Raw genomic sequence first — 55,064 nt, 5'->3', positions numbered from 1 at the left:
GTCGATCAGGGTGACCCGGCCCTCCGTCTTCAGCGCCGGATTGTCCAGCGCGGTGCCAGTGCGCGCCTTGCCAGCGGCGAGCGCGAACATTACCGCTGCCGTCACCGCGGTCCAGCCGATGCCCAGCGGCGAGTGGTGAGGCCGGAGACCGGAGGCCAGCACCCAAGTCGACTGCACCAGCAGGTACACCGCCAGCAGCCCGAAGCCAACACCGATCAGCTTCAGTGCACGGAGCCGGCGACCCTCGCCGGTACCCGACAGCTCCCAGATCACCACGGTGGAGGCGCCGATCTCGATCAGGGAGTCCAGGCCGAACCCGGCCAGCGCCACGGACCTCGCTGAGATCGCGGCAACCGCGAGCACCACGATGCCGATGACGTTCCAGCCGAGGGTGACGTACTCCAGGGCGAAGCCGCGACGGACAAGCGCCTGACGGGCGAGGTCATGCGTGCTAGTCACCGCAGGATCCTCCCAGACCTGCGACCGCAGCCGTGCAGGCGCAGGCTGGTGACCACGCCTGTTGCCACTTTCTGCACCGAGGCCAGGGCGGTCGATCGCGGGCCCCCGGGAAGACTGTGCGAGGACCTCCCGGGGCCCGGTCATGGGAACACATCGCACTAACGACGTTGCTTCCCCGGACGTTACGGGGCGTCGACAAGTAGGCTCCTCTCTCTCCGCGTTGCGCTTCGGTATGAGGCGGACGTGAGCCGCATCTACGAGGACACGTACGAGTGGTGCGGGAATCGACGCGTGGGCAGAGTTTCCTGGTGAGTCACGCGATACCGCTTAACGGTTCGATACGTCACTCGTTCTGTTGAAAAGCTGGCGACACAAACGCCGTTGCTCGCGCGCGGCCCCACATTGATCAAGCCTGTCTCTCCTGCGAAGGAGACGCCACTGTGCGAATTTCTGACATTCAGCGCTGCGACATCCGGCCCGGACGGCTCGTCGAGTGGACGTTCAGCCCGGCAACCGTCGCGGCCGCAGCAGTGCTACCGCCGGATCCGCGGCCGCCGGCTTACATCCAAGAGTCGCACATCAGGACGGCGCGATCGGTGCGCGAGGACGGCTTGTTCGTACCGACGTGGCTCGGTGCAGCGTTCGACCTGCCATGCCACGCCGACCTCGACGCGCTGGAACATGCCCTGCGTGACTGGACGTTGCGCCACGAGACATTGCGCAGCGGGTTCAGGTGGTCCGGCGACGACATGCACCGGTTCACTCTCGACGAAGACGATGTGACCCTCCAGCGCGAGGTGGTCGGCGAGTTCACCGACGCCGAGTTGCTGATCCGGCATCTGCAGGACCGTTTCGACGCTGCGGCGGACGCGCTCGGCTGGCCCAATCTCATCTACGCCGCGGTCGTCCGCGAGGACTGCACCAGCGTGTACCTGGCCTTCGATCACACCAACGTCGATGCCTACTCGCTCCAGCGCATCCCGGACGAAATCCACGAGCTCTACACGGCACGTCTCGCCGGGCGGCCCGTCGTCGGCAGCCCTGTCGGCAGTTACGTCGACTTCTGCGAGCAGGAGCGGGCGAACGCGGACGCCATCGACGACACCCACACGATCGTCGCCCGCTGGCGGGAGTTCATCGGCCGGTGCGGCGGAAGGCTTCCGGAGTTCCCCGTCGATCTGGGCCTCGAGCCCGGTGGGGTTCTGCCCGTCCAGAAACTGGTGCGTGAGCCGCTCGTCGACGCGGACGCGGCCGCCGCGTTCGAAGCGTATTGCCGACCCTACGGCGGCAGCCTGGTGGGCATCCTGGCGGCGACCAGCCTGATCGTCCACGAGTTGGGCGGGCAACCGATCTACCGCACGGTCGTGCCGTTCCACACCCGGCTGAAGTCCGCATGGTCGGACTCCGTGGGCTGGTATGTCGGCGGCGCCCCGATCGAGGTACCAGCGGCACGGGATTTCGACGGCGCACTCGCCTCGGTCCGTGCCGAGTTGCAGGCCAGCCGGTCACTGGCGCGCATTCCGCTCGCCCGGGTACTGCCCCTCCTGGGCACGGACTTCCGTCCCACCTCACCGGACCTGTACTCGATCATCTCCTACGTGGATGCCCGTGTCGTCCCCGGCTCTGCCCGCTGGGCCGAACAGAAGGCATACGGTCTGCTCCGTGTGTCGTACGGCGATCAGGTATGCGCCTGGGTCAACCGGCTGCACGAGGGACTGTGGCTCGCCTGCCGCTATCCGGACACCGACATCGCTTCCAAGAACGTGTGCTTGTATGTCGAAAGGCTCCGGGACTCGATCCTCTCGGTGCCTGCGCGCAATCGCGTTCCGGCCGTCAAACCGTCATCGGCTTGACGCAAATTCCCTCCGGGGTCGCCGCCTTGACACACAGCCGAGCCGCCCCAAGATGTACCCGAGGCGGTGACCTCGGTATCGCCGCAGTGCAAACCACGGTCCGGTGAGGCCAGTTGGCTCCCCAGAGCAGCTTTTGGCGTCCGTTCCCCTGAGGACACGTTTGACCAGTGTGGAATGCCTTATGTCGCTACTGCTAGTGTCTGCGTCGTCACTCTAGGCAACTTGCCTTCAGGTAAAGCGATGCAGAACCGAGGGTTCCATGCGTAAGTTTCAGCAGGTCGTGATCGCAGCAGCAGTGGCGGCCGGCGGCCTGTCCGCCATCGGCGCCGGCACCGCTGCCGCCGACACCTACGGCACCGGCGGGCCGGAGGTGTCCGACGTCTACCGCCCCTACCAGGAGTGCAGCCCGCAGACGGTGGCCGAGAACGACGTCCCGCTCGCGGTGCTCGGTCTCGGCCAGACCCTGGACACGACCTGCGGTCAGTACAACAGCGCCTTCACCGGCTGATCGGCGGCGCGTCACTGGCGACACTCGGTGCAAGCCGCCAGGTAGGCATCTTCGGGGCCAGGGATCCCGGTCGGCTGCCTGGGTGTCGCAGACAGCGCCGGCGCAACGTTCACGACAGACGGTGCCCGGACACCCGCAATAAGGACACGCATCACATGTTCAGCACGAAAAAGATCGCTGCCATCTCGGGGCTCGTCGGCGGCCTCGTCGTGGCATCCACCGGCCTGGCGCACGCGTACGCCGCGGCGAACCCGGGCACCTGCACCCGGGACCTCCTGGGGAGCGTCACGTGCACCCAGCGCATCACCGGTGAGATCCCGGAAAACGGCGTCATCCCCCACCAGGAGAACTGCATGCCGGTGCAGCCCTTGACGCTGCCCGCCGCTCTGGGTAACGGCACGACCCGAATCGGGCCCAAGGTGAGCTGCACGTCCACCGCGACCGGAGTGCCGGCCGGCGCCGACGGCAGGCAGGAGTCGCCCAACCTCTTCTGAGTCGCGGCGGACGGGCCCCCGGCGGTCATGCGTACTGCGCCATGCACCATACGGAGCGTCGGCGCAACATGGGAGCGCAGATCCCAGCTTTACTACGCAGTGTGTGTATATGCTCACCCTAAGTAGTCAATCCGGGCGTTTTCGCCTGGGCACGAAAGGGTTACACATGCGTAAGTTTCAGCGCGCTGCCGTCGTAGCGGCGGCGGTTGCCGGGCTTTCCACCCTCGGTGTCGGCGTCAGCTTCGCCGGCGGCAATGAGGGCGGCGTGCCTGTCACCGCCGTCGCGAACTCGTCGGCCAACGCAGTGGCTGTCGGGGGCGGTTACTACTACGTCCAGCCGCAGGTTCAGGCACCCACCAAGCCGGCGGCCGGGCCGGAGGAGCACAAGGGCGCCGAGCCCGAGCACGAGGCGTACGGCCAGCACGCGCCCGAGCACGAGGCGTACGGCCAGCACGAGGGCGACGACGACGACAAGTAAGGACGTACCGCGGTCCCCTCCCGCGACGCTCGGGAGGGTGCCTCGACCTTCTGCCGAAGCCCACTGACCTGGCGTCCGGCTCCCGCAACCGGCTCGGACCTGCCCGGTGCGCTGACGTGGTGACAGTAGCCCGGACGCAGCTTCGCGCGTCCGGGCTGCGGGCGTGCTGCGGCAGCGCAGGAGCACCATCTTTCGACCTCCCCGGCCCGGGCGCCGCCAGTCGACTGCACTGGTACGCACGGGCCTTCATGGCAAAGGAAGCCACCACATGTTCTCTCCCCGGAAGACTGCCGCCGCAGCATTCGCCGCAGGCCTCGCCGCGGTCATCGTCGGCACCGGACATGCGTACGCCGGCGGCACACCGGACGACTGCAACAACACCGTGCAAGGTGACGTCGTCTGCGTGAAGAAGAGTGAGACGTTCACCGACAAGGACGGCACGCATGTCGTCAAGCAGGAACAGGACTGCTCGACGACGGACCGGCCCCATGTGGTCTTCCAGGACGGCGACGTGCTGGGAGGCGAGTCGGCCAAGGGCGGCGCGGTGGTGGAATGCTCCAACACTGCCACATTGCCCAAGGGATTCAAGAAGCCGCACATCGAAGTGTGAGCGCTCAGGCAAATGCTGGTCCGATGACGGGTCCCGGACCAGCATTTCGTCTTTTCGCAGGGCCGTATCCGCGGACACGGAAATCCCCGGTGTACCGGGCGGAGCCGGGACACCGGGGACGGTGGTGGGGGACTAGCCGCCGAACTTGTTGTTGCAGCCCATGGTGGAACCAAGGGACGTCTGCTGCGCACCCGGGTTGCCCTCGCCGCCCAGCAGGTTGCCGCCCAGGCCGTTGCCGATGCCGACCTCGCCGAGGAGGTCGACGTTGCTGTCGTGCGACTGACAGGTGCTGCTCTGCTGGATGTTGAAGCTGTCGCCCTTGCCCTTGCCCCAGCCCTGGTCGGCGTGGGCGGCGCCGGCCCCCAGGAATCCGAGGCTGCCGAATGCGGCCACCAGGACGGCGGCCGTACGGACCTTGCGCATGTTGTCTCCGTCGAAGTCAGGTGGGAGCGATCTACACAGATCGACTCTCGTGGAGGTGTCAGTCCGCGAGGGCGCCAGGAGCGCAGGCATGAATCGTCTGGTGACGCGCCTCGCTGCCTCGCTGACCGCCCATGTGCATGAATGGTCCCGGCGCCCTGCCTGAGGCCCGGTGCCGGGACCACTCACTGCCCGACGTCTTCGCGCCGGACGGGATGTCAGAAGGCGCTGTTGTTGCAGCCCATGGTGGAGCCGATGCTGGTGGCCTGGGCGCCCGGGTTGCCTTCGCCGTTGAGGCCGTTGCCCAGCAGGCCGTTGAGCACGCCGACCTCACCGAGGACGTCCAGGTTCAGGTCGTGCGACTTGCAGTTCGAGCTCTGCTTGACGCTGAACTTGTCCCCGTGGCCGTCGCCCTTGCCCCAGCCCTGGTCGGCGTGGGCGGTGCCGCCCATGAGGCCCAGGCTGCCGATCGCGGCGACCAGGACGGCAACGTTGCGAAGCTTGCGCATGTCATCTCCGGTGAAGTGAGGGGTGCGATCTGTGCGAGATCACCTTTTTACAGTTCGGGAGATTAGTACTAAATACCTGAAACCGGACACCGGCGCGCCGCTTTTCCGAACACCTGAAGTACCCGAAAGCCGTATCGACCGGACTACATCCGCGCACACTCTGACCGGCCCGTACAGAGCCTCGGCGGCCGGCCGACCGGCGGGGCTACTGCACGCTGGCGAACGAGTTCGACTGGCTGTTGGCCTGGGTGCAGTCGACGCCCCGGGTCTGCGCCGCAGCAAGCAGAGCCACCGGCACATTCGCGTCGAGCAAGGTCTGCGGGCTGCACTCCTGGGACGGGCGGAACAGGTTGGCCTGGCCCGCCGAAGCGCCCTGTTCCGTCTGCGGCGCCGCAGGGGAGATCTGAGGGCTGATCTGCGGGTTCAGCTGCGGGTTGATCTGCGGGGCAACCTGCGTGCCCCGCTGCGGTACCGTCTGCTGCGCAGCCGGCGAGCCATTGGTCTGCGCGGTCGCCTGAGCGGAGGCAGCCGAGGCGGCCTGAGCGTCCGGCTGCGAAACGGGAGGCGGCACCGTGCCGTTCTGGGCGTAAGGGGTCACGGCGGAACAAGGGCCGGCACCCACGCCGGCCAGGCCGCCGGCTGCTGCGACCACGAGCGCGACCTTGTGAAGCTTGCGCATAAAAACCTCGGCCCTTCAATTGACCTGTGCACGGATGCTGATGAAATGCGAGGGGCAGACCAGCCTTCGCCGTTGCTGCCCTGCGTGGCTGCGATGACCATCGTTCTCGCCTCGTGGGGAACGAGGGAAGATCAGAGCCGATACGGGTGCCGCGGGGCGCTCACCCGTTTGCCGCAGGCGCTCAGGCCGGGACGCCCAGGTCGGCGGGCGGCAAACGGGTGAAGATCTCCGAACGCCGTGACCGCCGCGAAGGAGCCTTCGTTCCACTAGGGAGAGGGCAGCAACCGCGGACCCCTGACGGGGTGGAGGACTCCGCTGCCGGCTCGACTATGAAGTCCGCGTGCTCTACGAGATGACCGTTGCTGACGGTGCGGCGCGAGCATCGCACCGACTGCACGCTGACCACATCGAATGCAATGGATTCCCGTTTCAGGTATTGAAGGGCCGAGGGTTTCATGCGCAAGCTTCACAGGGCCGCGCTCATCGTCGCAGCGGCTAGCGGTCTGACCGGCATCGGCGCCGGCGCCGGCTATGCCGACTCTCCCGCCGGTGGCAGCAGTGCCGTCCCGGCATCAGTTCCGGACCAGCCGGCTGCTCCGGCCGCAGCCCCGGCGCCTGCCCCGCAACAAGCGCCGCAGGCCGTGCAGGCAGCGCCGCAGCAGACTGGCTACGCCTCTGCCTCGGCCTCGTCGCAGGGAACGGCTCAAGCCTCGACCGCGCCGCCCCTGCAACAGGCTGCTCCCGCACAGCCTGTACAGGCTGCTCCCGTACAGGCCGCTCCTGCGCAGCCGGCACAGGTCGTGCCGCAAGTCATGCCCCAGGTCATGCCGCAAGTCGCCCCGCAGGTGGCCGTTCCCCAAGCGTTCGGTCCAGAGCCCCCGATGTTCGTCGCTCCCCAGATCAACCCCCAGTTCAACCCGCAGATCAACCCGCTCCTCAGCCCGACGGTCACGCCCACCAGCGCACCGCAGTTGGCTCCCGTCGGCCTCGGGCAGGTCGCGGCACCCCCCGTCGGACAGCTGGGACTTCCCCGCCTCGGCTGACGGCCCGCCCCAACATCGCCGGCCTCACCGGCATGTTGCCGATCCCAACCATTCCCTCAACGGAGACCCCATGCGCAAGTTCCAGAAGGTGATCCTCGTCAGCGCCATCCTCGGCGGTGTCGGTTCCATGGGCGCCAACCCCGCCTTCGCACACGGCGAGCCGGGCCACGACATCGATATCACCCAGGGCGTCGAGTGCCGCTCGCACGACATGAACATCGAGGTGATCGGCAGCGTCGGCGCCCTCACCGGCCTGGCAGGCAACCTGCTCAACGGCGAAGGGAACCCTGGTGCGCAGCAGAGCCACCTCGGCTCCGACATGGGCTGCAACAGCCAGGCCCTCTGACCACCGCCGGCGCGCCTGACCCCGCACCGGCCGGCTCCGCCCTGACTGGCCGAACTCGCCGGTACAGCGCAGACCGTGAGCCGCACGGACACTCCCGGCCAGTGCTGCACACAGCGGCGCGTCAGCGGGCTGGACGGAGGCGGCGTCAAAGCGCACGGCCTTCGAGCCGCCTCCCTCCCCTTCGGGCCCGCCACCGAACCGAGCCGATCCCGTCCACCGGCATCCGCGGCGGGCCCGAATCCGGAATTAAGCGCCGTGCACCGCAGCAGGTCACGCCCTTTGGATTCGGCTCCACAACCGGGGAGTGGGTGGTCCGACGACGGCACAGGCGCCGGCCTGACCGACTGACACGCCTCTCCTCCCGGTGACGGTCCTGTCACCTGCCTGCGTCATCGCCCTGCTGCACGGCGCCCGCGGCCCGCCGCGGCAATCGCGACTCCAAGCGCCGTGCCGTCGCGTGCCGGACACGCGGATCCATGCGAATCCCCCCGGCTTCCTGTTCCACTCAGGAAGAGCTGTGTGCCGGTGACGAGGCCGCCCCGCCCGACGGAGCCCCCCGGCAGGTCGCCACTGGCTGGTCCTGCTCGCGATCGACTGGACGTCGTCGCCTTTCCTGAGCACGGTCACGGTCACCTGCCTACTCAGCCGACATCCTCAGCCAGTGCTTGACATCCGGGCTCCGCGTCGGGCACCTCTCCGCGATCGCCTACTGCGACGAGGACGGCGAACCGGAAGTCATCTTCTGTCTGGAGGAGTTCGGCCCGCTCCACCTCCAGCCCCCATCGCGGAGGACAGTGGCCCGAGCACGGCGGACGGCACAAGGACCCCGACCGGGAGCCGAGGCCCCCCGTCGGCCGGCGACCTACACCGCCCGTGCGCAGCCTCTACCCGTCGGACATCCGGATCGCGATCATGCTCGACAACTTCTTCCCGCACCCTGACCACGAAGAAGGACTCCGGGTCGGCGACTGGGCCGCAGCCAACAACGTCGTCGAGCTCGCCCACGCACAGAGCAACAGCTCCTGGCTGAACCGCATCGAGGCCCAGTTCACCGCCCTGCGCTACTTCGCCCTGGACGGCACGGACTACGCCAGCCCCGAAGAGCAGGGCAGCATGATTCGCCGCTACATCCTCTGGCGGAACAGCACGCCGCCGACAAACGGCTACGGGAAGTGGCCGACAGGGCAAACGCTGCCGGATGCGGCACTAGATGATGGCCGCGAAGACCACCTCGTCAACGATGGCGGCCACCCGCGCCGGCGGGATCAGCGGCAAAAGCGGGCACGATCATGGCGTGCGACTGCTGAGATCACTTACCGCTGGAGTGAACTCCGTTGGCGCAAATGGTTGCGAGTGCCGGGTTGAGCAGACCGACAACGCTGACGGTGTCTCCGCAGATGTTGAGGGAGATGTGCACGGGGATCTGAATCACATTGCCCGACAGCACGCCAGGTGATTTGACGGCGGCAGATCCGGCACCGCTGTCCGCCGAAGCGGCGGCAGCGCCTCCGAGCAGCATCAAGCCCGCTGCCGCTACCAAAGCCGTGCTTCGCACCAACATGTCCGCATCCCTTCTCTTCTGAACGGCATTCGCCGCCTGACCGCAGCTTGCCCCTCTCTACTGACAAGTTCTGCCGCGACACAGGGCCCCGTCTGCGAAGAACGACGCGATCAGCCGATCAGCGTAAGAGCGGCTACTCACAGCTGATGACGTGGCGGAGAAGGTCGGAGAGAATCTCGTGCGCGCACGGCACGCGAGCGCGGCTCTGCAGCAATTGACCTTCAACAACCGGAAGTACTGAGCAGTACGCACAGCACCACTCGCGGCGTTTCGTGGATGACCGCACTGCAGGTCCCGCGCGGCAGTGCGTCACTCGACATCTACGGCGCGGTCGGCAGTGAGCGAGCAGGCGGCTGAGGCGGCTCGACTCCCGCCTCGTCATGGACCAGGCCGTGGGGTCGTGGTCGCCCAGGTGTGCGCCGGTGGGGTCGTGGTCGCCCAGGTGTGCGCCGGCCCCTCAGGGCCGGGATGTCCTCGACGGCTCGTCCGACAGGATGAAGGCGCCGAAGAGGTGCGTGTGCCTCCGCACCGGCCTGCCGCCGTCTCACGGACGAACATGTGCGGATGCCCCGCCCTCCCAGAGACAGTCAGGGCCGGACTCCGCCTCAGCGGTCCATACGGCCTGTCGGGCCCGCGGGGCGCTGTCAGGCGGCGGCATGCTCGATGTCGGCCATCCCGCTGGCGGGCCGGCAGGCGCGCGATGGTGAGGCTGCGCATACGGAGGCGGGCATGGCAACGGTCACCTCAGGGCACGAGGCGTTCGGGGCCGGTCCGGGCGTAGCCGCTGGGTCTGCCCCTTTGCCGTGCCGCGCTTGCACTGGGGGAGTGGGTCGACGCCGGGCGGGTGCCGGCACGGGTGGGCAACCGGCCCTTCGCCCCTGCAGGTTGATCGGTGGCGCTGAGGCCGTCCTTGGACGTGCTCGGCCGCGCCTCGGGCTCCCCGCCGTCGAACGCCGAAGACCCCAGATGGGTCCTCCGATGAGCGCTGCGGGAGATGCCGATCTAGCCTCCGAAATGAGCACTTAGTGGATCTTCTGATGATGTGCTCCACTCGGCTGAAGGAGGAGACGTGCGCAAGCTTCGCAACGCCGCTGTTGCGGTCGTCGTCATCGGCAGTGTCGGTTTCCTGGGCATCTGCCCAGCCGCCGCGCTGACCGCCCGAGGCGGGCAGGGCGGCGGATGTAAATCGCACGACTTGAACATCGACATCCTCGGTGAGGTGGGTGTCCTCAACGGACTGGGCGGAAACCTGCTGAACGGCGAGGGCAGCCCCGGTGGGCAGTACACCGATATGGGCTCCGAATGCGGTTCCGGCTGGTAACTGCACCGTTACCTGAGCCGGGTTTTGGTGTGGGGGTCGCCATGCCCTCCCAGCGCCAGCTGCCGCTTTCTGCCCATTCCACAGTGGATGTCAAAGGCCCCACACCGGCATGGGTGTGGGGCCTGTTCCAAGGCCACAGTCTTCCGCCTCCTTCCTCGTCCACCGCGCGACGGCCCTCAAGACACTGTGAAAGTTCCTTCGTTAGCTCGATCTTCAGATTTCCCGATGTAAGTGCCGACGAGTGGTTTCCATGCTGCCGCGCGGCTGCCCTTCCCGTCGCCGTACAGTCACCGCAGTGGCCCGTAAGGCCATAACCCCGTTGCCTTTTCAGCGTTCTATAAGGCGCGGGTGAGCGCCCGCGACGATGTCAGGAAGGCAACGACCCAATGAGACGGGCTACCCGAAATTATGTGATCGCCGTCGCCGCCGCCTCCGGTGCGATGGCCGTGGCATTTCCCGCGTCTGCCGCTTTCGCGGCGGACGGCAGCAGTGCCGATGCTACGGCGGCCGGCTCGCCCGGGCTGGCCTCCGGCAACAGCGTCCAGGTGCCGGTGTCCGTGCCGGTGAACGTCTGCGGCAACACGGTGGACGTCGTGGGGCTGCTCAATCCGGCCGCGGGCAATGCGTGCACGAACAAAGGCGCGGCGCGGACCGGCGGTGCGGTGAGCGGTAGCGGATCGGCCGCCGCGGACGACGCTTCGCGCGGCGCGTCGGCGCACGGCCGTGCCACCGATTCTCCTGGGGTGCTCTCGGGTAACGGGGTGCAGCTTCCGATCGACCTGCCCGCGAACGTGACCGGGAACAGTGTCAACGCGGTCGGCATCGGCAACCCGGTTTTCGGCAATGAGTCGGTCAACGGTTCTGACGGTCCTTATGTGCCGCGGCACATTCCGGCTCCGAAGCCTCGTGCCGCGAAGCCGCCGGCTCTGACGCGGTCCCAGCCCGTTCCGCATCCGCGTAGGGCTACGCCCACCCTGGCTCACACAGGAACAGACCTCGCTGCCCCTGCCATCGCCGGCAGCGCCGCGCTCCTCCTTACGGGTGCGTTGCTGTACCGCCGCTGCCGCCCGGGCCGCCCCTTCTGACCGGATGCCCCCTGCGGTCCCACCGGACGTGCACGGCGGGACCGAGCCGATGCCGGCGAGGCACAGCCGCATCCCGCGTACGACGCCGATCCAGCTTCTGCGTGCCGGAACGCGCGAACGAAGTACATCGGCTCAGTGCGTGACCTTGAGGACACAGCGTCGTTGAAGGAGTGCGTTCCCTTCTAATCGGGCCCCAGGACCTCATGGCATGGCCTGGGGCCCGAGGCGCGTGATGTTCTCCATGCGTGCGGAGTGGCGCTGCCGTAGCCGAGCGCTCCCCGTTACATGCACGTCGACTCCGGGATGGTCCTGGGCCGGCCGCCCTTGTAGCGCATCGAAGGCCGTCGGCATCGAAGTTGTGGATCACGCCCCGAAGTCGGTCCGCGCTGGTGAACGTCACCTCGGCGATCTTCGCCACGGGCATGCCCTGCGCGGACAGCAGATGGGCCCGCCGCCAGGTCACACAGACCCGGTGCCCCTGCGGATGATCCGCAGCAAACGCCTGCCCTCGGCATGGTCGATACGACTTTCGGGTGCTTCGCGTGATCGGAGAAGCGGCGCGCCGATGCCCGAATTGGGGTACTTAGTACTAATCTCCCGAACTGTAAAACGGTGATCTTGCACAGATCGCACCCCTCACCTCACCGGAGATGACATGCGCAAGCTTCGCAACGTTGCCGTCCTGGTCGCCGCGATCGGCAGCCTGGGCCTCATGGGCGGTACCGCCCACGCCGACCAGGGCTGGGGCAAGGGCAAGGGCGACGGCCACGGCGACAAGTTCAGCGTTCAGCAGAGCTCCAACTGCAAGTCGCACGACCTGAACCTCGACCTCCTCGGCGAGGTCGGCCTGCTCAACGGCGTGCTGGGCAACGCCCTCAACGGCGAAGGCAACCCTGGCGCCCAGCAGACGTCCATGGGCTCCACCATGGGCTGCAACAACAGCGCCTTCTGACGTTTCATCCGGTCTGGTGGTCCCCGGCGCTCTGGTTCCAACCGGTGCACCGGGGATTTGCCATGTTCACGGGATGCTCTCCTGTGAGCTCGGCGCATGCACGCGGAAGCCGTTCTTGCCCTGGGGAGGCGGCTAGCCCAGAACCGCCCGCTCCTGGCTCGAGTCCTGGGCGGAATGCCTTGGGTGCGCGTACGCGAGATGTGCGGTGAATGTACGTCGTACGCCTCGTCGAGCTGGCCCCGGTGTGTGCCGAGGGGGCGTGTGATCGGCGGAACGGCGGCCGGTGGAAGGTGGGGCGGTGTGCCGGGCTTGTTCTTGAACGGTCGCTCATGTATTTTCGTGCCATGCCCCGACCGCGAGAGTTCGAGCCCGACACCGTACTGAACCAGGTCATGCTGCGGTTCTGGTGGCAGGGCTATCGGGCCACCTCCATCGAGGATCTCGTGAGGGCGACCGGGGTGAAGCCCGGCAGTCTCTACAGTGCGTTCCCCGGCGGCAAGCGCGCACTGTTCTTGAAGTCACTGGAGCGGTATTCCAGGTTGGTCGTTCCTCAGAAGCTGGGCGAACTGGCGGCGCCCAGCGCCTCGCTGGCCGCGCTGCGGGGCTACTTCGACGGATTGGTGAGCGACCTGCTCAGTCCGGAGGGTCGTCAGGGGTGCCTGCTGGTGAACACCGCGATCGAGAATGCCGCCGAGGATGATGAGGCCGCCGCTGTCGTACGCGGCCACCTGGCCCGCCTGGAACAGTGCATGGCCACAGCTCTTCGCAACGCTCGCGACGGCGGCGAGGTGCGCGCCTCGGTGGACCCGGTCGGCAGCGCCAAGCTGCTCGTTGCGACGTGTCAGGGGCTGATGGTCGTGGGTAAGGCCAATCCCGACGAGACGGCACTGCGCGCCATCGTCGACAACGCCTTTGCCGGCCTCGCCTGACGGTTCCACCCAGGGGCCACCGCATGCGGTGGCTCTTTTTTCGGACCCAATAGTTGAACCCCTATTCAAGAATGGAGTCTGAGACTCATGAAGGCCATCGTCATCTCTGCCTACGGCGCTCCCGAGATGCTGCACATCACCGACCTGCCCGACCCGGTGCCCGCGCAAGGAGAGGTGCTGATCCGGGTCAAGGCATTCGGCCTCAACCACGCCGAGGCATACATGCGCGCGGGCACCTGGGGTGATGTCGCGGCCGTCCCGGGGATCGAGTGCGCCGGATGGGTCGAAGCCGACCCCTCGGGCCAACTCGCCCCCGGAACCCGAGTCGTGGCAATCCTCGGCGGCATGGGCCGCACCCGAAACGGCAGCTATGCCGAGCTGGTCACTGTGCCGGCCACCAACGTGGTGGCGGTGAACTCGTCGCTGGGATGGGCCGAGCTGGCAGCGGTGCCCGAGGTCTATGCAACAGCCTGGAGCGGGCTGTTCGGCAACCTCGATCTGCGCCCCGGCGAGCGGGTTCTGGTCCGGGGAGCGACATCCTCCCTCGGCCAGGCCGCCGTCAACCTCGCCGTCGACCACGGCGCGAAAGTACTCGCGACCACCCGCAACCCCGCGCACGCACCGCTCCTGAAGGAACTCGGCGCCGAGGACGTCCTCATCGACGATGGCCACCTGACCGCCCAGGTCAGCGGAAGCGGCCACACCGTTGACGCGGTGTTCGATCTCGTAGGCAACAACGTCTTGCGCGACTCCCTGACCACGGTCCGCCCCCGCGGCCGGGTCTGCCAACTCGGCTTCCTCGGCGGCTTCGAGCCGGTGCGCGACTTCAACCCGATCACCGATCTCCCCAGCGGCGTACAGCTCAGCTTCTTCGGAAGCGCCTTCGTCCTGGGCAGCCCCGATTTTGCGCTCGCTGACATTCCATTGCATGCGATCTACGCCAAGGTCGAGGCGGGATCCTTGCCGGCAAGTCCGGCACGAATCTTCCAATTCGACGAGATCGTCGAAGCCCACCGGCTCATGGAAGCAGGTGAAGCGCTGGGCAAGATGGTCGTTGTCGTCGGCTGAGACACCGGCCCTCCCTGGCCATGTCGGCTGCCCGGCCAGCCGGTACGGTCAGGCCGACCCGCCTGCGTCTCAACGCAAACAAGGTGTCAGAGCCCGGACATGACGTTCGGGGATTGCCTGACCTGGCCGAGATCCGGCGGAGCATCGGTCGAAGCAGCCCGACCGGACCAGATCACGTGACGGGGCTTTCCATCCCGCGGTGGGCAGTGCCTGGGGGGCGGGGAATCGGGCAGAGCATGTCTGTCCCACTTCTGAGCACTGGGTGGGGATTTTCAAGGCTCTGTCCGCAGTCTCGTGAGCCCTGTTCAGAAGGACCGGTAGATCCCCTCGGGTCATCGTGAGCCCATGCGGCGTACGCCCAGGTTGCCGATGCTGAGGTTGGCGTGGATGTCGTGGACCTCTGCGGGGACGCTGCGGAATTCACGGCCGAACTCGGTCAGCTGCTCGTAGTCCTCGTCGTCCACGCAGTCCTCCCGCGGCAGCGTGGTCACCGCCAGCAACGCGTGGCTCTCGGCCTGCATGGTTATCCGGTCGGCGAGGAACGTCAGGCTCCTCCAGGAGATGGGCCGCGAGGTCGTCGGCCCACTCCACGGCTGCGGTGATGGTGGCATCGTCGAGCCCGTAGGCGGCGAGACCCTGTCATTACCCCTCACAGCAGTAACCTCCAACGCCAGCCCCTCCCGGTTGGGCGGAGTCGCAGGTCAGCTGGTTACCTCCGCGCCCCCAGGCGGGAGTTCCTCGTCCTCGGCTGCGGGTGTGATCCCGAGGCTGTGTTCCAGCATCCATGTCTCGCGTGAGCCCTTCACCGGCCGGGGAGAGGAGCCCGGCGACCGCCCGGCCCGCGGTCTGCGGGAGCGTCGTACTTCGCCCCACGTAGTGCAGGCGTCGGTGTCGTACCGGCCCAGCAGCAGCGTGCGGGGCGCCGCCGGGGAGCCGGTGAAAGCGCCGACGATGGCGTCCTCGGTCTCCCTGGCGGTCCGCGGTAGATGGTGCGCATAGCCCGCCGTATCGCCGATGCGGGAGCTACTGGCGAGCCTTCCTAGGCCGTTGTCCAGGGGCGCCGGTCACCCGGCCTCTGGTGCGCCGTAGGAGAACCTGTATCCGGCGAAGTCGGCGAGATGGACGTAGCCGATGCGCTGGTAGAGGGCGTTGCTTGTGGGGTTGTCCGGGTCTGTGAACAGGACGACGTCCGTCGCCCCTGCGGCCTGTGCGGCCCTGCTCGCCTCGACCGTCACAGCGCCGGCGTAGCCGCGGCCGCGGAGGTGGGCCGGGGTATAGACGGGATCCACCCGGACCATGCCGCCGACGACCGAGGTCGAGGCCGCCATCGAGACGGGGACGCCCTCTGGGGTCTCCCAGAACATGAAGTGCCTGTCGCCGAAACGCGAGTCTTCCCAGGAGCCGGCGTCGATCAAGTCGATGGAACGCTGCTCCCTGACGTCGACGCAGAACTCACGGCACCAGCGCACGATTTGGTCACGGTCCTTACGGCCCGTGAGGCGGCCCTGGCCCTCCGGGCGCGGCTGCGGCGGGGTAAGCGTGTCGAGACGGTAGAGATGCGTCTTCCAGAAAGGTTCCGACGCCGCGCCCGTGTGCTTCTGCCATGACTCGGAGAAGGCGCCAGCGGTGTCGTGCTCCGCGATGACCTGGGCGGGTGAGTGACCGAGGCCTGCCAGGTCGTTTCCTTCGGATCATCTGTTCCGCAATCGGGCTACCTCAGCGAGCGGCCAGGGGCGTCCCGTGGGTTCCTGGTCGAGAGATCTCCCATTCCGAACTGGAGGAAAGTCATGTCCGGTGCGAAGGACAAGGCGAAGGGCCTGGCGAACGAGGCGGTCGGCAACGTCAAGCAGGGTGTCGGCAAGGTCACGGACCACGACAAGCTGCGGGCCGAGGGCAAGGCCCAGGAAGTCAAGGGCAAAGCGCAGCAGGTCAAGGGCGACGTCAAAGACGGCGTGAAGAAGCCGTAGCTCGGCGACTCCTGCAGCCGCCCCGGGAGGGGCGCCACCGCCGGTGGCGCCCCTGCTGCCCGTTCTCCTGAGCGAGCGAGATGGTCCGGAGGTAACGCCCTAGCGCTGTGACCGGGAACCTTTGCCGGGTTGCTCGTTGTGCTGGGTGCCAGTGACGGCAGTTGGCAAGGGGGCGGGTATGGCATCACCCGTTCGGGTTGGCCGGCTAACCGAGCAGGAGGGGCAAAAGCTGCGGCGGATCGTCCGGCGGGGAAGCACCAGTTCGGTGCGGTTACGGCGGGCGATGATGCTGCTGGCCTCGTCGGGTGGTAGCCCGGTCCCGGTGATCGCGCAGCTGGTGCAAGCCGACGAGGACACCGTCCGGGGCGTAATCCATCGGTTCGACGAGTTGGGGCTAGCCTGTCTGGACGCTCGCTGGGCGGTAGGCCGTCCCCGCCTGCATCGAAGCGGCCACCACCCGGCCCACCGTGCTGGGCAAGCCCTTCACTCGCTGGTCAATCCACAAGCTCGCCGAGCACCTGCGGCGCAACATCGCCCGCCCATTGAGGATCGGCCGGGAGGCCTGCGCTGTCTACTGCTCCGCCGCCGGTCGGTCACCGTGGAGGCTCGGCCTTCGCCCAGTGGAGTCCGAGGTTGGCGAGGCGTTGGAGCTGCTCCGCGTCCAGCTTCGCTCGTCTGGTTTTGGTGTTGGACAGAAGCACACCCAGCCTGACCTCTGTCCCGTCCTGCAGCTGTTCCACGTGAGCTCTGGAGACGGTCACTGAGCCGGTGCGCGCTTTGTACTGCGCGAGGGCTGCGCAGCCTCGCTCGAAGGCGGCAGAGCCGCCCCTGGACGCCCTGCCGGACGTCGTCTGCTCCTGGGGTGGCAGAGGCGCGACCCCGAGCGCGCCCAGTCGTTCGCGCTGTCCCGTCTTGAGGCCGTGCCAGACGATGTGCTGGCGTTGTCGTTGAAGCCATCGCCCTACGCCCACCCCGTCAGCGGTCACCCCGGGCACGATCTCCTCGAGGCGGGCTCGGTGCCCGTAGGGCACCGCCAGGTGCCCCGTGCGCTCCTGGTAGGCGACCGCCGCCTGGTGCCCGGCCTTCCAGTTCGCGTGCTCGGGCTCGATCAGGTTGCCGCGGTGCGCCCCGAACCGCAGCAGCACCCGCCGCTCATCCTCACCCTCCTCCGGCACCTCACCGAGGAACGACGGGCTTGTGCCCGTGACCGGTGAAATTTTCCTGCGGGATCGCGAGCATTTCGACGGCCCGCTCGTCGTGTGCCCGGAGGCCCTCGAGTACTTTCACCAGGGGCTGGTAGGAGGCGGAGGTGAACATGTCCTCGGGTTCCTCGCCGGGCTTGAGGAAGACGGGCACGATCAGGGACGCCAGCTTGCGCTCGCCGGGCTTTTGGCGCAGGGCGCGCCCGATGGCCTGGACGATGTCGTGCGGCGCCCCTTTCGGGTCCAGCGCCACACAGTCCACGGCCCTGATGTCCGCGCCCTCGCCCAGGACACGGCAGTTGGAGAGCACGGCCCGGCGGGCGCTGGTGCCGAAGCCGTCCAGTACCTCCCGACGGTGCTCGGGGACGTGCTCGCTGCACAGCCAGTCGGCCCAGATCCGCTTGGGGTACTTCTCGGGCTGGTCGGCGTGCAGCTTGGCCGCGACGCGCTAGACGGTCGCGCCGTAGCGGCGAGGTGGGTCCGGGTCCGCCCGCCGGTGACCGAGCTGGGCGAGGAACTGGCGTGGGGTCTCGGGGGTACTCGACGAAGCCGTCGCCTCGGTGGCCGACAAGAGGCCTGGGTGTCCTCGACGATCAAGCCTGGGCGGCGAACAAGTCACGGGCAACGAAGGGAAAAGCGGATGTCGGTCGACCTCGTCGGCTTCCTCGGCGTCGTGTTAGTGGCCTATGTGGTCCCCGGTCCGGACTTCTTGGTGGTGGTGAGATCCGCGGCTGAGCATCCCGCCAAGGGGCGAGCTGCGGCGCTGGGCGCGCAGTCCGGACTGTGTGTGCACATGCTCGCCGCCGCCCTCGGACTGTCGCTGATCGCCGCTCGTTCTCCGGTGGTTTATGACGCCATCAAGTTGCTGGGCGCGGCCTACCTCGTCTACCTCGGCAGCCGGGCGGTGCTGGCCGCCCGGCAGGCCGTGCACCAGAGGCACGCCGGAGAAGACGTTACCGGCGGCGCCGAGGACACTGCCGCGCCTCGGGGTGCGACCGGAGACGGTTCGGCCCGCGGCTGCTGGCGGTCCGGGTTCACCCAGGGCTTCCTCACCAATGTGCTCAACCCCAAGGCGGCGCTGTTCTTCCTCAGTATCCTGCCGCAGTTCGTTCACGGCGGCGGCTCGACGACGCGGGGGATCTTCTTCCTCGGCATCCTGGACGTCGTGATCGGCGTGGCCTACTGGTTCTCACTCGTCATCGCCGCCGCCCGTCTACGCGCTCTTCTCGCCCGCCCGAACGTCCGCCGCCGCTGGGAACTGACGACTGGCTGGCTGTTCATCGGCATCGGCATCGGCTTAGCCGCGGCCTCTTAGCCGCACCTGCGGCCCAAAGCGCTAGAGGGAAGGCGGCGCGTACGCACTCCGTACGCCACATGTACGCTTCACGACACATCAGCGGTGCCTGGCAGGCCGGGCTTGGTTCCTAGCCGCAGGTGGTGTTCCACTGCCTCCTCACTGTCGCGGCCGCTGTCCTCGCGGCTGTCGATGGTGATGGTTTCGATGTGCTTCCTCGGTACCCGAAGGTGCCCCTCGCGTTCGAAGAACTGTCGCCAGGCTGGGTGGGGAGGTGTGCCGCCGGCGTCGAGGTGCTGACGGGTGAGGAAGGCGCGTTGCCAGTCCACCGGCCAGGCGGGGCGCCAGGCGGGGTCGATGTCGTCGAGCTGCTCGCGCCGCTCGTCGGACAGGGCCCCGGCCGACGACTGAACGGGCAGGCTCTCGGCTTGCCGCCGCTCGATCTCGGCCGCCTTGCGGGCTGACACTGCTCTTGATCGGGCTGCCTATGTTGAGGGTCGACCTCGGAGTGACGGAGTGGCCGTGGCGGCGCGGGCAGCACCGGCCGCCGACGATGACCGGGATCTGTACATTTACCCCTGTAGGGCCGCGACTGTCGGGCGCGCGTCGGCGGCGCCCGTGCTCATGAACCTCGCAGGCGAGGCAGGATGTCCGATTTGAGTGCGCCGATCGTGGCCACGTTCCTCGTATACGTGGCCGTCATGGTCGGAACCGGTGTCTGGGCGTACCGCCGTACCCGCACGTTCGCCGACTTCGCCCTGGGGGGCCGCAGGCTCCCCGCGTTCGTCGCCGCCCTGTCCGCAGGGGCCAGCGACATGTCCGGCTGGCTGTTCCTCGCCTTCCCCGGAGCCGTGTACGCAGCCGGCGTCGGCGCCAGCTGGATCGCGGTCGGACTGGTGCTCGGCACCTACTTCAACTGGCTGTTCGTCGCGCCGAGGCTGCGTACCTACACCGAGCGCGCCGGGAACGCGGTGAGCCTGTCGGCCTATCTGGAGGAGCGGTTCGAGGACCGCACACGGACGCTCCGGATGGTCTCCGCAGCGGTGACCCTTGTGTTCTTCACCGTCTACGTGGCCAGTGGGCTGGTGGCCGGAGGGCTGCTGTTCGGACACATCTTCGGTGCCGGGTTCAGGCTCGGGGTGGCCCTGACCGCCCTGGTGATCGTCGTCTACTCGTGCCTGGGTGGCTTCCTGGCCGTGAGCCTGACGCACGTCATGCAGGCCACGCTGATGTTCCTCGCCCTGTTGGTGCTCCCCGTCGTCGGTATCGCGACGTTCGGTGGCTTTGCAGCGCTTCGTGACTCCCTCAACAGCAAGACGCCCGGCCTGTTGGACATGGGCGCCAAGGTCGACTTCGCGAACGGACGGTGGTCGGGAGGCGGCGGGTCGCTCGGCGCCGTCGCGATCATCTCGTTGCTCTCGTGGGGCCTCGGCTACTTCGGGCAGCCGCACATCCTTGCCCGCTTCATGGGCATCCGCAGCACCGGTGCCGTACCCGCTGCCCGTCGTATCGAGACCGGCTGGGTGGTCGTGGTGCTGGCCGGCGCCACGCTCGTCGGCCTGCTGGGCATCGCGCAGTTCGGCACGCCGCTCCATGACCCGCAGACGGTGTACATCACTCTAAGCCGGACCCTGTTCAGCCCGTGGGGCGCCGGTGTGATGCTGATCGCGGTGCTCGCCGCCATCATCTCGACTGCGGACAGTCAGCTCCTGGTGTCGTCGGTCGCCCTCACGGAGGACTTCTACCACGCGTTCCTCAAGCGGCGCGCCCCGGACGAGGCACTGATGTGGGTGGGTCGCGCCGCCGTCGTCCTCGTGACCCTGGTGGCCTCCCTGATCGCGCTGAGGGGAGGCGGGCTGCTGGGGATCGTGGGGTACGCCTGGGCGGGCTTCGGAGCTGCGTTCGGCCCGGTAGTCCTGCTCTCGCTGTACTGGCCGCGTATGACCTGGGCGGGGGCCATGGCCGGGATCGTGTCCGGCGCGGTCACGGTGCTCCTGTGGCGTGTGGTCAAGCCGCTGCACGGCCCCTTCTGGTCCGGCATCTACGAGATGATTCCGGGCGTCCTGGTCGCCACAGCCGCGGCACTGATCTTCGGCAGGTTCGTCGGCCGGCCTCCGAAACGAGCCTTCTGGCGGATGCCGGGCGGCGGGGTGAGCCAGCTGATGCTCACCCCATTCCTCAGCCACGCACCGGTCGGCATCGCCGTCCTCGACACGGATCTGCGCTACGTCTGGGTGAACGAGCCACTGGACCGCCAGATCCCGCTGAAGCGGCGGCTGGGGCGGCGGATGGCCGAGATCCTGCCACAGGCCGAGGCTGACGCCTTCGAGGAGAAGATGCGCGAAGTCTTGCAGACCGGCACACCGGTGATGGACTACGAGTACCGCGGTGCCGGCTACACGGTGCACGACCGAAGCCGCGCGATCTCCGCCTCCTTCTTCGCGATGAAGGACCGCCACGACCGGAACGTCGGCATCTGGTACATGATCATCGACGTTACCGAGCGCTGGCGGGCGCAGGAACGCCTGGCCCTGCTCAATGACGCCGCCGCGCGCATCGGCAGCACCCTGGACGTCACGCGGACCGCTCAGGAACTGACCGACGATGCTGTGCCGGCCGTCGCCGACTTCGTCGCCGTCGACCTGCTGGACTCGGTCATCAGGGGCGAGGAGCCGACACCCGGGCCGATCGGCATGGCGCCCGTGCTTCGCCGAGCGGCCCAGCAGTCGGTCCGCGAGGGCTGCCCCGAGGCGTCACTAGCGGTGGGGGAGACAGTCCGACGTGCGCCCGCGACGCCCGTGACCCGCTGTCTGCTCGAGAGTAAGACCCTGGTCGAACGGGTCCTTGACCGCACCAACAGCCCGTGGGTGACCGTGGACGAGACGCTGGGCGCCTCGTTCCTGGACTACGACTTCCGCTCGGTCATGGTGATCCCCGTGCGGGCGCGCGGCGTCACCCTGGGGGTGGCGACGTTCGCCCGGTCACGGCGGCTGGGCCCCTTCGAGGACGGTGACGTCCGCCTCGCCGAGGAACTCGTCTCGCGCGCGGCGGTGTGCATCGACAACGCACGCCGCTTCACCCGCGAGCGCACTGCCGCCCGCTCCATGCAGCGCTACCTGTTGCCGCAAGACCTGTCCGGAGGGTCCGCTCTCGCCGTGGCCTCGTGGTACCTACCGGCCGATGCCCCGAGCGGTGTGGGCGGCGACTGGTTCGACGTCATTCCGCTCTCCGGAGCACGCGTCGCCCTGGTCGTCGGGGACGTGGCAGGGCACGGAATCAACGCGGCGGCGACCATGGGACGCCTGCGCGTCGCCGTACGCACGCTCGCCAATCTCGACCTCTCCCCAGACGAACTGCTGGCACATTTGGACGACCTGGTCATCGGCCTCATGGGAGCGCACGACACTGATGCCCCCATGGAGGCCGAGGGCGAGGCCACGGGCACCGCGTTCCTGGGCGCCACCTGCCTGTACGCCGTCTACGACCCGGTCAGCAGGCTGTGCACGATGGCTCGGGCCGGTCACCTTCCCCCGATGATCGTCGCTCCCGACGGCGCCGCCCGGATCCTGGACCTGCCCGCCGGACCCCCACTCGGCCTCGGCTACCTTCCCTTCGAGGCCATCGAGACCGAGCTGGAAGACGGCAGCCTCATCGCCCTCTACACCGACGGCCTCATCGAGTCCGTCGACCGGGACATCGACGACGGACTCTCCCTGCTGGGCAATGCTGTCGCGGCACCCCTGCCCACCCTGGAGGAGACCGGCCAACGAGTGATCGACAGCCTGCTGACAGGCCCGCCCGCCGACGACGCGGCCCTGCTCCTCGCCCGCACCCGCGTCCTGGCCCCGGACCGCGTCGCCTCATGGGACCTTCCCACTGACCCGGCTGCCGTCGCGCACGCCCGCGACCTCGCGGTGCAGAAGCTGACCGAGTGGGGCATCCCCGATCTGAGTTTCACCACGGAACTCATCGTCAGTGAGCTGGTGACCAACGCGATCCGCCACGCGGCTGGACCGGTCTGCCTGCGCTTGATCAGGGACCGCGGCCTGATCTGTGAAGTGTCCGACTCCAGCAGCACCGCTCCACGGCTGCGCCACGCGCGGACCACCGACGAGGGGGGACGCGGCCTGCTGATCGTCGCCCAGATGGCCCGCCGGTGGGGCACTCGGTACACGAAGAACGGGAAGATCATTTGGGCGGAACAGATCATTACAGCTGGACCGCCGAGCTAGCCCGGCGGACGAATCGGCCTTCGCCGCACAACGCGGATCTGATGGCTCCGGCAGGTGGGGCAGCGGGGCGACTGCCTGCCGTCAAGGTGATAGACGGGGGCGATCCTGCCATGCTCGTCCACGATCATGTCGATGTCGTACGTGCCGTCCCAGCCATGTCTGCAGTCGAGACAGAGAAATGAGCAAGGGATGCAACGGGCGTGCTCCGCGTCCATGGCTGACCTTCTGAACATGGCGCTCTGCTCAGACCTAGTGGTGTGGGAACGGCGTCTCCCCGCCGACCTCGGCGGGGACCGTCCGCACTCGTTCAAGGCAAACTGCTCGTAGCCATGGCTTCCGCACACCGCCAGCCGACCCTGATGCATTGTCAATGCCTCCCTCGAAGTGAGCCGAGCGCTGGGGTTTCAGCAAAAACCATGAGAGGGCCTGGCTGCCGTTTTGTGCGAGGCGAGGCGGCACTCGGCGCGGGTGCAGCCGTAGTCGGCGCACTATGCCTGGCCGTGACGGACGGACGACCGCCGCGGCCGACGCTGCACGGCACGGCGACGGAAGCAGACTGCTCCCCAGTGAGTGGCACGGCGATTCCTGCTGCGCGTTCGATATGCCGGCTCACGCTATGCGCCCCCACCGACAGAGCAGCCGAGTTGCGTACCGCCTTTGGTGTTCAGTTGTCGGTGGTGGCTGCAACGCTGGTCGGTATGAACGGCGATGAGCAGTTGTTGCGTGGCCGCATCTACGGTCGCGAGCACGGCGACCCGGATCCCGGTCCACTCCCCTCGCGGACGTACGCGGCGCTCGGCAATGCTCGTGCCGGACGTACCGGTCGACGCACCGGTCGATGCGCCGGTGGGTAGCCCCGAGCGGTCGGCCGGCAGCGAGTCAGGGCTGTACCAGGCGGTGCAGAGCGAGTCGGGCGATGGGCGCGCAGGCGAGCATGACAAACGTGCGGGCTATCCATGGTCGGGCTCGTGGTGGTGCCGCGGCCCTGTGGCCTGACGCCAGCGGCTGACCTCAACGCTCAGCGGTCCCAGCGCACCTGTCGGCGCAGCAGGTCATGCATGGTCTGGTGAACTGGTACATCGCCGCGCCGCGCGGCGGAGCCGGCATGGGTGAGGGGTGGCAGGGCATCCGAGGTGGGAGGGGGTGGGCTGGCCGCGTTTTCGGTGCCGCTCGTCGACGTCAAGAACCTCTTAGGGGTGAGAAGGTGAAGGGCTTCCGCAGTTTCATCCTGCGCGGCAACGTGGTCGACCTGGCCGTCGGCATCGTCATCGGGGCGGCGTTCACCGCCGTGGTGAACGGCTTCGTCAGCGCCTTCCTGACCCCACTCGTCGGGCTGGCCACCGGCGCCACGGGCGACATGAGCCGCAAGACCTTCACCGTAGGCGCCACCAAGTTCCCCTACGGCGCCTTCCTCAACGCGGCGATCAGTTTCCTCCTCCTCGCCAGCGCCCTGTACTTCCTGGTCGTGCTCCCGATCAACAAGCTCCACGAACGCCTCGCCCCGCACCAAGACGTCCAGGCCCCCAAACGGGACTGCCCCGAATGCCTCAGCCCCGTACCCGCCCAGGCCCGACGCTGCGCTTCCTGCACCGTTGCCCTGCCCGCCGTACCGGCTCAGGCCGGAGAGACAACCCAGCGCGCCGGGTGACCCGGCCTTCATGGCCTGGCCTGGGCTGCCGGGCACGTCCGTGGTGACGGAGTTACCGGCGGCGTCCGATGCCGAAACGGCTGCGTGGCTTCACGGCCGGCACCGAGCCCGACGACCACGGCTTGGGCCGGTCACGGGGAGGCTTCACCACCAAGATCCCCCTGGCCTGCGAACAAGGCCAACGGCCGCTGAAGATGGTTGGCATGAGCAACACGACGACCACCTGCACCGGCGTCGCGCACAGCCTGTCCATCGGGGAGCTGTGGCCCTTCTTCTACGGCACCCGTCTAAAGCTATGCCAGCTGGTCGACGGACACGCCCGCATTCTCTGGGTGTTGCCGGTGACGGCGGCCGTGATGGAGTACTGCCGCACGCACGGTCACGAAGCCCGTGAGCGGCTCTTCGACGAGTACGCGATCGTCCCGACCGGCCCGCGGCGGCCGTCCGTCGGCTGAGTCTCGCGGGCACGGTCCCGGCACCGGCGACAGGCAGGGCCCGGCTGCGCGGGGACGGCATGGAGGGGGCGTTACCGGGCACGGGCGGTCCGCCGTCCACCCAGAGAGCGGCGTTGCGGCGTCGCCCGCCGGCTCATCCGAGAGGCGGGGCAGGAAGAGGACGGGATGGGGATGTCCTCGTACGGGGTAGGCGAGCGGGACGACGCGGGGCGGTCCGGCGCGCTGCTTGAGGGAGGGGCGACGTATGCAATTCGACGACGATGCTGCTCTGGACACGTCCGAGGTCGAGGACGGGCGGGGAGGTGCGCTGGGCGGGATCCCGGGTGGAGGGAAGACCATCGGCGGCGGACTGGTCGGGCTCGTGGTGCTGGTCGTGTCCGTGCTCTTGGGTGTCGACCCCGGCATGTTCGGCTCGGGCAGCAGCGACACGTCCTCGTCCGGCAAGTCAGCAGCGGACCTCGCGGCGGACTGCCGGACCGGCGCCGACGCCAACCGCAAGAAGGAGTGCCGGATCGTCGCCGTGGTCGACAGTGTGCAGGCATTCTGGAAGCAGACGGAGACAGCCGCCGGCAAGCCCTACCAGCAGGCCCCCATGTTCCTGTTCACCGGCCGTGTGAACACCGGTTGCGGGATCGCGACTTCCGACGTCGGCCCCTTCTACTGCTCAGCCGATGACAAGGTCTACCTCGACCTCGGCTTCTTCAACGACCTGAGCAGCAAGTTCGGCGCCAAGGGCGGCCCGTTCGCCGAGGCCTACGTAATCGCGCACGAATACGGCCACCACTCCCAGGACCTCAGCGGAACGATCTCCCGCGGCAGCGGAAAGGGCCGGAACAGCGGCTCGGTGAAACTCGAGTTGCAGGCGGACTGCTACGCCGGAGTGTGGGCCCACCACGCCACCACCACCCCCGACCCCAAGAGCGGCAAGCCACTGATCACCGACTTGACGAAGGACGACATCAACCGCGGGCTGGACGCGGCCGCCGCCGTCGGAGACGACCGGATCCAGCAGCGCTACCAGGGCAAGGTCACACCCGACACCTGGACCCACGGCTCCGCGAGCCAGCGCCAGCAATGGTTCAACACCGGTTACCGCTCCGGCCGCATCGCCGACTGCAACACGTTCAGCTGACCACGCTGACAACCACGGCACGACGCCCAGCTGTGGGCCGGCGCTGGCGGGCAGATCGCGTACCATGCCGCGCCGCGGCCGGTGGTTAGCGGACGACACCAAGTGGGAGTGCTGCCTCGACAGGCTGACTGCTTCCAGAACCGTGCCGTCGCCGCGCAGCTAGAGCAGGAGAAGCAGACAGAGCGCTCCGCGACTGATCAATGGAGTTCCCCTCCCCGAGCTGGTGACCAGCGTCGCATCGCGGCATTGTCGCAGGAGGCATCGGTCCGCAGTGCGCGCCTGCCACGCCGACGGTGCATGGGGTGATGTCCAGGCGCTGGGCGAGTGTGATGGCGGGCCATCCGGCTCGTGCCTGGTCAGTCAGCAGGCGGGATGCCTCCGCAGAGTCGGTCAGGCCGGGGATCTGCTCAGTACGGCCTGGAGCATGCTGACGGGTTCTGGTTCCTGCGCACCGAGGGGCACAGCGTCACCGACCACCGGCCGCCCACCGTGCATGAGCGCGTCGACGCCTTGGTCGACGTGGCCAACGCGGTGCTGCGCGGCGCCACGTTCGTGCGGACCGGGCGCCGGGTGACGTACGAGTCGGAAGAGTGCGACGTCGCGTGGTGCCTCAAGAGCAGCACGCCGGCGGTCGGCTCCTTCCCCGGGCGGCACGCCGAGGACGGGCGCACCCCGTTCACGGACACTGCGATCCGGCTGCTGGCCGACGCGGGGCTGCACCCGGCGGTCTTCGGCGGGTCGGTCGGCGACGGCGGGTTCATGGTCGAGCAGGAGGGGTTCCAGGTGAACAGCGCCCCGCAGGCCCGGCACGGCTCCTCGCACGTGTGGGTATTCCGGTGCGGGCGCGGCACGGAGGCGAGGCGATCGCCACAGGCGTCACGGCCTGCGGAACAGGTGTCCTCTGCGCCGGCGGTGCCCCGGTCATAGCCGTCGGCACCGGAATGCTCGCCGTCGGCAGCCCGATGATGGCATCGGGGGCAGACAAACTGGGCAAGGCATTCCGAGAAGCTGACTCCGCCGGATCCTCTGCTGAGGGTCCGAGTGCCAAGCTCTTCGACGACCCGAAGGCGTGGAAGCACATCGTTGACAACCACCGGCAGGGAGGGGAGGGAGTGGACGACGGCAAGGGGCTGTTCACCGGCAAGGCGAAGCTCGTCAAGCAGAGGATTATCGAGACGGTCGAACGAAGCACCGGGAAGCCGAACACCCGAGACCCCAAAACGGGAGAACCGAGGACCGGAACGGTTTATGAATACGACTTCGGCGACAAGATCGGAACTCTCAGCCCTAACGATGGCGGGTATCCGGCATCCGGTATTCGGGTCATCGTCAACGACGATGGAACACTTCGAACGGCGCATCCCATCAATAGGATGTTCGAGTGAGTTGAGATAAGCTCCGGCTCATGGTCCCCTGTCGCGAACCGCGCGGCGGGGGACCTGCGGATTTCAAGACGGCGAACTCTGGAGACAAGTATGAAATACTTCAACAAGACGGGCTGGACCGCTTATTTCTCCGGTGTTGAAGGGGGGGAAATGGCCCGCATGCGTCCCGTTGAAGCGTGGGAGCCGGTGACCGGTTCCGCCCTCGTTGTCGATACAGACTCGGGGACTCTCAGGCCTGTGGCGTCCTATCCTGATTTCGTACGCCTTGAGCGGGCGGGTCGTGTGGTCGGTGTTCTGCCCGGAAACGGTTGGCGTGCGGCATGGGACGATGAGGATGACGGGCCTGTCACTCAGGACGTATTGGGGTGGTTGATCACCGATTCCGGTGGCGCTATGCCCATCGTTGTTTCCGAGGATGGCCTGGTGGAATTTGCAGAGTCCGCGGACAGGCTCACGCCACCTGGTGGAGGTGAATAATTTGACCGTATTTCTTTGTGTGAATTGTCGGCAGCCGCTTACCGGAGACGTCCAGCAGGGGACGCCGCAACGCGGGCCCGAGCGCCCGCTCGATCATGAAGTCGTCTCATCCCGCATGGCGCGAGGAAGGTACTCGCCCAACTTCGACGGCTCGTTGCTGATCTTCCATCCCGACGATGTGCCGAACATGGTCTCGCATCCGGACCGTCACCGTCTCAGTGGGTGCTGCGGGCCCGCCGGGCAGGACGGTCCCAACCTGGTGTGTACTGGCTGCGGTGCGGAGGTCGCGACCAAGGAGGCCGACTGCTGGACCGACAATCTCGTGGCGGTGATCACCAGCGCGGTGATGGAGCAGTTGTGACCGCTCGGCCCGGCAGCAGGCAGCGGCGCTTGAGGAACGCGCGGCGGAAGGCCGGTTTCTCGTGCACGGTCTCCACCCGGGCGTTGATCATCCGGGCGCCGATCTTCGCCTCCTTCGCCCAGGACGGCACCAGGCCCCAGCGCAAGGGCCGCAACTCCCGCGCGGGCGGCGCCCCGTCGTCGTCGCGTGGGGTGCGCTCCAGGACCGCCCAGACGTCGTCGGTCGGGGCGACGTTCCAGTTCGGTGCGAGCGCCTCGGTGGCCGGCCACTGGTCGGCGTGGAAGAGCTGCGCCAGGTTCTGCGGGCGCCGGGTGGAGACGTATCGGCCGCACATGCGACCACTGTCTCACCGCCCCGTCGCTCGACGAGGTACCGGGCGGTGTGGCCCATGAACGTGACGTGCTTCAGGTGCGGTTTTCAGGACGTGCCTGCGCCTGCGGGCTGACTGGGGACTGGGGTCGTATGCGCGAGAAGGTGCAGTGGCTGGTGGTCGGGTTCAGCACTGCGACTTTCAGGGGGGTGCGGGCGGCGGCCTGGATGCGGGCGAGCCAGGTCTGGCTGGGTACCAGGATCGTCAGCTCGGCCGGCCACCCGGCGAGTGCTGCAGGATCGGGGCACACCACACCGGCGAGCCGGAACTCCCGGCCCGGGTGGGACCTGCTGTAGACGAGCAGTCCGTTGCCGTGTGCGGGGCTCTGGCCGCCGTACTCGACCGTCTTGCCGGAGACGGTGCGCACGAGCCGCGTGAAGGCGGCCCACACCCCGGCATCCATCCCGGCGTGTTCGAGGAAGATGGCTAATCGTTCCTGCTCGGCCCGCCGTTCCTGTGCTTGCAGCAGGGCCTCCTGCAGACGCCGTTCGGCGGCAGAGGCATGCGCGGCGGCAGGCCGGCGGTCCTGCTCGGCTGTCTTGGCACGTGCGGCGTCAGATTGGCGGGCCTGTTCGGCGGCCCGGGCGCGCGCGGCGGCATCGGCATCCGCCTCCAGCCGGGCGCGGGCGGCCGCCAGGTCCACGTAGGCGGGGGCCGTCCACCACACCGTGCCTGCCGGCCCGGCGTGGGGGTGCACACGCCCCTGGAGGATCCACCGGATCGCATCGCCGAGCGGGCAGGTGATGTGGACCCAGCCCGCCTTCCCCGCCAGCGTGCGCGGAGCCCAGGTATAGCGGGCCAGGCCGTGCCGCACCGTCCAGCCGGCCCCGCGTTCTTCGGGGTACTCCACGCGCAGTGAAGGCACGGCCCGCTGCCACGGCCGCCCCTGCAGCCCGACCCAGCACACCCCGACACCGTCGCGCGCATAACGTTCCGTCCGCATCCGCGCATCATCCGGCGTCATCGGCGACAACTGCGCTTCCAGCGCCATGAACGCACGGCCGTGCTCATCGAAGACCAGCACATCGGCACGCCAGTTCCCCGTTGCGCTGCTGACCTCGAGTTCTGCCCTGAAACCGGCCGCCCGGGCGGCCATGGCCAACTCCAGCTTCAGCAGGTGGTGTTCCGGGGACTCGTTCGCCAGCTCGCAGTCCGGCGGCCGCTGGTGGTGGTAGAAGTGCCGGGCCCGGCGGGAGGAGACCCGCGCGAACATCCGGCCCCCACACTCCGGGCACGCCAGGCGCAGCCCCTCGACCCGATGGACGTCCTGCCAGGCACGGCCACAGCCGAGATCGTCCAGCGAGGCATCCAGCCGCCCCCAGTCGGCGTGGACCGCGGTGAACCCCATCCGCCCTCCCCAGGCGCGTGGTGTCTCAGCTCGGTGCCGGCAGTGCGCTGGGCCGCAGATCGAAGGGGAGCAGCCGCACGTCGCTCAGGCCCTCCCCCTCACTGGCCGGTGCTGGTTCCCTTCCTGCCCTCATCCGGGCTGGCGGGGGACCACCGCCACCCTATGAGACCCCTGGCGGGTCACTCGTTCAGCGAGCACCCGCAGGCCGCGGCGCGGGATGCCCGCCGTGCAGTAGTCCCGAGCGACGGCACCGTCCTCGCCGACAGCAGCGATCCATGCCTGCATCTCCTCGGGCCACAGCTCGCCAGGCCCACGACACCTCCGCGCAGCAGCACCAGCCGGGTGTGTGCCCAGCCTGACCGCGCCGAGGCGTCGACGCCCCTGTGGTCGTCGCGCATGCGGGAGCGATCACCGAGTAGGGTGCTGTGCCGTTCCCACATGTCTGCCTGGAAAGGCTCCAGTTGAACACGCCGCCGCCCCCGTACCCCGCCCACCCGCAGACGCCGGGGCCGTACCAGCCGCCTGCGGGGCCCTTCGGGCAGGCGCCGGGACCGTACGGCCCGACACCGGCGCCGTACCCGCAGGCCCCCGGGCCCTACCCGCTCGCGGCCATCTGCCAGGTGTGCGGGGCCGCGCCTGCCGCGCCGGTGACCATCCGGGGCCACCAGGGCATGGTGGTGATCATGCGGTTCCTGCGGCGCCAGGGGGTGTTCTGCCGCACCTGCGCGCTGGCGTCCTTCCGGGACATGCAGGCGGACACGATGGTGATGGGCTGGTGGGGCCCGCTGTCGGTGCTCATCACCCCCTTCGTGCTGCTGGCCAACCTCAGTGCCCTGTCCGGCATCCGGCGCATCCCCGAGCCGGTCACGCCCGGGTGGCGGCCCCCGTTGAACCCGGGCAAGCCGGTGTTTAGGCGGCCGGCCGGAATCCTGGCCCTCGTCCCGCTGGGCCTGCTCGGCCTCGTGGTGCTCGCCGTGCCGCTGCTCCTGCTGGTCGGCATGCTGGTGGGGCCGGACGGCGGCGACAGCCCCCCGACCCTGACCGCCGGCTCGTGCGCCCGCAACGACGCCCCCTGGCCCGAGCAGAGCCTCAGGCCCGTCGGCTGCGGCTCCTCTGACGCGCAGTACCGCGTCGTCGACCCGACGGACGGCCCCTGCGCGTCCCGGGACTACCTCGCCTATCCGGAGTACAGCAAGGACGGCGTCAGCCTGTGCCTGCACCCGCTGAAGCGCTAGCGGGCGGACGCCTCCACCACCCCGGCCGTCCGGTGTCGCGGGCTGGGCCAGCCGCTCGCGGCGGCAGAGACCATGAACGTGACGTGCATCAGGTGCGGTTTCCAGGACGTGCCTGCTTCTGCGGGCAGGAGCATTCAGCCGGACGAGCCGGACGGACCCTGCAGCGTCCTGGCAGCCCGCGCCATCCGCACCTCGGCGCTCGTCTGGATCGCGGCGCAGTCCCGTAAAACGCTCCACGGTCACCCGCACCATGCGTCAAAGCACACAGGTCGACAGCTGTGGAAGGCATGGCTCATGACCTGGACGCTGCCGGAGCCGATGCTCGCCGCCCCCGTGTCCGACCCCGACCTGCCCCCGGGCTGGGCGGCGGAGCCGAAATGGGACGGCTGGCGTGCACTGCTGTCCTGGGACGCTCACCGCCTCATCCTGCGCTCCCGCAGGGGCACCGACCTCGAACCCTCCTTCCCCGAGCTGCGCGCCGGTGCCGCGCAGCTCCCGGACGCGACCGCCCTGGACGGGGAATTGGTCGTATGGGACGCCGCGGACCGTCTGGCGTTCGAGCGGCTGCAGGGCCGCTTGCAGCGACGCGGCGCCGGCGCGCTGCGCCTGGCCGAGCAGTGGCCGGCGCACTTCGTGGCCTTCGACCTGCTCCGGCTCTCCGGCACCAACACAACCGGGTGGACCTACCGCCGCCGCAGGGCCGCCCTGGAAGCCCTCTTCGCCGACCACCAGCTCACCGCGCCCTGGGTGCTGTGCCCTTCCACCACCGACCCGGCCACCGTGCGCGAGTGGCTGACCACTTGGACGGCGGTCGGGCTCGAAGGCGTGGCCTACAAGAGGCTGGAGGGACGGTACGAGCCGTCCGTCCGAGGCTGGAGAAAACACAAGGCCCGCGAGACCGAGGACGCCATCGTCAACGCGTTCACCGGCTCCCCGGCAGCGCCCCGCACGCTGCTGCTGGGCCGCTACGACACCGACGGACGCCTGCGCTATATCGGGCGCAGCACGACGCTCCCGCAGACCGCGGGCCGGGCTCTCGCCGGCCTCCTCACCCCGGCCGGGAACGACCACCCCTGGACAGGCTGGACGTTCTCCGCCGGATGGGGCTCGCGTGAGAGCTTGCACGTCACCCTCGCGATGCCGGAACTGGTGGTGGAGGTCGGCGTTGACGTAGCCCGCGACAATGCCGGGCGGTGGCGGCATCCCGCGAGCTGGCACCGGCCGCGCCCGGACCTGTCGCCCGCCGACGTCCCCGCCTTCGAGTCCGGACCGGCGGGCTGACGACCTGGCCCACCAGGCCGAAGGCGGCGCCCTGATCCGAAGCCGTCCGAGCAGCGCTTCGGCGACCCGGCGGATACCGTCGATGCGGCTCTGCCGTGTCACGAAGGCGGGGCTGGGGGCGGCCCCCTTCGCATGCGCCCTGCTACGGGGCCGCCCCGACAAGCCAACCGCGCGCCGCCCGCCTCCGGTGCCCGGCGCGGGAGTTCCGCGCCGGGCACCTTCCCCGCGCCGGAGGACGGGGCGGCTGGGCCTGCGGCGTAAGTCGGACAGTGAGCGTCCGCAGGCTGTCGCGCGGGCGAGGACCGAGAAGGCGGGCTCCCCGCCCCGCAGGCGGTCTTTGACGCGCCTGCCGTCGAGGGACACGTTCATCGCGGACAGGGCGATGCCCGCTGTGCGGCAGTCTCGGGCTATGGCGGCGCCGTCCACGCCGACGGCGCCGATCCATGCCTCCATCTCCTGCGGCCACAGTCCCACCCGGACCCAGGTTTGCGCTCGGCTCCGCCACTCGGCCCGCGCAGGTTGACGGCCTGGCGGCTGAGCGGGCTGTGGGACGCGATCACCTGCTATCACCACATGTAAACCGGGCTAAATGGTTTAGCGTGGCCCCCCTTGCCGCCCGCAGCGGGGGCCACAGACGTGACTTGAAGGAGTCAACTACCGTGACAGTTCGGGAACATGGACGTGAGAACAGGGATCAGGAAGCACCGTGGCGTAGCGGCTGGTGGGTTGTGGCGATGGGCTGCGGGCTCGCGGGAACGGTGCTGTCGATCGTGGGCGGTGCGGGTCCGGTGAAGGTCGCCTGGGTGGCGCTGGCGGTGGCGTGGGCGGCGGCGCTAGGCGGTGGCGTGTGGTACTGGCGGACGGGCAACCGTAAGCAGATGAGGGAGGGCCGGTGGCTGCTGCTGGTCTTAGTGGTGGCGGTGGCCAACCTGGCGTTCAGGCACCCGGGTTCGTTCCCGCTTTGATGCCCTAACCTTGCGTTTTACCCTCTGCCTCGGTCAGTTTTTGGCTGGTCGAGGCGGACAAGAGAGCTCGCACGGAGCTGAGTGCTAGCTCTCAATCTTCATGCGGCACACCGAGGTCGTGGCGCATAGCGGTTCTCATAGTTCGGAGCATCTCCCAGGCCTCGGACTGAGCCTGAGCCGCAGTCTCCATCGTTTCGCCTGGTTCGGGGGCACCGCGTTCGAGGCGCTTGACCTGGCCATAGACCTTGTTCAGGGCTCGGTTGACGACACTCGCTCGCATGAGTACTTCTTCGGGGGCGATCATCTGTGCTTCGGAGTACCGATCGCGGTGCGCGTTCTTCGCCTCGTCGAGTGCGTCGCTGTCGGCATCCTCCACGCCACGTTCCCTCATGACGTGGAGGTGACGGTTGAGTGCGGTGGTGAACTGCCGGGCATCTCGGTTGAGTTCCACATAACAGGTGCGTCGCAGCGAACGGTTCTCGCGGATCTCCTCATGGTCTCGAACGAGCTCTATCTCCCGGCGCTTCGCTCGTTCGGAGCCGCGCTGGGTGAGTAATGCCCCTCCCAGGGTTCCTGCGACGCCTGCCACCGCGATGATCACTGAGCTGAGATCCACCGACGTACCCCGTGAACTTGTTCGGCCTCGTGCCCGCTGCACATGGCCCGGGCCGTCAAGTTTGCCGCTCCTCGGTGCGCCGGGGTTTGGTGCCCTTCTTGTGGTGGGCGGGGCGGCTGTACGCCTCGCCGGTGGCAAGGACTCTGCCCACGTCATGGCGGGTGGCCGGGCGGCGGTTCTTCGAACCCGGCGGCCGGCCAGGCCCGGGACGAGACGGTTTTGGTGCACTGGCCGGGGACCCGGTCTTCGTGCACAGGTTCCTGAACCCCCTGTGGGACCTGAACCACACGCTCTTCATGGACATCGCTGGCCTGCACCTCCTCTTCGCCCCTATCCCGCACGACCGTCCGGGCCGCCGCACGACCGTCACAGGGCTGCGCCCGCAGCCGCTGCGGCTGCTGCGCCTGGCCGCGGAGACGAACCCGGCGACCTTCCATCTCGATCGTCTGCTCTGCGACGCACCTGCCACCGTGTGACGGCGCCGAACGCCAGCGGGTGGCGGCCGGAGCGGGAACCGTTCTCCTCGTTGAGGAGGGCGGCCGGGGCCAGCGAGGAAGCGGCTACAGCTCGAAGTCGAGGTCGATCAGGTCGGTGAGTTCGACTTCGAGGCCGTGGGCGCGGCGGCCCTTGTCGCGGAAGTAGACCTCACCCAGGGCCTCCGCCGCGATCTGGCGGAGTCGGTCCTCGGTGAGGCCGGCCTCCCGGGCCTGGAAGAGGCGTGCGGCGTGCTGTGGGGGCAGGGCGAGGGTGAGGTGGCGGATGCGGGCGTCGTCGGTGCTGCCGGGGGCGGCGGTGTAGCCGAACCGGGCCTGCACGTCGATCATGATGCCGCCGGTGGTGGCCGCGGCCTGCTTGGCCTTGGCCCTGATCTGCGGTTGCCAGCGCACGCGGACCTCACGCTCGAGGCGGTCGGCGAGTTCCGGCCGGGGCTTTTTCATCTGGTTCTTCACGTAGCGTTCGACGGTGCGCTGGCTGACGCCGAGCAGCTCGGCCAGCGCAGCCGCCTGCCGCACCACGAGATTGCCGGCCGTCCACACAGAGGCCATGAGCGGCCCCGGCTGGTTCTTGGCCGCCGCACTGAGAGTCGAGGCGGCAGCGGTAGCTACATGCACACAGGCAGGTTGCGGAGGCCGCGCTTGTGGAAGGTCGGCAACCACAGTAGGTCATCGGCCGGCACGGCGAGTTGCAACGCAGGGAAGTGATCCAGTAGAGAGTGAATAGCGATCTCCGCTTCCAAACGAGCAAGTGGTGCGCCGAGGCAGTAGTGGATGCCGTGGCCGAATGCCAGGTGGGCGGTGGGGCGGTCCGGAGCGAAGATGCCAGGTGAAGAAAACTGGCGTTCGTCCCTGTTCGCAGAGGCGATGGAGATCCAGACACGGCCGCCTGCCGGGATGACTGTGCCACCGATGGTGATGTCCTCCAAGGCGAACCGGCGTACGCCCAAGGGGAAGGGTGGGTTCCAGCGCAGAGTTTCTTCGATCACCGCTCGTATGGGCAGGGCGCGCTGCCGGACTTGGCCCATGAGGTGCGGGTGTAGGAGCAGACCGAGGGCTGCGTTGCCAATGAGGTGGACGGCGTTGTCGTAGCCGGCGAACAGGATGAGGAAGGTGAGCGAGAGCAGTTCCTGCTCGTTGAGTCTCTCGCGCTCGTCGCGAGCTTGGGTAAGGGCCGACAGAAGGTCGTCGGCCGGATGGGCCCGCTTGACTTCGATGACCTCACTTAGGAACTCGTGCATCTGCCGCATTGCCGTGCGCGAGTCCCCCGCTGAATGGGGTGAAGGCGAGAGCAGGGTGTCGGTCCAGGCGCTGAAGTCTTGGCGGTCGCTCTCGGGGATGCCGAGCAGCTCGCAGATCACACCCATGGGGATGGGGGTGGCAAGGACCTGCATGACGTCCATATATGGGCCCGCCTCTGCGGCGAGGAGGTCGTTCGCCATGACCTGGATGCGGTCGCGAAGAGTGGCGATGCGACGTGGCGTGAAACCGGTGCCAACGAGGCGACGCAGACGGGTGTGATCGGGTGGGTCCATGTTGAGCAGATGGGCGTCGAGCTCTGGTGGCATGGACGACTGGTACGCGCCGCTGATTCTCGCGTTGGCCTTGTTCAGTGACAGACGGGCATCTGCCAAGGCGGCCCGAGCCTCGCTGTAACGGGTGATGACCCACAGCGGCTGCCCATCGGGAGTTGAGGTGCGGTGGACTGCGGCCGCCTCCCGTAGACGGGCATAGGTAGCGGTAGGGGCTGCCATGAGGGTGTGGTCGAACAGTGTCATGAGCGGGATCGCTTGGCAGGTAAGCCGGGTGTGAGGCGCGACAGAACGGCCGGAACGAGCGGGGAGGTGTGGAATGCGTGGGCCACTTCTACAAGTCGCGCGGCTTCCTTGTCGAGGTCGCCGTCAGCGGACTCTGGTACCGCTGTATTGGCGGCCAGAGTGCCCTTCTGGCCCGCCGCGTGTGCTTGCAAGGCCGCTGCAATGTGTACGGCGTCGACCACAGCGTCTGCCCGGGCACCAGTGATTCGACGGTCAGCACACGCTTCTCGGGCCAGCTCACTGACGGCGCTGTCATAGTGGAGCTGCAACCTCATCTCTCCGTCAAGGATTTCGACCACTTGACGGCCTTGGAAAAAGGCGAGTTCGCGGGCCAGTTCGAGCCGTGAGGCCGGAGGCGGGACGAGCACCACCTCGGGGAAGGCCTGGGTGAGAGCCTGCCAGAGCGGAGACCGGCGCTGGAAGGCGTGGTAGTCAGATATCCATGCTGCGGTCTTGCTGATGCCGACGCCCCACACCGGCATGGTGAAGCCGATAGCGAAGAGGGCGGCCGCGGCGCTGGCGAACATCGGTGCGACGACGGAGTTGACCGCGTCGAGTGGCGACGCTCCGAACATGTCCCAGACCAGGGTGATGGCCTTGGGCAGGCAGTAGCCGAGGCCTGTGACAGCTCCCGCGGTGACGACGCGCAGGCCGCGCCGCAACCAGGGCTTGTCAACGATCGTCGAGTAGCGCCAGCACATGCGGACTAGCCCGATCATGCTGACGGTGAACAAGCACTGGTAGGCCAAGAGGAATTCGGAGATGTAGCGGGTGTCGGAGTAATGGACGTCGAAGTCGACGGGGTGTTCTGCGTCGTCGACGGTGCCGAGGAAGAAGAAGGTTGCCATCACCGCGATCGTGGCAACGGCATAGCCGACGAGGAACTGATGACGCAGTCGGACTTTGGACTGCGCAGATGACCAGCTGACGAGCAGGGCGAGGAACGACGTGAGGCAGACAGCCACCGAGGTGTAGATGATGAGGGTGGTGATGTTGCGTTGACCGAGCAGTGCGTCGACGCGCACGTAGACCGGGGGAGTGGCGAAGAAGAATGGTGCAGCGAACGTGCTGATCGCTAGGCACAGAAGTTGTAGGTCTTTGTTCCGCCAGTCACGAACAAGGTCTTTGAGCTTGACTGCGAAGGCGCTCCAGGTGATGACCGACAGCAACGCGTAGACGACGATGAACAGCATCGGGCTACGCCCTTCGCGGGGAGCTTCGCTCCAGTGAGCGCTCCAAATGGCTGACGAGAGCCGTTACGTGCGGGGGAGGAGTCGACGCTCGCCGTGGAGCCGTGCCGTCGGCCCGAAGCGGGATCAGCGAGGCAATGAGCTCAGCGGCCTTCTCCTCGTTGCGATCGTAGTGGGTGCGGCCAAGGACGGCGCGGACTACTGAAGGGTCGATGTTCGGCAGGAGCAGGCGGGACATCTCGTTCTCTTCCGCGGGAGTCGACTTGTGCTCGCAGAGCATGTGCCCGAGCTCATGAAGGACGATGTGGCCTTGGTGCGCCTTCCTGGTGTTCGCCTGGTAGATCACGTAGTCCACATCGGGCGTGGCCACCCATAGCCCACAAGGGCCCCGGTCGGCGGGAAGCGGCATCGGTATGAGGGAGATGGGCCTGCCGCGACGCTTTTCCAGTTGATCGACGAGTACGTTAATGTTGAACGGCTTTGGGAGGTCGAGCTTCCTTACTATGTCGCTGCAATAGCGGCGTAACTCCCTGTCGTTCATCCTCGCTCTTCTCGGAAGATCAACGGCCCACTGCCATTGAAGAAAGATCACGTCGCGGTTCCCCCCTCGCACCGCGCAGCGGCCTGAGCTTCGGCCGGCAGCGGTGGAAGCCCAGTTAAGCCCCAAGATCCTACTTCAGGTGTTCCTTCGCCGTGCTGCTGGCTCAGTCGGCCCTCGCCTCATCACGCCACGCGGCACCTTGCCCGCTGCCGTCATCGGTCTCTCACATCCGTTGCCGCTTGCTTGCGTGCCGGAGGTGTTGAATGACGGGGACGAGGGCCTCGAGGGCTTCATCGTCCAGGTCGGCAACTGCCCGCAGGGCAATCTGGCGCGGGCCGATCCCCTGGGCCTTGAATGCGTCCACAAGGTCGAGATCTACCGCCACTTGCGAGGCGATCTCATCGTCGGTGAAGTAGGAAAGCGGCACGCCGAAGAAGGAAGCAAGGGCCTCGAATTGCTCATGGCTCGTGGGCTCCCAGGTGCCGCTGCGTAGCCTTTCGATCTGGAGTTCTGTGACCACACAGCCACGCTCGGTGATGGCTTCGGCGGCGTCGCGGGAGTTGTAAGGGCCTCGGTCCTTGGGGTGGATCGTCTCGAAGAGGCGATTCAGCCGCGCAGATAGCAGGGCGGCCGGTATCGATTGAGCCGGCGGCCGGGGAGTGCTCACATCAGTCGCATGCGCTGACGGATCGTCCTCCTCCAGGAAGAAGCCGAGTCTGACGCCGAAGACGTTAGCCAAGGCCCGCAGGCTGTCGACACCGGGGTTCTTGACTGCCCCGTCCCGGATGTTGGCAACAGTTTGATGGCTGATAGTCGGAGCTCCTGGGTGTGTCTTCGCGTGCTCTCGGCTCCGTCTGGCGATCTCTCGCTCGCTTCCGGGGCCCCGTCCGTCCGGGTGCCTCGAGAGGATCAACGCGTCCAGCCGCTCGGCGATCAACCCTCGTCCGACGGGTGTGCTCTCACCCATGTACCTGACTCACTACTCCCTAGCGGACACGTCTAGTTGATTTGACATTCCACCATCCTCCTGTCTGACCCGTCTAGCGAACTTGACAGTCGCTGTGCGTTGCCGACTATGGTCGCTCTGTCGCGCTCAACGGGCCAGTCACTGGCCCCAGTTCAGGTAGACACGCAGGCGTCCGATCGTAGACGGGAAGGGGCTGGCAGGCGGGAAAGGGGCTGCGTCAAGGACAGAGTGACGCAGAGTCGACTGTGCAGCCTCGACATCACCTGACTCGGGCTCCCGCCACCCGTCCAGACCTGTCGGAGGCTGACCACCTTCGCTCGGGACGCCTGCAGGTGCAGTACATGCTCGGGGCAGACTGCCCCGGCGCATGGGCGTGGACCGAAACGAGACGTAGGGGGAGAGATGAGAAGCCCGCAACGGCGATATGGCGCTGTGCAGAGCTTGCCGTCTGAAGGTAGGGCGACAGCCAGGGATGTTGGGCCCGCAGGAGCGGTGCAGTGTCAGTTCGGGAAGCCCTACAACCAGGGAGCCCTCACCCGCCGACATCACGCAGTTCGTGGCTGCTGAGCCCGGAGCGATGACGGCCAAGTGCCAGGCCGTGTACCCCGTCAGCGAAGGTTTCGCTAGCCTCCGGCACGCTCGAGCACCCCGCGGGTAGAAGCGGCAATGCTAGACATGTCGCTCCGCTGAGCGGCCAACCGTACTGCGGCGCCGCTACGAAAACACGCGCGTAGGGCCCTTGCACGCGATGCTTCACATGCCGGCCGCGTGCCATGAGCCCAACACTTTGTCGTCGGTGCCACATCGGAGTGGTCGCAGCGAGGACCGGTTTACGCCCCTGGTTCCTGCGCCATTTGGCAAGCCAACTGAGCAAGCCGTCCAGGCATGTACCACCCGCCCCGGCGAACGGCAGCCGAGCAGGGGACCGGCCAAGGGCTTCCGGCGCGTCAGATAAGGAGGCTCTGCCGTTCTGCCGCCCTGCTTGCTCGACCCGACGGGAGCAGGCCTCGTTCGCGCCACTGCGCGAGGCGGGAGCCCGCGCCAAACCCGGTCGACTGACCTTCGCCGGTCGCACGACTAGGAGAGAAGGGCCGGCAGAGGTGGCGGCGCCGGGTCAGGGCCACTCGTGCCTGGGCGCAGGACCAGGCACGAGTGGAACCGATGGGCGCGTGTCAGGCGCCACCGGCCAGGGATGCAACCGGTTAGACCACCTCGGGAGCAACACGACCACCCGAGTGCTGCAACTGTCCTGGCCTGCGGCGAGGTGAAGCAGGCGGGTGAACGAGCACCTAGTGACGGTGCTGCGTATGCGGGGCCGCTCATGGCTGTGTCTGGGTCACGACGATAGCGGTGTCAGTCGCTAGCCCGGAGCGGTGACCATCGCCGATCGCTTTGCACAGCGTTCGGTTGACCAAGGGGGAACAATTGACTACGGAGGGTAAATATATGCGTGCGGGTACCCCGCGAAGCGAGCGTTCCAATCGGTCGACGGATTGCCCGCCAAGGGGGCTGGATCGGCTGACGATGCGTGAGCGCGAGGTCCTTCTGCTGCTAGCTGACGGTTTGACCAACCAGGTCCTGGCCCGCCGTCTCGGTATTGCCGAGCGAACTGTACGGGCGCATGTACTTGGTATCGTTCGAAAGCTTGAACTCCAGACACGCACCGAGGCGGCGTTAATGGGCGATCGTCACCGCGCCCAGCTCATATCACATCCGGCAATGCCGGATGTGGCAATGCCGGATGTGGCAATGCCGTAAGTGACAATGGTCAACCTGCCTTCATGCCGCAATAGTTGGTTGCGCTTGTTTTCCCATCGCGGAACACGCCGACGTTGTCGGCGTGAAGGCAGATTGGACCAGTCGATTGAAGAGAAAAGCATTAGCCGCGGCCGGAGTTGTCGTCGCCGGTGTCGGCATCCTCCTGGCCACCCAGGGCCCGGCACAGGCCGACACCGCCGCAACTCCGGTGGCGACCACACACCAGGTGTCCTCCGCTACCCCGGATGACCAACCGCAGGTGATCAGGTCAGTCGCCGCCAGGGCGGCAAGCAGGGCCGTCTCTGCTGCCGAGAGGGCTGCGGTGCACGCCACCGCAGCAGCAAGCACCTCGGCGGTGCGCCAGGCGGCCGGCGACGCGACGCAGGTCGCCCGCATCGCGAGCCTCGGATCTGCGACGCCGGTGTCCCGGCAGACCACGCCCCTCTCGGCCGAATCGATCTTCGACCGCTGAGGCACTGCGTCGCCTGACCAACCGGCTTCTTCAGCTGCGTACAACGTTCCGCTTACTCATCGCCGACGCGGCGAGGTACTCCCTCTCGCATCGCAGATTGGATCAAAATGAGCCGAAAGGCAATCATCGCCATAGGCACCGCGCTCGCAGGCGCGGGAGTCATGCTCGCAACGCAGGGTTCGGCGCATGCCGAACCCGCCGCGCCTGTCGTCGCTGCGCAGAAGACGACCACCGTCAACTCCGAGAAGCAGCCCGCTATCATCCGGTCTGCCGTTGCGCGGGCGGCCGTCCACGCGCGGGCCGCTGTGAGCTCCTCCGCAGTGAACAACGCGATCGAGCACGCCTCGGTGATCGCCAGTCTGGGCTCGGCGCCCAAGGACGGTCCCGGCTCCCCGGCCGGGCCGGCCGAGGGGATCTTCGATCAGTGACCAAGCATGTCGCGGTCAGGAGGGCGGTGCTGCTCGTCGGTGCTGCCCTCCTGGGCTGTCACTTCCTGATTGCGTCTTTCTCGCAGGCCCCGTTGTCGCCGGTGAAACTCCGTTACTACGAGGCCGTAACCAACTACCTGCATCCCTACTTCACGCAAAACTGGATGCTCTTCGCTCCGGATCCCCTGACCGATGACAGAGGAATTCTGGCGAGAGCTCGCTGCGAGAACGGGAGCGTGACGCCTTACTACGATGTCACAACTCAAGCCATCAAAAGTGCTCAGGGTAGTCGATTCTTCCCTCCGCGCACTTCCCGTCTTGTTTCCAGCACGCTGCAGCAGCTTAACCAGTCCGACCCAGTCCTGAACCGAATACGCGAGACCGAGAAAGAAAAGAAAAGCCCGGTTCTTCCTTTGCTCCCCGTTGAGCGCATTTCGCGCGACGAGGCGACGAACTTCCTTGCACGCTACTCGCTGACGAAGATGCCGCCGCAAGTATGCGCGGGCAGGACTGAAAGTGTGCAGGTTCGCGTCTACTATCACAAGATGCCGCCATGGTCTCAGCGGCACCAGCCGGCCGCCCACGGGAAAGTGTCTGCTCAGGATCTTAAATGGACAAAGATCGAGGACTTGCGGTGAAGAACCTTCTCGCCCGTGTAGACGCATTAACCATCCGCCCGCTCAGCTTGGTCGGCGTGTCGGGCACGAGAGTACTTCTCGGCTTCGTCGGCTTCATGTTCTACGCGAGTGAATACAGCGACCGACGATACATGTTCGGGCCTGCCGGGGTTCTGTCGTGGGACGTCTTCGTTCAACAGATCCACGAATCGGACACGTTCAGTCTGTACGCGGTCAGCAACTCAACGGTGTGGTTCGAAGTCGTTTTCCACCTGGGGATGCTCGCAGCATTGGCGGTTACTTTCGGCGTTGGCGGACGTCCTGTCCTGCTGATTCACTGGGTTTTCCTCTGGTCGATCTACCAGCGACAGGTGACCATCCTGGACGGGGGAGACAACCTCGCCTATGTCGTCATCCCCATGCTCCTCCTCACGCGCTGTTACAGTCGCTTCTCATTCTCGACCGGTCTGTCCAGAAAAATTGGGTCACGGCTGCCGGAAGCCATTCGAGCCACGGCGACACCCCTCCATAACCTCGGCGTCCTCTCAATCGCCGTACAAATCTGCCTGGTGTACGTCACAAGCGGCCTGTACAAGGTGCAGGGTAAACTCTGGCAGGACGGTACCGCACTCTTCTATGTCATGAGAGTCCCCGAGTTCACCCTACCCGGTGTCTCGGAAGCCGTCTACAACAACGATTTCTTGGTATTTGCCGGAACATATGCAACGGTCATCTTTCTTGTCTATTTCCCTCTAGGGATCCTCGTGCCGAAACTTCGCCCCTGGGCTGCGGTCGCGTCGATCGGCTTTCACGTCTCCATCGCGCTTTTCATGGGACTGACCGGTTTCGCTCTGACCATGGTCGCCTGCGACCTGATCTTCCTGAGCCGTGGCATCTCTGACGCCCTGGCTTGGACCACACGGTTCAGTTCTTCCCTGGCGGCCCGCGCCCGCGCCGGCTTGGGGTGGCCGGAAGAGGACTCTGCTTCCGCACCGCTGACAGAGAATGCGCAGTGACCGCGCCGAGGATCACCGACCGAGGACACGATGGCAGCAAAGGACCACGCCCCCCATCGCCTTGTCCGGCGGTGGGGGGGAGCGATGGCAGGCCTGTTCTGGATCACACCGGAAACCGTCTACCTGGGCGCTCCACCCAGCACTACGCCTTCAGCCGTCACTCTCGGCCCGACAGGCCTGACAATCCTCGGGCCACAGGCCGGCTTCTGGCCCTGGAAGCACATCGCGGGCCTCACGGTCGAGGACGCCCCGACCCGATCGACCATGGCCCGGTCGTTAGCAGCAGCCTTAGCGGTCATCCTCGGACCCCAGAGCCCCACCGAGATGACCGTCCGCCTGGAGACCACGGACGGTTCCAAGCTTGCCGTCCCCGTCCATTCGGCCGCCGCATTCGGGTACACCGTCCGCGAAGTCGACCTGTCCCAGGGCCTTTTAGACCAGATGGTCCGTGGAGAGACGTCGCCCGCATCCTTCACCGAGTGGCTCAGGACCTCTGCTTGCACACGTCCCCTTCGCCCAGCCAAACGAGAGGCACTGCTGCACCACTGGATGGAGAACTCATGACCAGCCGCGACATCAGCCAGACACCACCGGTCCTCGCATATGACGGGGACTGCGGCTTCTGCCAAGCAGCCATCAACCGCATCCGCATGATCGCCGCACCCACACTCGAGGCCGTCCCCTGGCAATTTCTGCCCGCGGAATCAACCGCGCCCCACGTCGAGCGCCTGGACAGGGAAGTACTGCTGCTCCGCGACAGCACCGTCGTGGCAGGCGGGGCGGACGCACTGACCCGCTTCCTCAACTCCTCACCCTCCCGTGCCTACCGCACGGTTGCGGCCATCATCGCGCTCCCCGCGATGCGCACCTGCGCCCGCGCGGTGTACCGCTGCGTGTCACGCAACCGTCACCGCATGCCAGGAAGCACCGCTGCATGTGCCGTGCCACCCCGCAGCAGTTGAAAGCCAGCACGCTCGAGAAAGGCCCGCGGTGCGCCGTATCCCCACCTGTGTCCTGAGCAACGCCGCTCCACCGGCAGTCAGTGACGGCCATGCCGTGGACCGGTTTGTCGAGATCGGCTCGTTCACCAAGGTCATCACGGGCACCGCGCTGACCTGCATGGCCGAGGCCGGGAAGCTCGCGCTCGACGACCCCCTTGAGCGATGGCTTCCGGCGACTCCCAAAACCGGGATCACTCTCCTCCACCTGGCCCAGCACACGTCCGGCCTTCCGCGCCTGCCACCCCGCATCTCGCGTCGAAATCCGTATGCGAAGTTCGATCGTCACACCGTGCACCAGCTGCTGAACCGGCTCGACGCCATCGCCACTCGCCCGCCCGGCCAACGGGAGGAGTACTCCAACCTCGGGTACGCCGTCCTCGGTGAAGCCCTGACCGCTGCGGCCGGCACCACCTATGAGGAGTTGGTGACCAAGTACGTCCTGCGTCCGCTGGACATCACCGAAGTGACCGTAACTCCGGATCCGGGCAGGCAGCTAGTGGCCCGGAGCCGCTTGGGAAGGGCCCGTCAGCCGTGGACCATGCACGGCGCGATCCTCCCTGCGGGGGGCCTGTGGGCCACCCCACGCGCGGCCGCCGAACTGGTCATACGACTCCTCGTGGAACGCAGGTTGGGCGATCCCGCGCCGTCCTGGCAGACGGCAGGTACCCTGCGCTGGCACAATGGCGCCACGCGCGACGCCACGCTGTTCGCCGGAGCTATGGACGACGGTCGCTGGGTCATGATCCACCGCCTCGGCGGAACACCCGAGGAAACGGACCAGGCTGGCATTGAGGTGCTAAGGCGAAGCCGTAAGGCTCTCTGACGACACTGGAACGAATGCGCACTCTGCGTCGACCAGGATGTCGCCCTGCTTGGCGGGCCTCGCCGACGAGACATCGCCTCCCGTTACTCGGGTTTGACCGGTCAGCGCGATCCGCCAGCGTCATTGCGCTCCGTCTCGTCCGCTATGGAATGGCGAGCGGAGTCAGGCTTATGAGCATCAGGGGTGGCTTGGTGTCCGTGGAGCCGATAGACCATTTCGTCGGGTGCGCGGAGCATGCGCGCCTGCCTCCAGGCCGCGTCGTAGGAGAGGGGTGTCTTGCTGCGCCGCTGTAACAGCAGCGCATGGACACTGGTCAGAGGGGAGAGCACAGCTCTCCAGAGGACAATGGGTCGCATCCATTTCCCACCTGCGCGCAGAAGGCGTCGACGCGAACGGCCACCCGCTGCCCTTCGACCGCACCTTCATCTACCCCTACGCCTTCCGCCACTCCTACGCCCAGCGCCACGCCGACGCCGGTACCCCCGTCGACGTCCTGCGTGAACTCATGGACCACAAGTCCATCGCCATGACCCAGCGCTACTACCAGGTCTCCCTGAAGCGAAAGCGCGCCGCCGTCACCACCCTCAGTGCCCACGTCGTCGACCGCCGCGGCCAGGCGGCCCCCACCTCCGCCACCGCCTACGAACTCCGCTCCGTCGCCGTCCCTTATGGCGGCTGCACCGAACCCAGCAACGTCAAAGCCGGCGGCAGCTCCTGCCCTATCCGCTTCCAGTGCGCCGGCTGCGGCTTCTACCGCCCCGACCCCTCCTACCTGCCCGCCATCGAGCAACACATCAACGAACTGCGCGCCGACCGCGAAACCGCCCTGGCCATGGACGCCGCCGAGTTCATCACCACCGCCCTCACCACCCAGATCACCGCCTTCGAACAAGTCGTCACTCGCATGCACAGGTACCTGACCGCCATGCCGGCCGACGAACGCGCCGAACTCGAAGACGCCAGCACCGTCCTGCGCCGAGCCAGAGCCGGAGCGCCCCGGCCCCTTCTGCCCCTGACCGTCGTCAACCGCACCCCCGACCAAGCACCTTGAATCCCCAAGGCAACCCCGCCTCCCTCGCTCAGGCCCGTGCCCGCATCAGCGCCGACAAGCGCCAGCGCGCCCTCGACGCCATCACCACCCTCGAACGCGACGACCACCCCGTCCCCCACCCACCGTCGCCCGCACCGCAGGCGTCTCCACCTGGTGTGAGTGGGCGTGCTGGTGGCGTTGGGTGGGTGTCAGCCGGGCGGGGGTGGTGGGTGCCTGGTCCGGGTGCTCGTGTGCGGGTGGTTTCGCTGCCATGGGGTGACCAAGCTGCTGCTGTTTTCTGACCCGTTTGGGTTAGGTCGGCTGTCGTGGGGGTGGCTGTTCCTATGGGGCCAGGGGTGTGGGGGTGGGTTCACGCGGGGGCGTCAGGGGTGGTGGGCGTGGGTTGGTGTTGTCAGCCGGGTCGGCGGTCGCGGAGTGCTTGCAGGATGTCGGTCTGGTGTTGGTCGGTGGGGGGTGGGGCGTCGGGGGAGTTGTCGAGGAGGGGTGTGAGGCGGGTGTAGAGGTCGTCGTGGGTGAACATGGCGTCGAGGCCATCCCAGGTGTCGTTGTCGATGAGGGGGAACGGGAACTGCCGGGGGGCGATGAGTGCGGCCAGGAGCGGCAGGAGTTCCCATCCGTGGTTGAGGCGGTCGCGTAGCCAGGTGCGGATGCCGGCGGGGTCGGTGTGTCGCCACATCCAGGGCAAGGACTTCCTGTCGGCCATCGTCACCACCGCACTCGGCGCGATGGGCGTGACGGTCAAAGACCTGCCCGCTTACAGCCCGCATCTGAAAGGCACGGTGGAAAGCCTCAACCGGGCCGCGGACCGGATGCTGTTCGCCGCCCTGCCCGGCTACACCGCCGGGCCCACCGGGCCTCGCTCGGAACGGCGCGGGCGTAGCGCGGGGGCAGTGTCCGCCCTGTCGTTCCAGGACTTCACCGCGGAGGTCCTGGAGTGGACGAACTGGTGGAACACCGCGCACCGCCCGAAATCCCTGTCAGGCCGTACACCGCTTCAGGCGTGGCAGGCCGATCCGACACCTGTCACCGACATCCCGGCCGCTGACCTGTGGGCCTTCACCCTCGAGGACGACGGCCGGCCCCGGAAGCTGACCAGCCACGGCGTGAGCTGGCGCGGCCGCACCTACGTCGCCGCGTGGATGACCGGTCAGGCCGGCCGCGAAGTCCGCGTGCGCTACATGCCGCACCACGACCACGAGATCGAGGTCTGCGACGCCCGCGGCCGCCACCTCGGCCCGGCGCACCTCGCGGACGCGGCCACCCCCGAGCAGCTGCAGGCGCTACGCGAGGCACGCTCGGAGCGCGCCCGGCGCCTGCGCTCCGACGCGAAGGCCGCCGAACGCCTGCGCCGCCAGCGATTCGCCCCCACCACCAGCGCGGAGCCCGCCCAGCGGCTGGGAGCCATCACGGCCGCCCAGGCCGAGCGTGAACTTGCCGCCGCCGACTACACCGACGCCGCACGGCTGGCACTGCCCGACCTGATCCCGCCCGCCGCGCCCCCGGCCGACTGGCGCACCCCACCCGCCCTTGCGGCCGGCGCAGCGCCACCCCCGCCCGCCCCCACTCCAGCCGACCCGTCGGCGGACGTTGTGCCGAAGCCCGGCTCCCGACCCGCAGGAGACGCCTTGTGACCGCGGCCACCTACCAGTACGTCGACCTGCCCGATGCCTCCGTGGTCACCACCCGCGCCCTGCTCACGGCCCGGGAGAACATCACCGACACGGTCGCTGCGCGCGCGATGATGTGCATCCATGGCGGCGCCGGCTTCGGCAAGACCCTCGCCGTCAACACCTGCCTGCGCGCACTCGAGCCCCGCGAGGACGTCCGCAAGATCACCTTCCGGGCTAGGCCCACCGCCCGCGCGGTGCGCTACGAACTGTTCACCGCGCTCGATCTGGCCGGCGAGCCACCGCGTCACCCCAGCGAGTTCGACCGCCTGCTGAAGACGGCTCTGGCTGAACGCCCCCGTACCTTCCTCGTCGATGAGGCCCAGTGGCTCAACGGGGAGGCGTTCGAATACTTCCGCTACCTCTGGGACGAGCCTTCCACCCAGCTCGCGATCATTTTCGTCGGTGGCGCGGGCTGCCACACCGTGCTGCGCCGCGAACCGATGCTGTCCTCCCGTGTCTTCATCTGGCAGCAGTTCACCCGCCTCACACCCGGTGAGGTCCTCGAGGTGATCCCGCTGTTCCATCCGGTCTGGGCCGACGCCGACCCCGAGGACATCGCCTTCGCCGACCAACATGCCGCGCACGGCAACTTCCGCGCATGGGCGAGACTGACCGCCCACACCCGCACCGCACTAGCCCGTACGGGACGTGCACGTGTCGACCAGGAGATGCTGCGCTGGGCCTTCAGCCGCCTGGGCGCCTCAGCATAGGAACGACCGCCAGTGAGGGGCGCGGAGAAAGACGAGGAGTCGGCGGTCGGCGGTTGGGGGACGGTCGTCGAGGACGATGGTCGTTCGTCCGCGGCACTCTTACTCGCCCCGGATTCGGCTGTGGGGGTCATGGCGGTGTAGCGGGTGGGGGGTTGGCCACGTTCGTGGGCGTCGATGTCGGTTCGCCCACTGCAGACGGGGCAAGGGGCGAAGCCTGTACTCGCTCGAGGTAGGCAAGCGCGGTGCTGATGTCGGTGGCCCCGCTCAGGAGTCTGTCTTCCTGCCTGCATCTCATCGAAGCCGTGCGGTAGCGGGAGATCCCGGCAAGTACCTCGTTGAAGATCCGTGCCAGGGCGATGAGCACCGGGGGGAGCGCGATGGTGAGCGCGAGCCAGAGAGGGGCCTTGCTCAGCGCTGTCAGGCTGGCAGCGGCGATGGTGAGAACGTCGTGGACGCGGGGTGTCGTCATGGGCTGGCTCCAGGAGGCGAGGCGGTGAGCGTGGGCAAGCAGGGGCGGGCAGCAGGAGGCGTGGCGGTGCGGCGTGATTGACGGGACTGTGCCGAACACGGTCGCTAGTGGCGCAGGCCCGCTGTACACGGGGAGCGGACCGCCGTCGCACCCTGAGTCGAGCGAGTCGAATGCCCGACAGCAGCAGATGGGCCGTGTGTTACACCGCCACCGCCCAAGCCGCGCAACCCGCGGAGGCCCGGGCCAGAGCCTGGGCCTCCGCCGACGTATGGGGTATGTCGTAATGCCGGGCGTCTGTGACGCTCGGCCGTGGAGCTTGTTGCGCTACTTGACCGCAGTGATCAGCACGCCGAGGAGGGCCACGCCGATCGTCAGCGTGCCCGCGAAGGCGAGGGCAGCACGGCTGACGGCGTCGGGCACCGCAGCGCCGGTCCGCCGGGCCAGGCCGAAGCCGATGATGCTTACGAGAACCGAGGCCAGTACCAGGACCAGCACGGTGAGCATCAGGAACAACACGTCATGCGTGGTCACGCGGCACTCCGCTGGCTCGTGCGATCGCCGTCGACGTGCAGCGGCGCCGGGATCCAGATCCGGCGCTCGCGGGCCGCCTCATAGAGGACCGTGCGGAAGCGTGACCGGCGGTTGCGCACGGCGCCGACCGTCGACCTGAGCTTCTCGGCGATCTCGCTGTCCGCGTAGCCCTCGAACGTCAGGCGCACCACGGCCTGCGTCTCGGCCGGCTGAGCGTCGAGCAGCTCCATGAACGGCCCCGTGAACAGCACGACCTCGGGCTCCGCGAGGTGCGGCAGCGCGGGACGCAGACGGAAGAACGCCTCCGGGTCCAGCAGGGCGGCCTCCTGCTCCGCCAGCCGCGCCCGCTGCTTGGCCCACTTCAGGTAGGCGCGACGGAACTCCAAGATGCACAGCCCGATGAAGTACGACGTCAGGCATCCGGGACCCTTCGGCCCCCGATACTCGGGGTTCCAGCCGCCGCCCATCAGCGCCTTGAGGCGGAACTTCCGCAGCGCCGGCAGCACGATGTCGACGAGCAGCTCGTCCCGCTCCAGGCCGCTGGTGCGCAGCAGGTCCCTGTGGTCAGGGGGCACGAAGAAGACGATCTGGCGGTCGGTGAACCACTTCACGGACAGCTGGATGAGCAGGCCCGTGCGCAGCATGCCCCGCAGCGCCGGCCAGGCCTCACGACACAGCCGGTCCTCGAACGTCTTGTAGACCGGGCCCTCGAAGCCGTGTACGGCCAGCCCTTCCACCACCGCGACGTCACGCGCGATGCGCGCCGTACGCGGTTCCGGAAGGATGTCGTCCAGGACCTCAGCGGCTGATATCTCGTTTCTCATGCAGCCCTCCCCGTCTTGAACTGCCCTTCCGAGCCGTCAGTTTCAACTCGCGCGCGCGAGGAACAGAGATCTGGTTGTACGCGCTCGTTAGCTTCTATGCGGGCTGAAAGTGCGAACGTCACACGAGCGAGCAAAAAACTTTCGGACGAGGCGAAAAAGTTGAGCCCGCACGTGAATTGGTGCGGGCTCAAATGCTTCTGCCGGACGGTGCAATGCCCCACTGAGCAGCAGCAATGCACCGGACGCACACCGAGGTTCATGCTGCGGGAACCGGGCCTGCGGACGACCCGGCCCGGCAGCTACCAGCGCATGCCAAAGGCTTCGAGGACAGGCCGGCCCTGCAGAACCGCTGCTCTGTGTGGGGTGCGGCCCGGGTGGGTTGTAGGTAGTCCTAGCGCGTAAAGACTCGGCGACACGCCACAGCCCCACGGCCTCCTCCCCGCCGCACATGCCGACCAGGAGCTGCCGTCCGGCCGCGTTCAGCAGCACCTCGGCGTCAGCCCGCGCGCCGCCGCCCTCGTGCCCAGGCGGGTGATTGCGCCACTTCCAGCAGGACCTAGCGGCTGGTGATGCGGAAGATCAGTGACGAAGTCGTCTTGCTAGCCGGCCCACCGAGAACACCACCCTCAAGCAGCAAGTACGACAGCTCACCCAGGCCAAACAGCACGTAGAAGAGCGCCTGGCCAGCGCACGCCAGAACAACCGCTTCCTCGACAAACGCACCGCGGACCTCGAAGCCCAGCTCGCCCCGTACCTCACTGCCCCGCATCCGCCAGCCCCGTGGACCACAGGCTGAGCACCCCGAGCGCCCGCTCCGTACGCCCTTCGTACGCTATATGTACGCTTCACGGGCGGCTAGGCGGTGCGGCCGCTGCGCCTGGGCGGTCGAGCCGTTCGCATCAGGTCCAGCGCATGCCGATGGCGGACAGTTGCTCGACCCGCTCGGGCGACAGGGATGCGGCTCTGGAGCGCTGGTTCCCGACCCATGCTCCTAGTCGCAGGTGGTGTTCTTCCGTCTCCGCGTTCTCGTCGTCGTGGCCGCCGTCTTGGTCGCCGCCGATCACGAGGGTCTCGACGTGGCTCCTCGGGACTCTTAGGTGTCCTTCGCGCTCGTAGAACTGTCGGGCGGCCGTGTAGTTGAGGGCCCATTTGTCGGCTTGGCTGCGTCGTGGATTGGGTTTCTCGTCCTCCGCTGCGAGTGTGATGCCGAGGATGTGTTCCAGCATCCATTGCTGGGCGCTGGTGAGTTTGTCGTAGCTGAGTCGCTGTGCGTGTATCCATCGGCCGAGGTCTTCGCCCTGGCGTACGACCTCGCCGGGCTGGGTGGGGAGGGTGCCGCCGGCTTGGAGGTGGTGTCGGGTGAGGTGGAAGCAGCGTTGCCAATCGACGGGCCAGGCGGGGCACCAGGCGGGGTCGATGTCGTCCAGCTGCTCGCGCCGCTCGTCCGGCAGTGCACCGGCCGCCGACTGAACGGGCAGCCCTTCAGCTCGCCGTTGCTGGATCTCGGCCGCCTTGCGGGCGGCGGCCCGCTGGTTCTTCAGCCAGATGCCCACCCTGTAGCCCTGGTAGGTGGCGTCCAGCGGCGCAAGGAGGTGCCCGTTCTCCTCGGCCCACCCACGCGCGGCGGCGAGTCCTTCCTCCCAGGCGATGTCGTAGTGCGACCAGGCCATGCCCAGTTCTTCCAGCTGCCGGACGCGGTCTTCGTCCATGTCGCCGCGGGTGTAGAACCTTCTGGCGTCGGCGATCCATTGCCCGAGGGGGAAGTCGGCGAGTGAGGCTGGCCAAGTCTCACCTTCCGCTTTGGGCCTAGGGGCCTGCTGGCCCTCGCCTGGCGCCTTGGCCGGTGTGGCTGGCTGCCCCTCGGGGACGCGGTAGGTGAAGGGGACGCGGAGGTCGCCGTGGCGCTGGTGGTAGAGGGTGGCGGCTTCGATGCCGCGGCGCCAGTGGGCGTGTTCGGGGTGGAGGACGCGGAGGTTGATGAAGGCGGCCAGCTGTGCGGGGTCGCGTGGGGTGGAGAACTTCAGCAGGTCCCGGGCCGGCATCGACAGCCGTCCCTGCCCGTCGACGTCCAGCCCGTCGGCGTCCGGGCTCTCCCCGGCCTTGTCGTTCCCTTCTCCGGAGCGGGTCTGGACGCCTCTGACACGGCTGCGTGCTTGCGGTTCGGCGAGTGCTTCCACGACGCGGGCGTCGTGCGCCCGGAGGGCTTCCAAAAGCCTTGCCAACCCGCCGAACGCCCGGGAGGTGAGCATGTTGTCGGCGGTCTCGCCGGGCCCGAGCAGGACGGGTACGACGAGCGAGGCGACCTTGCCCTCACGGGGGCGGATGCGCAGGGCGCGGCCGACGGCTTGGACGAGGTCGGGCATGGAGCCGCGGACGTCGGCGAAGTACACGGAGTCGCAGCGGGAGGTATCGATGCCTTCGCCGAGCACCCGGACGGAGCCGAGGAACGTCTTCTCCACGACGGTGCCGTCAGCGGCGACTCCCTGGGAGAATTCGTGCAGGACTCGGCGCCGGTGGTGGGGCTTGTGCTCGCCGCACAGCCAGTCGGCCCACACGGTACGCGGGTACAGCCGGGGATCAGCGGCGTGCAGCCGGCCGGCCACGCGGGGGAGACCGGCCGCGAAGGCTTCGGCCTCCTTCACCTGGTGGTGAAAGACGAGCGTCCGCCTAAAGCCTTCCTCGGCCGAGGCCTTCACCAGCGCCGTCTGCAGGGCGGCGAGCCGCGCCCCCCGCACCTCGTCCGAGCGGCCCTCCGCACCCAGCAGCTGCGCCGCCTGGAGCTGGCTGTCGGTGATGTCCAGGCACACCACCTGGTACGGCGCGCAGATCCCGCGGTCGATCGCCTCGGACAGCGTCAGCGTGTAACAGCGGCTGCCGAAGGGCGAGTCGGGGGAGTCCTCCATACTCGCGACCAGCTCACCCGGTGCGCCCGGTGCGCTCTCGGTGTCCTCGTCGAGTTGCCACAGCCTCGGGGTGGCGGTCATGTAGAGCCGGCGCAGCGCGGGGATGCGGGTGTTGTCGTGGACGACCGCCCACGGCCTGCCGATCCGGCCCGAAACCCGGTGCGCCTCGTCCACGACGATCAGGTCCCAGCCCGGAAGGCCGGCCTGGTGGGCGCGTTCCAGCGTGCCGAGCCCGAGGGAGGCGTACGTGGCGAACACGGTGACCTTGTCGAACGGCCGCACCCAGGAGACCAGCTCGCCCACGTCCGTGGTGTTGGGAAAAGACGTCTCCTCCCCGCGCAGGGAGGAGACCCCGATCATCGGCCCGATGCGTCCTCCCTCGCGCCAGGCGGCTTCGGTCTGGGCGAGGAGGTCCAGGGAGGGCACGAGGACCAGGACACGGCCCGCACGGAGCTCCTCAGCGCTCCGGGTAGCCACCAAGGTCTTGCCCGATCCGGTGGCCATGATCACCTGGGTCCGCAGGCCCCGCTCGGGCACAGACGATCTTGCAGGCAATTCAAGCGCCCGGAGTACTGCATCCACGGCTTCCCGCTGATGCGGACGGAGTTCCTTCGCAGCCACTACGGTCCAATCCTCCTGCAAGCCGGACGACACTCCTCACCCCGCAACACGGGCAACTAGCCCCGGCTGCCAAGGGACTTGGTCAGCAGCCCATCCGTACAGCACAGGTCCACGTCCTCGACCTGGAGCAAAAATGACCGCCCTCCAGCAGGCCACACACTCCCAGAGGCACGGCCACTCAATTCCAGACTCTATCCTAATCACAAAATGAAGCAGAAGAGCCGAAGAATCAGCACCCAAGCTACGGGTACTCCGCATCCATCGCCGCCCACCCGACCAGGAGAGCCATGACCCACAACACCGACAACACTCAAGGCAACCGGTTCTGCAAGGCCTGCGGCACGCCCGCCGAAGACGGGAAGCTGTGCAACCACTGCGGTGCGGTCCTCGACCTCCCCGACCAGGCCGGACTGATCGAGGATCAGGGAGCCGCGATCCGGCGGGACTTCGAAGGCCGCACTGAACAGCAGCACAAGTGATCCCAGCAGGCCGCGCGGCAGCTCGGCCGGCCCACGCACCACTCCCACCTGATGTGCGACCAAGGGGGGAGGCTGACAGCGCGGCACCCGGCTCCACGGCAGGAGCCCACCCCTTACTGCCGCCAGCCCGGGCCGCGCGGAGCGTGGCCCGATGCCTCGCACGCAGTGCGAGGCACGCGGTTCGCAGCGCAGCGGAGAACCGCCCCAAACCCCGTGCGGAGCACGGGGCCGGCCGCGTAGTGGCCCGCTCCTGGAGCGCAGCGCAAGGAGCGCCAACTCCGCTGCAAAGCAGCGGAGTTGTGCGGGGAGCGCAGCGAGCCGCTCACGCTTCCGCGGAGCGGAAGCGCAACACCCGCGCTGCGCGCGGGTGTTGCGCTTGCATCGCGCGCAGCGCGATGG

The 55,064-nt window shown here is 67.8% G+C and carries 59 protein-coding genes and 6 pseudogenes (1 of these 65 running past the window's edge); 39 read left to right on the top strand and 26 right to left on the bottom strand.

Annotated elements, in window-relative coordinates:
- A protein-coding gene (locus tag PV343_RS11455; protein ID WP_319146746.1) for a cation transporter crosses the window boundary here: on the bottom strand, window positions 1–459 show its 5' portion. The gene continues 141 nt to the left of window position 1, outside the view; only the first 459 of its 600 coding nucleotides appear in the window; its start codon is at window positions 457–459; its stop codon lies off the left edge, out of view.
- 440 nt (window positions 460–899) lie between these two features.
- On the opposite strand from PV343_RS11455, the gene PV343_RS11450 reads away from it, so the two are divergent.
- From PV343_RS11450 to PV343_RS11430, 5 genes are all read left to right on the top strand, one after another.
- Entirely contained in the window at window positions 900–2,312 is a 1,413-nt protein-coding gene (locus tag PV343_RS11450) for a condensation domain-containing protein (RefSeq protein ID WP_319146745.1), read from the top strand.
- A 259-nt stretch (window positions 2,313–2,571) separates the two neighbouring features.
- Window positions 2,572–2,820 carry a hypothetical protein gene (locus tag PV343_RS11445; protein WP_319146744.1) on the top strand — a complete coding sequence of 83 codons (249 nt, stop codon included), beginning with the start codon at window positions 2,572–2,574 and terminating at the stop codon, window positions 2,818–2,820.
- Between the two features lie 155 nt (window positions 2,821–2,975).
- Window positions 2,976–3,314 (top strand): hypothetical protein, encoded by a 339-nt coding sequence (locus tag PV343_RS11440; protein WP_319146743.1) that lies wholly within the window; start codon window positions 2,976–2,978, stop codon window positions 3,312–3,314.
- A 265-nt stretch (window positions 3,315–3,579) separates the two neighbouring features.
- Window positions 3,580–3,792 carry a hypothetical protein gene (locus tag PV343_RS11435; RefSeq protein WP_319146742.1) on the top strand — a complete coding sequence of 71 codons (213 nt, stop codon included), beginning with the start codon at window positions 3,580–3,582 and terminating at the stop codon, window positions 3,790–3,792.
- A gap of 268 nt (window positions 3,793–4,060) precedes the next feature.
- Window positions 4,061–4,402 (top strand): hypothetical protein, encoded by a 342-nt coding sequence (locus PV343_RS11430; RefSeq protein ID WP_319146741.1) that lies wholly within the window; start codon window positions 4,061–4,063, stop codon window positions 4,400–4,402.
- Between the two features lie 132 nt (window positions 4,403–4,534).
- Here the strand turns inward: PV343_RS11430 and PV343_RS11425 are convergent, their stop codons facing one another.
- From PV343_RS11425 to PV343_RS11415, 3 genes are all read right to left on the bottom strand, one after another.
- Complete coding sequence (locus PV343_RS11425; protein ID WP_319146740.1) at window positions 4,535–4,825, bottom strand: hypothetical protein; 291 nt, start codon at window positions 4,823–4,825, stop codon at window positions 4,535–4,537.
- 215 nt (window positions 4,826–5,040) lie between these two features.
- Complete coding sequence (locus tag PV343_RS11420) at window positions 5,041–5,331, bottom strand: hypothetical protein (protein WP_319146739.1); 291 nt, start codon at window positions 5,329–5,331, stop codon at window positions 5,041–5,043.
- Between the two features lie 205 nt (window positions 5,332–5,536).
- Window positions 5,537–6,010, bottom strand: a complete 474-nt coding sequence (locus tag PV343_RS11415) for a hypothetical protein (RefSeq protein ID WP_319146737.1) — start codon at window positions 6,008–6,010, stop codon at window positions 5,537–5,539.
- An 881-nt stretch (window positions 6,011–6,891) separates the two neighbouring features.
- On the opposite strand from PV343_RS11415, the gene PV343_RS11410 reads away from it, so the two are divergent.
- From PV343_RS11410 to PV343_RS11400, 3 genes and pseudogenes are all read left to right on the top strand, one after another.
- Complete coding sequence (locus PV343_RS11410; RefSeq protein ID WP_319146736.1) at window positions 6,892–7,053, top strand: hypothetical protein; 162 nt, start codon at window positions 6,892–6,894, stop codon at window positions 7,051–7,053.
- A 70-nt stretch (window positions 7,054–7,123) separates the two neighbouring features.
- On the top strand, window positions 7,124–7,399 hold the full coding sequence (locus tag PV343_RS11405) for a hypothetical protein (protein WP_319146735.1): 276 nt from the start codon (window positions 7,124–7,126) through the stop codon (window positions 7,397–7,399).
- A gap of 680 nt (window positions 7,400–8,079) precedes the next feature.
- Window positions 8,080–8,613, top strand: a pseudogene (locus tag PV343_RS11400) (IS630 family transposase); the annotation flags it as partial.
- 95 nt (window positions 8,614–8,708) lie between these two features.
- Here the strand turns inward: PV343_RS11400 and PV343_RS11395 are convergent.
- Entirely contained in the window at window positions 8,709–8,918 is a 210-nt protein-coding gene (locus PV343_RS11395) for a chaplin (protein WP_415923489.1), read from the bottom strand.
- A 1,111-nt stretch (window positions 8,919–10,029) separates the two neighbouring features.
- Here PV343_RS11395 and PV343_RS11390 point away from each other — a divergent pair.
- Both PV343_RS11390 and PV343_RS11385 read left to right on the top strand, forming a co-directional pair.
- Window positions 10,030–10,281 carry a hypothetical protein gene (locus tag PV343_RS11390; protein ID WP_319146733.1) on the top strand — a complete coding sequence of 84 codons (252 nt, stop codon included), beginning with the start codon at window positions 10,030–10,032 and terminating at the stop codon, window positions 10,279–10,281.
- Between the two features lie 386 nt (window positions 10,282–10,667).
- Window positions 10,668–11,366, top strand: a complete 699-nt coding sequence (locus PV343_RS11385) for a chaplin (RefSeq protein WP_319146732.1) — start codon at window positions 10,668–10,670, stop codon at window positions 11,364–11,366.
- Between the two features lie 296 nt (window positions 11,367–11,662).
- Here the strand turns inward: PV343_RS11385 and PV343_RS11380 are convergent.
- A pseudogene (locus tag PV343_RS11380) lies at window positions 11,663–11,888 on the bottom strand (helix-turn-helix domain-containing protein); the annotation flags it as partial.
- Window positions 11,889–12,021: 133 nt separating this feature from the next.
- On the opposite strand from PV343_RS11380, the gene PV343_RS11375 reads away from it, so the two are divergent.
- The 3 genes from PV343_RS11375 to PV343_RS11365 all read left to right on the top strand — a co-directional run bounded on the left by PV343_RS11375 (window position 12,022) and on the right by PV343_RS11365 (window position 14,315).
- Window positions 12,022–12,318, top strand: coding sequence for a hypothetical protein (locus tag PV343_RS11375; RefSeq protein WP_319146731.1), 297 nt, complete (start codon window positions 12,022–12,024; stop codon window positions 12,316–12,318).
- 344 nt (window positions 12,319–12,662) lie between these two features.
- Window positions 12,663–13,247, top strand: a complete 585-nt coding sequence (locus PV343_RS11370; RefSeq protein WP_319146730.1) for a TetR/AcrR family transcriptional regulator — start codon at window positions 12,663–12,665, stop codon at window positions 13,245–13,247.
- 87 nt (window positions 13,248–13,334) lie between these two features.
- A complete protein-coding gene (locus PV343_RS11365) occupies window positions 13,335–14,315 on the top strand; it encodes a zinc-binding dehydrogenase (protein WP_319146729.1) in 981 nt (326 codons plus the stop codon).
- A 332-nt stretch (window positions 14,316–14,647) separates the two neighbouring features.
- Here the strand turns inward: PV343_RS11365 and PV343_RS11360 are convergent, their stop codons facing one another.
- Entirely contained in the window at window positions 14,648–14,836 is a 189-nt protein-coding gene (locus tag PV343_RS11360; RefSeq protein ID WP_319146728.1) for a DUF6924 domain-containing protein, read from the bottom strand.
- A 543-nt stretch (window positions 14,837–15,379) separates the two neighbouring features.
- Window positions 15,380–15,991: pseudogene (locus PV343_RS11355) on the bottom strand (GNAT family N-acetyltransferase); the annotation flags it as partial.
- A 111-nt stretch (window positions 15,992–16,102) separates the two neighbouring features.
- Between PV343_RS11355 and PV343_RS11350 the strand changes: the two are divergent.
- Together PV343_RS11350 and PV343_RS11345 are read left to right on the top strand one after the other, a co-directional pair.
- Window positions 16,103–16,282, top strand: a complete 180-nt coding sequence (locus PV343_RS11350) for a CsbD family protein (RefSeq protein WP_319146727.1) — start codon at window positions 16,103–16,105, stop codon at window positions 16,280–16,282.
- 178 nt (window positions 16,283–16,460) lie between these two features.
- Window positions 16,461–16,868 (top strand): annotated as a pseudogene (locus tag PV343_RS11345) (helix-turn-helix domain-containing protein); the annotation flags it as partial.
- Window positions 16,869–16,875: 7 nt separating this feature from the next.
- Here the strand turns inward: PV343_RS11345 and PV343_RS40380 are convergent.
- Window positions 16,876–17,457 carry a helicase associated domain-containing protein gene (locus tag PV343_RS40380; protein WP_415923485.1) on the bottom strand — a complete coding sequence of 194 codons (582 nt, stop codon included), beginning with the start codon at window positions 17,455–17,457 and terminating at the stop codon, window positions 16,876–16,878.
- A gap of 1 nt (window position 17,458) precedes the next feature.
- Window positions 17,459–17,794: a hypothetical protein gene (locus tag PV343_RS40375; RefSeq protein ID WP_415923484.1), complete on the bottom strand. Its 336-nt coding sequence runs from the start codon at window positions 17,792–17,794 to the stop codon at window positions 17,459–17,461.
- A 330-nt stretch (window positions 17,795–18,124) separates the two neighbouring features.
- On the opposite strand from PV343_RS40375, the gene PV343_RS11335 reads away from it, so the two are divergent.
- Window positions 18,125–18,799, top strand: a complete 675-nt coding sequence (locus PV343_RS11335; RefSeq protein WP_319146725.1) for a LysE family translocator — start codon at window positions 18,125–18,127, stop codon at window positions 18,797–18,799.
- Window positions 18,800–18,867: 68 nt separating this feature from the next.
- On the opposite strand, the gene PV343_RS11330 is transcribed toward PV343_RS11335, so the two are convergent.
- On the bottom strand, window positions 18,868–19,245 hold the full coding sequence (locus PV343_RS11330) for a hypothetical protein (protein ID WP_319146724.1): 378 nt from the start codon (window positions 19,243–19,245) through the stop codon (window positions 18,868–18,870).
- A 180-nt stretch (window positions 19,246–19,425) separates the two neighbouring features.
- Between PV343_RS11330 and putP the strand changes: the two genes are divergently transcribed.
- From putP to PV343_RS11290, 8 genes are all read left to right on the top strand, one after another.
- Window positions 19,426–23,010 (top strand): sodium/proline symporter PutP, encoded by a 3,585-nt coding sequence (gene putP / locus PV343_RS11325; protein ID WP_319146723.1) that lies wholly within the window; start codon window positions 19,426–19,428, stop codon window positions 23,008–23,010.
- A 1,204-nt stretch (window positions 23,011–24,214) separates the two neighbouring features.
- Window positions 24,215–24,658, top strand: a complete 444-nt coding sequence (gene mscL, locus PV343_RS11320) for a large conductance mechanosensitive channel protein MscL (protein WP_319146722.1) — start codon at window positions 24,215–24,217, stop codon at window positions 24,656–24,658.
- A gap of 203 nt (window positions 24,659–24,861) precedes the next feature.
- Window positions 24,862–25,113, top strand: coding sequence for a hypothetical protein (locus PV343_RS11315; RefSeq protein WP_319146721.1), 252 nt, complete (start codon window positions 24,862–24,864; stop codon window positions 25,111–25,113).
- A 244-nt stretch (window positions 25,114–25,357) separates the two neighbouring features.
- Complete coding sequence (locus PV343_RS11310) at window positions 25,358–26,245, top strand: neutral zinc metallopeptidase (RefSeq protein ID WP_319146720.1); 888 nt, start codon at window positions 25,358–25,360, stop codon at window positions 26,243–26,245.
- Between the two features lie 372 nt (window positions 26,246–26,617).
- Window positions 26,618–27,172, top strand: coding sequence for a hypothetical protein (locus PV343_RS11305; RefSeq protein ID WP_319146719.1), 555 nt, complete (start codon window positions 26,618–26,620; stop codon window positions 27,170–27,172).
- Window positions 27,070–27,630: a hypothetical protein gene (locus PV343_RS11300; RefSeq protein WP_319146717.1), complete on the top strand. Its 561-nt coding sequence runs from the start codon at window positions 27,070–27,072 to the stop codon at window positions 27,628–27,630. Before PV343_RS11305 ends, PV343_RS11300 begins: the two co-directional genes overlap by 103 nt.
- Window positions 27,631–27,720: 90 nt before the next feature.
- Window positions 27,721–28,107 (top strand): hypothetical protein, encoded by a 387-nt coding sequence (locus PV343_RS11295; RefSeq protein ID WP_319146716.1) that lies wholly within the window; start codon window positions 27,721–27,723, stop codon window positions 28,105–28,107.
- Window position 28,108: 1 nt separating this feature from the next.
- Window positions 28,109–28,468: a hypothetical protein gene (locus PV343_RS11290; RefSeq protein WP_319146715.1), complete on the top strand. Its 360-nt coding sequence runs from the start codon at window positions 28,109–28,111 to the stop codon at window positions 28,466–28,468.
- Between the two features lie 10 nt (window positions 28,469–28,478).
- On the opposite strand, the pseudogene PV343_RS11285 reads toward PV343_RS11290, so the two are convergent.
- Window positions 28,479–28,802 (bottom strand): annotated as a pseudogene (locus tag PV343_RS11285) (SOS response-associated peptidase); the annotation flags it as partial.
- 70 nt (window positions 28,803–28,872) lie between these two features.
- Window positions 28,873–30,186 carry a competence protein CoiA gene (locus tag PV343_RS11280; protein ID WP_319146714.1) on the bottom strand — a complete coding sequence of 438 codons (1,314 nt, stop codon included), beginning with the start codon at window positions 30,184–30,186 and terminating at the stop codon, window positions 28,873–28,875.
- Between the two features lie 683 nt (window positions 30,187–30,869).
- On the opposite strand from PV343_RS11280, the gene PV343_RS11275 reads away from it, so the two are divergent.
- The 3 genes from PV343_RS11275 (at window position 30,870) to PV343_RS11265 (ending at window position 33,667) form a co-directional block, all read left to right on the top strand.
- Window positions 30,870–31,421 carry a hypothetical protein gene (locus tag PV343_RS11275; RefSeq protein ID WP_319146713.1) on the top strand — a complete coding sequence of 184 codons (552 nt, stop codon included), beginning with the start codon at window positions 30,870–30,872 and terminating at the stop codon, window positions 31,419–31,421.
- 294 nt (window positions 31,422–31,715) lie between these two features.
- Window positions 31,716–32,702, top strand: coding sequence for an ATP-dependent DNA ligase (locus PV343_RS11270; protein WP_319146712.1), 987 nt, complete (start codon window positions 31,716–31,718; stop codon window positions 32,700–32,702).
- Between the two features lie 659 nt (window positions 32,703–33,361).
- Entirely contained in the window at window positions 33,362–33,667 is a 306-nt protein-coding gene (locus PV343_RS11265; RefSeq protein WP_319146711.1) for a hypothetical protein, read from the top strand.
- Window positions 33,668–33,758: 91 nt separating this feature from the next.
- Here PV343_RS11265 and PV343_RS11260 read toward each other — a convergent pair whose 3' ends face one another.
- Both PV343_RS11260 and PV343_RS11255 read right to left on the bottom strand, forming a co-directional pair.
- The gene (locus tag PV343_RS11260) at window positions 33,759–34,268 is read right to left on the bottom strand and encodes a hypothetical protein (protein WP_319146710.1); all 510 of its coding nucleotides are present in this window, start codon (window positions 34,266–34,268) and stop codon (window positions 33,759–33,761) included.
- A 70-nt stretch (window positions 34,269–34,338) separates the two neighbouring features.
- Window positions 34,339–34,563, bottom strand: a pseudogene (locus PV343_RS11255) (transposase); the annotation flags it as partial.
- Here PV343_RS11255 and PV343_RS11250 point away from each other — a divergent pair.
- Entirely contained in the window at window positions 34,532–34,759 is a 228-nt protein-coding gene (locus PV343_RS11250) for a hypothetical protein (protein WP_319146910.1), read from the top strand. The pseudogene PV343_RS11255 and the gene PV343_RS11250 sit on opposite strands and share 32 nt — an antisense overlap.
- A gap of 84 nt (window positions 34,760–34,843) precedes the next feature.
- Here PV343_RS11250 and tpg read toward each other — a convergent pair whose 3' ends face one another.
- The 5 genes from tpg to PV343_RS11225 form a co-directional block, all read right to left on the bottom strand.
- Entirely contained in the window at window positions 34,844–35,329 is a 486-nt protein-coding gene (gene tpg, locus PV343_RS11245) for a telomere-protecting terminal protein Tpg (protein WP_319146709.1), read from the bottom strand.
- 56 nt (window positions 35,330–35,385) lie between these two features.
- Window positions 35,386–36,555 carry a cytochrome P450 gene (locus PV343_RS11240; protein ID WP_319146708.1) on the bottom strand — a complete coding sequence of 390 codons (1,170 nt, stop codon included), beginning with the start codon at window positions 36,553–36,555 and terminating at the stop codon, window positions 35,386–35,388.
- Window positions 36,552–37,787: an MAB_1171c family putative transporter gene (locus PV343_RS11235; RefSeq protein ID WP_319146707.1), complete on the bottom strand. Its 1,236-nt coding sequence runs from the start codon at window positions 37,785–37,787 to the stop codon at window positions 36,552–36,554. Before PV343_RS11235 ends, PV343_RS11240 begins: the two co-directional genes overlap by 4 nt.
- 4 nt (window positions 37,788–37,791) lie before the next feature.
- Window positions 37,792–38,325, bottom strand: a complete 534-nt coding sequence (locus PV343_RS11230; protein WP_319146706.1) for a hypothetical protein — start codon at window positions 38,323–38,325, stop codon at window positions 37,792–37,794.
- Window positions 38,326–38,548: 223 nt separating this feature from the next.
- On the bottom strand, window positions 38,549–39,064 hold the full coding sequence (locus PV343_RS11225; protein ID WP_319146705.1) for an XRE family transcriptional regulator: 516 nt from the start codon (window positions 39,062–39,064) through the stop codon (window positions 38,549–38,551).
- 1,674 nt (window positions 39,065–40,738) lie between these two features.
- Between PV343_RS11225 and PV343_RS11220 the strand changes: the two genes are divergently transcribed.
- From PV343_RS11220 to PV343_RS11185, 8 genes are all read left to right on the top strand, one after another.
- Complete coding sequence (locus PV343_RS11220) at window positions 40,739–41,050, top strand: helix-turn-helix domain-containing protein (RefSeq protein ID WP_319146893.1); 312 nt, start codon at window positions 40,739–40,741, stop codon at window positions 41,048–41,050.
- An 82-nt stretch (window positions 41,051–41,132) separates the two neighbouring features.
- Complete coding sequence (locus tag PV343_RS11215) at window positions 41,133–41,522, top strand: hypothetical protein (protein WP_319146704.1); 390 nt, start codon at window positions 41,133–41,135, stop codon at window positions 41,520–41,522.
- 107 nt (window positions 41,523–41,629) lie between these two features.
- Window positions 41,630–41,950, top strand: a complete 321-nt coding sequence (locus tag PV343_RS11210; protein WP_319146703.1) for a hypothetical protein — start codon at window positions 41,630–41,632, stop codon at window positions 41,948–41,950.
- Window positions 41,947–42,588 (top strand): DUF5819 family protein, encoded by a 642-nt coding sequence (locus PV343_RS11205; RefSeq protein WP_319146702.1) that lies wholly within the window; start codon window positions 41,947–41,949, stop codon window positions 42,586–42,588. Before PV343_RS11210 ends, PV343_RS11205 begins: the two co-directional genes overlap by 4 nt.
- Window positions 42,585–43,583 carry an HTTM domain-containing protein gene (locus PV343_RS11200; protein WP_319146701.1) on the top strand — a complete coding sequence of 333 codons (999 nt, stop codon included), beginning with the start codon at window positions 42,585–42,587 and terminating at the stop codon, window positions 43,581–43,583. Before PV343_RS11205 ends, PV343_RS11200 begins: the two co-directional genes overlap by 4 nt.
- Window positions 43,584–44,143: 560 nt before the next feature.
- Complete coding sequence (locus PV343_RS11195; protein WP_319146700.1) at window positions 44,144–44,545, top strand: thiol-disulfide oxidoreductase DCC family protein; 402 nt, start codon at window positions 44,144–44,146, stop codon at window positions 44,543–44,545.
- A 28-nt stretch (window positions 44,546–44,573) separates the two neighbouring features.
- Window positions 44,574–45,407, top strand: a complete 834-nt coding sequence (locus tag PV343_RS11190) for a serine hydrolase domain-containing protein (RefSeq protein WP_319146699.1) — start codon at window positions 44,574–44,576, stop codon at window positions 45,405–45,407.
- 271 nt (window positions 45,408–45,678) lie between these two features.
- Window positions 45,679–46,458: a tyrosine-type recombinase/integrase gene (locus PV343_RS11185; protein ID WP_415923483.1), complete on the top strand. Its 780-nt coding sequence runs from the start codon at window positions 45,679–45,681 to the stop codon at window positions 46,456–46,458.
- A gap of 391 nt (window positions 46,459–46,849) precedes the next feature.
- On the opposite strand, the gene PV343_RS11180 is transcribed toward PV343_RS11185, so the two are convergent.
- The gene (locus PV343_RS11180; protein WP_319146698.1) at window positions 46,850–47,134 is read right to left on the bottom strand and encodes a hypothetical protein; all 285 of its coding nucleotides are present in this window, start codon (window positions 47,132–47,134) and stop codon (window positions 46,850–46,852) included.
- On the opposite strand from PV343_RS11180, the gene PV343_RS11175 reads away from it, so the two are divergent.
- Together PV343_RS11175 and PV343_RS11170 are read left to right on the top strand one after the other, a co-directional pair.
- Window positions 47,121–48,089, top strand: a complete 969-nt coding sequence (locus PV343_RS11175) for a Mu transposase C-terminal domain-containing protein (protein ID WP_319146697.1) — start codon at window positions 47,121–47,123, stop codon at window positions 48,087–48,089. The genes PV343_RS11180 and PV343_RS11175 overlap by 14 nt on opposite strands.
- Window positions 48,086–48,838, top strand: coding sequence for an ATP-binding protein (locus tag PV343_RS11170; RefSeq protein WP_319146696.1), 753 nt, complete (start codon window positions 48,086–48,088; stop codon window positions 48,836–48,838). The genes PV343_RS11175 and PV343_RS11170 overlap by 4 nt, the downstream gene beginning before the upstream one ends.
- A 127-nt stretch (window positions 48,839–48,965) precedes the next feature.
- On the opposite strand, the gene PV343_RS11165 is transcribed toward PV343_RS11170, so the two are convergent.
- The 5 genes from PV343_RS11165 to PV343_RS11145 all read right to left on the bottom strand — a co-directional run bounded on the left by PV343_RS11165 (window position 48,966) and on the right by PV343_RS11145 (window position 54,186).
- Window positions 48,966–49,307, bottom strand: coding sequence for a hypothetical protein (locus PV343_RS11165; RefSeq protein WP_319146694.1), 342 nt, complete (start codon window positions 49,305–49,307; stop codon window positions 48,966–48,968).
- 324 nt (window positions 49,308–49,631) lie between these two features.
- On the bottom strand, window positions 49,632–49,838 hold the full coding sequence (locus PV343_RS11160; RefSeq protein ID WP_319146693.1) for a hypothetical protein: 207 nt from the start codon (window positions 49,836–49,838) through the stop codon (window positions 49,632–49,634).
- Window positions 49,835–50,662, bottom strand: a complete 828-nt coding sequence (locus tag PV343_RS11155; RefSeq protein WP_319146692.1) for a hypothetical protein — start codon at window positions 50,660–50,662, stop codon at window positions 49,835–49,837. The genes PV343_RS11160 and PV343_RS11155 overlap by 4 nt, the downstream gene beginning before the upstream one ends.
- Window positions 50,663–51,218: 556 nt before the next feature.
- Window positions 51,219–51,431, bottom strand: a complete 213-nt coding sequence (locus PV343_RS11150; RefSeq protein WP_319146691.1) for a hypothetical protein — start codon at window positions 51,429–51,431, stop codon at window positions 51,219–51,221.
- A gap of 130 nt (window positions 51,432–51,561) precedes the next feature.
- Window positions 51,562–54,186, bottom strand: coding sequence for a DEAD/DEAH box helicase (locus PV343_RS11145; protein ID WP_319146690.1), 2,625 nt, complete (start codon window positions 54,184–54,186; stop codon window positions 51,562–51,564).
- Window positions 54,187–54,473: 287 nt separating this feature from the next.
- On the opposite strand from PV343_RS11145, the gene PV343_RS11140 reads away from it, so the two are divergent.
- Entirely contained in the window at window positions 54,474–54,665 is a 192-nt protein-coding gene (locus PV343_RS11140; protein ID WP_319146689.1) for a double zinc ribbon domain-containing protein, read from the top strand.
- The last annotated feature ends 399 nt before the right edge of the window (window positions 54,666–55,064 follow it).

Source organism: Streptomyces sp. WI03-4A (genome assembly GCF_033792105.1).
Taxonomy (GTDB): Bacteria; Actinomycetota; Actinomycetes; order Streptomycetales; family Streptomycetaceae; genus Streptomyces; species Streptomyces collinus_A.
The sequence above is the reverse complement of the archived record's forward strand: the minus strand, read 5'-3'. Positions and strand labels throughout refer to the sequence as shown.

What these genes read in the sequence shown, in the direction of transcription:
- PV343_RS11405 (WP_319146735.1), top strand. Translation starts at nt 7,124, where the DNA reads ATGCGCAAGTTCCAGAAGGTGATCCTCGTCAGCGCCATCCTCGGCGGT.
- PV343_RS11295 (WP_319146716.1), top strand. Translation starts at nt 27,721, where the DNA reads ATGAAATACTTCAACAAGACGGGCTGGACCGCTTATTTCTCCGGTGTT.
- PV343_RS11335 (WP_319146725.1), top strand. Translation starts at nt 18,125, where the DNA reads ATGTCGGTCGACCTCGTCGGCTTCCTCGGCGTCGTGTTAGTGGCCTAT.
- putP (WP_319146723.1), top strand. Translation starts at nt 19,426, where the DNA reads ATGTCCGATTTGAGTGCGCCGATCGTGGCCACGTTCCTCGTATACGTG.
- PV343_RS11365 (WP_319146729.1), top strand. Translation starts at nt 13,335, where the DNA reads ATGAAGGCCATCGTCATCTCTGCCTACGGCGCTCCCGAGATGCTGCAC.
- PV343_RS11375 (WP_319146731.1), top strand. Translation starts at nt 12,022, where the DNA reads ATGCGCAAGCTTCGCAACGTTGCCGTCCTGGTCGCCGCGATCGGCAGC.
- PV343_RS11150 (WP_319146691.1), bottom strand. Translation starts at nt 51,431, where the DNA reads ATGCGGGGCAGTGAGGTACGGGGCGAGCTGGGCTTCGAGGTCCGCGGT.
- tpg (WP_319146709.1), bottom strand. Translation starts at nt 35,329, where the DNA reads ATGGCCTCTGTGTGGACGGCCGGCAATCTCGTGGTGCGGCAGGCGGCT.
- PV343_RS11360 (WP_319146728.1), bottom strand. Translation starts at nt 14,836, where the DNA reads ATGCAGGCCGAGAGCCACGCGTTGCTGGCGGTGACCACGCTGCCGCGG.
- PV343_RS11140 (WP_319146689.1), top strand. Translation starts at nt 54,474, where the DNA reads ATGACCCACAACACCGACAACACTCAAGGCAACCGGTTCTGCAAGGCC.
- PV343_RS11240 (WP_319146708.1), bottom strand. Translation starts at nt 36,555, where the DNA reads ATGACACTGTTCGACCACACCCTCATGGCAGCCCCTACCGCTACCTAT.
- PV343_RS11370 (WP_319146730.1), top strand. Translation starts at nt 12,663, where the DNA reads ATGCCCCGACCGCGAGAGTTCGAGCCCGACACCGTACTGAACCAGGTC.
- PV343_RS11385 (WP_319146732.1), top strand. Translation starts at nt 10,668, where the DNA reads ATGAGACGGGCTACCCGAAATTATGTGATCGCCGTCGCCGCCGCCTCC.
- PV343_RS11165 (WP_319146694.1), bottom strand. Translation starts at nt 49,307, where the DNA reads ATGACGACACCCCGCGTCCACGACGTTCTCACCATCGCCGCTGCCAGC.
- PV343_RS11350 (WP_319146727.1), top strand. Translation starts at nt 16,103, where the DNA reads ATGTCCGGTGCGAAGGACAAGGCGAAGGGCCTGGCGAACGAGGCGGTC.
- PV343_RS11195 (WP_319146700.1), top strand. Translation starts at nt 44,144, where the DNA reads ATGACCAGCCGCGACATCAGCCAGACACCACCGGTCCTCGCATATGAC.
- PV343_RS11275 (WP_319146713.1), top strand. Translation starts at nt 30,870, where the DNA reads ATGCGGTTCCTGCGGCGCCAGGGGGTGTTCTGCCGCACCTGCGCGCTG.
- PV343_RS11310 (WP_319146720.1), top strand. Translation starts at nt 25,358, where the DNA reads ATGCAATTCGACGACGATGCTGCTCTGGACACGTCCGAGGTCGAGGAC.
- PV343_RS11425 (WP_319146740.1), bottom strand. Translation starts at nt 4,825, where the DNA reads ATGCGCAAGGTCCGTACGGCCGCCGTCCTGGTGGCCGCATTCGGCAGC.
- PV343_RS11315 (WP_319146721.1), top strand. Translation starts at nt 24,862, where the DNA reads ATGAGCAACACGACGACCACCTGCACCGGCGTCGCGCACAGCCTGTCC.
- PV343_RS11220 (WP_319146893.1), top strand. Translation starts at nt 40,739, where the DNA reads ATGCGTGCGGGTACCCCGCGAAGCGAGCGTTCCAATCGGTCGACGGAT.
- PV343_RS11420 (WP_319146739.1), bottom strand. Translation starts at nt 5,331, where the DNA reads ATGCGCAAGCTTCGCAACGTTGCCGTCCTGGTCGCCGCGATCGGCAGC.
- PV343_RS11180 (WP_319146698.1), bottom strand. Translation starts at nt 47,134, where the DNA reads ATGTGGCGACACACCGACCCCGCCGGCATCCGCACCTGGCTACGCGAC.
- PV343_RS11230 (WP_319146706.1), bottom strand. Translation starts at nt 38,325, where the DNA reads ATGAACGACAGGGAGTTACGCCGCTATTGCAGCGACATAGTAAGGAAG.
- PV343_RS11155 (WP_319146692.1), bottom strand. Translation starts at nt 50,662, where the DNA reads ATGAGAAACGAGATATCAGCCGCTGAGGTCCTGGACGACATCCTTCCG.
- PV343_RS11280 (WP_319146714.1), bottom strand. Translation starts at nt 30,186, where the DNA reads ATGGGGTTCACCGCGGTCCACGCCGACTGGGGGCGGCTGGATGCCTCG.
- PV343_RS11305 (WP_319146719.1), top strand. Translation starts at nt 26,618, where the DNA reads ATGCCTCCGCAGAGTCGGTCAGGCCGGGGATCTGCTCAGTACGGCCTG.
- PV343_RS11440 (WP_319146743.1), top strand. Translation starts at nt 2,976, where the DNA reads ATGTTCAGCACGAAAAAGATCGCTGCCATCTCGGGGCTCGTCGGCGGC.
- PV343_RS11235 (WP_319146707.1), bottom strand. Translation starts at nt 37,787, where the DNA reads ATGCTGTTCATCGTCGTCTACGCGTTGCTGTCGGTCATCACCTGGAGC.
- PV343_RS11430 (WP_319146741.1), top strand. Translation starts at nt 4,061, where the DNA reads ATGTTCTCTCCCCGGAAGACTGCCGCCGCAGCATTCGCCGCAGGCCTC.
- PV343_RS11410 (WP_319146736.1), top strand. Translation starts at nt 6,892, where the DNA reads ATGTTCGTCGCTCCCCAGATCAACCCCCAGTTCAACCCGCAGATCAAC.
- PV343_RS11270 (WP_319146712.1), top strand. Translation starts at nt 31,716, where the DNA reads ATGACCTGGACGCTGCCGGAGCCGATGCTCGCCGCCCCCGTGTCCGAC.
- PV343_RS11395 (WP_415923489.1), bottom strand. Translation starts at nt 8,918, where the DNA reads ATGCTGCTCGGAGGCGCTGCCGCCGCTTCGGCGGACAGCGGTGCCGGA.
- PV343_RS11415 (WP_319146737.1), bottom strand. Translation starts at nt 6,010, where the DNA reads ATGCGCAAGCTTCACAAGGTCGCGCTCGTGGTCGCAGCAGCCGGCGGC.
- PV343_RS11210 (WP_319146703.1), top strand. Translation starts at nt 41,630, where the DNA reads ATGAGCCGAAAGGCAATCATCGCCATAGGCACCGCGCTCGCAGGCGCG.
- PV343_RS11445 (WP_319146744.1), top strand. Translation starts at nt 2,572, where the DNA reads ATGCGTAAGTTTCAGCAGGTCGTGATCGCAGCAGCAGTGGCGGCCGGC.